Source organism: Anaerorhabdus furcosa (assembly GCF_900167375.1).
Classification (GTDB): Bacteria; Bacillota_I; Bacilli_A; order Erysipelotrichales; family Erysipelotrichaceae; genus Anaerorhabdus; species Anaerorhabdus furcosa.
Map to the genome: position 1 here is coordinate 230,687 of NZ_FUWY01000003.1, position 47,880 is coordinate 278,566.

The following is a 47,880-nucleotide window of genomic DNA, read 5'->3' on the forward strand; positions in this document are numbered from 1 at the left end:
TTAGTTTAAAATACTTCATGATACTGTTATTTACAGTATGTTTCATCATCAATTGAAATCAAGCTATTACTTTCAATCATTTTAGTTAACTGTTATAATAAAATGTGCCAGAGTTATTATTCACTTATAGTTATGAAAGGAAATAAACATGCATAAACTATCGAAAAAAATATATTTTTTTGCTTTAATATCATTACTTATATTTACTACCAGTTGCTCCAAACAAGACAAGCCAGTTGTTGTTGAAAAACCTATCCAAATTGCTCTAACACAAGATATCTTGTCTTTTGATCCAATAAAAACTTCAGATATTTACTCCGAAGCAGTGCTGCGCTGTATTTATACTTCTTTATTCGATTTTGATGATGAGTTGAACTTAAGATTCAAACTTGCCAAAGAAGTAGAAACGATTGATGATCTTACATGGAAAATCACGATTCATGATAATGTAAAATTTCATGATGGTTCTCCATTAACTACTGATGATGTATTATTTAGTATTCAACGCGCTTTGACTGGAGAGCGAACTCAAAAATCATTAGAGATAGTTGATTATGTTGAGAAAGTTGACGATACTACATTTATTATTAAATCAAAAGAACCATATTCTGATTTACTTTCTCTATTCGCAAAAGCTGAAACATCAATTGTTTCAAAAAATATTGTTGAGAAACCCGACTATGACTTTACAACTCCTGTAGGAGCTGGACCATTTAAGTTTGTTTCTAGAGAAGTAGAAAAAGAAATTGCACTTGCACGATTCGATGATTATTTTCTTGAAATGGCTGCATGGCCATTAATTAATTTTAAAGTTATTGTTTCTGAACAAGAGCGTACTACCGCTTTCCTTAACAAAGAAGTTGATATTTTATTTAGTGTTTCTGCTTATGATTGCGAGAAATTGAGTTTATCACCTGATGTAGAAATACTACAATCACCTTCAACAAAAATAGAGTACCTCTCACTAAATACTCAACATGCACCATTGGATAATCCTAAAGTTCGTTTAGCAATAAGTTATGCAATCAATCGTGATACAATCACTGATAATGTCTATCATGGTTACAGTGTTCCTGCTTCAAGTACTATCCCTAAGGGTATTATCGGCTTTGTGGAATCACCTATTACATATGATCCCGAAAAAGCCAAAGAGTTGCTTAAAGAAGCAGGTTATGAAAACGGTTTTGAATTTACTGTGATTACAATCAATACAATTCGTAAAAATACTTTAGAATACATTAAGCTTGATTTAGCAGCTGTTGGTATTCAACTTAACTATAATCTTGTAACAATGCAAGAAGCGGTGGATATGATGAATGCTGGAGAACATGATGGAATTCTTGTTGGTTGGGCTTTCAATTCTGATCCAAATGGCGTTCTCCCTGTTTTACTTGGAACAGGTAGTGGGAAAACGATGAATTCTAGTAATTATAGTAATCCCATTGTGGACGACTTAATTAAAGAAGGTCGTATTGAATCTAATGTTGATAAGAAAAAAGCAATTTATGAAGAAATAAATAAAATTGTTACTAGTGATTCACCTATTGTAGTTTTACAAAACCCTATGGTCTTAAGTGCTTCATTGAATGATATTGAAGGAATTCACTTTAACTCTCAAGGATTAATTCAATACGAATCTTTATATAGAAAATAAACAACTAAAGATAGTGAAAACTATCTTTTTTCATATCAAAAAAGTTGTTACATATCTTTCATCATGTAACAACTCTACTATTAATTTCCTTGTTTAACTCGTTTTTTAGCTTGGTACATTTCTTTATCTGCTTTAACTAGTAATTCTTCAAGACTAGTAGCATCTTGATTCCAATAAGATATTCCAATACTTGCAGTAATCGCAAATGATTCATCATCAAACTTGAAAGGGAATACCAATTGTTTATGCAATTTATCAACTAATTTTGTTATATCTTCTTTTGTAGTATTCGGTATAAAGACTGCAAATTCATCGCCACCATGACGAGACGCAACCCCTGTATCGCCTATTGTATCTTTCAATACTTTTGCAACAGAACGCAATAATTCATCCCCTACATTATGACCCAAATTATCATTAACCATTTTGAAGTAATCCATATCCAAGAACAAGATAGCATGATTACCAGTTGCTCCTTCTTTTGATATGATTTGTTCAACACGACGTGTAAATCCTAAACGATTATATAATCCAGTTAAAGGATCTTTTCTAGCTTCCTCATTAGATTCTAATTCTTGTTTTTTAAATCCACTGATATCTCGCAACTGAATAAATAGATGAGACAAGCTATCATTTTCATAAGTTGGAACTATTAAAGCATGGAACCACTTTTCACCAAGATGTGGCATATATACTTCAGCCTCACAAGGTGTTGATAAATGGTTATCTCGCATATTTACAAAAACGTTCATTAAATGTGCTTGATCTTTCGCACTAAAACAATGGATAAATCGTTCAACAATACATGCACCCTCTGGCACCACTAATTCAGACATAATCTTTTGGAAAATATCTTTATTACTTGATATGGTTTGTTGCCTTGTATCGATATCAATATTTGTATCACTCATGTTTGCAGATTGATATAATTGTGAAACTCCTTCATAGTTATGTTGTACCAATAAAATACGTTTCATTAACTCTAAAAACTTTGTGCTTAGATAACGTGTTTCTGCATAACCACTTTTCTCTAATAGTTTAACATCATCATCCGTTATTGTTTTTGGATATCCTTCAATAACATAAATTAAATTATTAATTGGACTTACTACACGATGACTAAAATAAATTGCAAGAAGTATATCCACAATAACTACACCTATAATTATGAATCCATATGCAAAAATATATTGATTCGCAAATGCTCGAATAAAGGAATAATCTACAAATCCAACTAAATACCAAGGAGTATTTGTCACATTTCTATAGTACCCTGTGATATATGATGATTTTACTTTTTCGTCAATTTCTCCATTACTTGCAAGATCGACTTGGGACAAAGTATTCTTCGCAACATACTCTTGATCTTGATTAGCAAATTCTTTGAAACTAACTGCATCGCCATTATCTCTACATATATAACTTGATGTATTTGCAATCTTATAATAACTACTAATAATTTTAAATAGATACGCATGGTCATAGATTGAAATCAAACTACCAATATAATTATCCTCATTATCAAACATCGGCGTAATGATTCCTAAACTATACACTTCATCTGTTAACTCGAACTCTGCAATTGACTGTTTCTTCAATGTTTCAAGTTTTGGTAAATTTGTTTTAACTATTTCTGTTTCTTTTGCTTCTCCAATAGTATAAATTGGATTGTTCTCTTTATCCAATAACAATGAAATCGCAATTCGATCTCCAGTCGTTTCCAAATAAGATTGATAAGATTTAAATAAATCACTTTGTCCAACAAAACTTTCATCATTATCAATTTCTAAAAGTGACAACTTATTTTGTTTAGCAAATCGATTATCTAGAATCATATCATTGATAATAGTTTGTTCAATATAATCTGCTTGAACAGATATACTTTCTCTTAAATTACGAACATAGGATTCTTTTGCCAACTTGTATCCACTTTGATACAACAAAACTGAAACTATCACAATTGGTGTGAGGGTCAGTGTTAGAAAAACTATAATCAACATTCTTCTTAATTTCATACATTTTTCCTCATTTGATATTATATAATTTTTATTTGAATTTAAGACCCAACACTTAGATCAACTAGAAATAAATAGTGTAAACACTATTTATTAATTTTATATAATCATTCTTTTTCATTTATACCTTGTGTAATTATTCTATCATATTGTGCTTAAAATGACTAGTTTGGCAAAGCAACCTATGATGTATTTTGTTTAGTTTTGTTCTGTTTTTGTTACGATAGCTTTTTCTATACGGTAATGTTTTATTTCAACGATCTCTATTTCTAAGTGATATTCATTCAAACTGAACTTTGCTCCAACTTTTGGTAGTTCTTCAAATGTTCCAAAAACAAACCCTCCAAACGTATCATATGTATCTGTTGGCAAACTTATCTCTAATTCTTCAGCAACATCTTCTAGACTTGCATTACCTATAATTTCCCAGGCATTATTTGATATCTTCGTTATTTCTTCCTCATTTTTTTGATAGATATCATTTTCTAAATCACCCACTAATTCTTCTAGTAAATCATTCATCGTAATAATACCAAACATACCACCATATTCATCTAATACAACCGAGAAATGATTTTTTGTTAATCGCATTTTTTTGAACAGAACATCTGCAGTCATTGTCTCTAAAGCATATTGTGCTGGATGAATCAATGTATTCACAACCAACTCTTTCGTTTTATTTTTAAGTCTAAAATATTCTTTAATGTTTAAAACACCTACGATGTGATCAACTGTTCCATCACACACTGGGTAAGTTGAATAACGACTTGTCTTCATTTCTTCTTCCCAGTCTTCTAAACTACCTGAGATATCCAATGCTCTAACATCCAAACGATGTGTTGCGATTTCTGATAATTCAGTATCATTGAATTCGAATACATTTTGAATCATTTCTTTTTCTTCTTCTTCAATAACACCTTTTTTATTTCCAATATCAACCATCATTCTTATTTCTTCTTCACTCACTTCTTCATCTTCTTGATTAGGATCAATACCAAGCAATCTCAAAATTCCATTTGTGGAAGCTGTTAATGCCCATACAATTGGTTTGAATAAATTTGATATTGAAGTGATTAACGCTGACATACTTAAAGCTAACTCTTCTGCTTTTTTCATTGCCAAACGCTTTGGAACCAACTCTCCAAATACCAATGTAAAGTAAGAAAGAATCAATGTAATCACAATGACTGAAATCGTATCCAACGTAGCTACTGGTAAATTCACCCCTACGCTTAGTAACCAATCCACCAACATTTCTGAGAAGTTATCCGCAGCAAATGCACTACCTAAAAATCCAGATAATGTAATTGCTACTTGAATGGTTGCTAAAAACTTTGCAGGTTGATCTGTAAGTTTTTTTAAACGGATTGCCTTTTTATTTTTTTCATTAACTAGTTGTTCTAGTTTGGCATCATTCATTGATATAACTGCAATTTCAGCACATGCAAACACTGCATTTAATAATATCAAGAATGCTTGTAATAATAATTGAAAAATTAACTGACTACTCATATTTCCTCCACAAAATGAAAAACACACAAAAATCTATCATTGATAGTGTGTGTTTAATTTAAATATTGATTGTGACATTTCTGCCAACTATCTTCGTCCATTTATTAGTTCTCTCCTAATTGATATATTTATAGTATAAATTCAGGATAATGTCAATCAATTAAACCTAAACGTACACATGCATTATAAATACCATCACTATCAGAATCCTCTGTTATATGTGTTGCTATTTCTTTTAATGCATCAATTGCATTCCCCATTGCTACACTTGTTTTTGCATTTTCAAACATCTTTAAATCATTTATCCCATCACCAAAGACAATGATATCATCTTCATGTCCACCCTGCATTTCTACAAGTTTTTTAATTCCTCTGTATTTATCATCTGGTTCAATAAACGCAAACAAACTACCCGCATAATGCATAAATCCAATTTTCTTAATCTCTTCTATTTGATTATACAATTCTTCGTTATTTTCAATAATGATTCTTCTTATACAAGTTTCATTTGAATAATCATAGTCAGGTTTAACTAAAATCTTCCTCATAAATTTAGCGTTTGAAATGATTTGATTCATTCTTTCATTTTTTGTAACTAATTCCTCATTATCACTTATTGATACTGCCCAAGCAAGACCAAGTTCATCACAACGTTTAAGTATATTAATCGCAATATTCATATCAATTGGTTCATATGATTTTAATTCGCCGTCGACAATGATACCATGACCACCTTCACAAACTAAACTTTTGACTCCTGTCTTTTTAGCAATTTCTTTGGTTAAGTATACTGCTCTCCCTGTTGCCAGTGATATGAAATGTCCGTTCTCTTTTAATTTTTTTAGTGCTAGAATCGTTGATTCACTAATATAATCTCTTATTGTATGTGATATTAATGTTCCATCTATATCAAAAAATATATATTTCTTTTCCATTTTTACCTCAAATCTATCCAAATGTACTGGTTTATTATCTCAAATGTCTACATCAAAATAAAGGATTACTTCTGTTAAATAAAAGAAAAAATTCTATAAAAATATAGAATTTTTCTTATTTATTCACTAAATCCAATAATACCAAATGCCCCTGGCCCACTGTGTGTAGAAACAACACAACCTGCTTGAATCCACATACATGATTCATATCCACATTCTTTCGCAGTTTTTTCTGCCTTCTCTTTTAGTAAAGGATTTAACTCACCAGAATATACAAATACTGCACGGTCTTTCTTTAAATGATGCGTTTCCGAAAATTCTTTTATTAATTTCATACCCGATGTCATAATTGATCCACGATATTTTTTTGCTGACATTAGTTTTCCATCAACTATTTCAATTACTGGTGAAAGATTTAAAATCTTAGCTCCTAAGTATGCCGCGTTGCTTACTCGACCGCCTGCTTTTAAATAGACTAAATCACCTGGTATAAATCCCATATGTATTTTATTGATTAAATCTATAACTGTTTCCTTCACTTCTTCAAGTGGTGCTTCTGGATTTTTTTCTAACCATTCCGCTACAGTAAGCACAAGAAATGCTTGTCCAGCTGAAACACATTTTGTATCAATGCTTGTAACATAATCTAATTCTTCCGCAGCTATAATAGCACTTTGATATGAACAGGTTGTGATTGCTGAATAAGCTAAATGCAAAATATGAGCATCTGGATTTTCTGCATGAATTTCATTAAAAACTGTTTCAAAATCTGCAGGAGTTGATCCACTTGTTTTTGGAAGTGTTCCTGTTTTTTGATAATAGTCAAAAATATCTGTAATTGGAAAAGTCATGTCATCCTTCGTTTCTGTACCAAATGACACATGCATCGGAACTATTTTAATTTGATATCTATTTACAATTTCATTTGGAATATCGGCACCGGTTTCCGCAACTATCACATATTTATTCATTTACTTGCCCATCCTATTTTTCTAAATAAAACCGTGAAAACACGTTCTTATGGTCTTCATTATACCATGCTTTCTCTTTAATTTAGATTAATTTTTAGTCTGTATAGTATGGAATTGGTACTGTTACACGAATTGATTTAATATTAAATTCATCCTTATCATAGGCATTTACTATTTTCCACTTACCACTTTCTTTTTTTAAATCGATGACTTCTACGACTTTATTAAAATAATTTTTTTCACTTTCTGTATAACTTTTTTGACCCATTACCTCGACTCTTAAATTATTGCCTTCTTTTTTAACTGAAATGATTTCATCTAGAAACGGACTAATTGTTGAATAATTCTCACCGCCACATTGACAAATAAAGCGATAAGGTATTCCATCCTTATCAATAAGATATGTCGATGAGTTTTTTGTATATGCCGACTTCAGTATTTCATCAACTTTTTCACTCACGATACCAGCCCTATAAAAGTCTATAATATCTTGTGTCGAGTTAATTCTTACACTATCTTTTATACCATGAATTTTTGGTACCATTTCACCATTACCATCCCCTTCATTACCAACATCATTAAAAACCCTACCCATAAATAAATTAGTATAGTCTTTTAAATAATCCTTTAAGCTTTCGATTATCCTACGTTCTTCTTTATACAATTTTTTATCTGTTTCATAGAAGTTTAATACAATGCCATACACTTTATACTCAACATTTAACTCATCGGAATCTAACAAGACATTTAAAGCATATTTCTCATTCAAGTAAATATTATATTCACCTTGATTGCCATTAGTGACTTCTGTTGGCGATAATATTTGAATTTTTGAGTCTTTAGTTATTGGGTCTATCTCTTGGAGATCAATGTATTTATCTTTCGCATCACGCGCATTATAATCCACAATTAATTTATTTACTTCATCAAGCAATTGCTGAGGTAACAAATCTATCATTTTATATTCTGTTTTGGTTACTACTGGCATTGGTGTTGGTGACACCGTTGGTTCACTTATTGGTGTTGTAGTGAGTTGTTTGGGCGATGAGCATCCACTCAACATTAAAAATGCTAAAAGAAAAGCTAGTAATTTAATCATATAATCTCCTTAGGTAAATAAGTCTACTATTGTAGTTCTTAACTATATAATACCATAGAAATAAAATATTTCTATGCTAAAATTATGCACTAAATACTTAATACCTTCTTCTATGTTTTTCACCTTGAACAATCACTAGCAAACTTTAATTTTCGAATTTTCAATTATTTCTTTTTTAGCAACTCATCTATAATTACACTTGGTCTTATTGATAAATTTCTACCGTAATTATTACTTATTTACAAATAAAAAGTTCAATACGAACTTTTTATTTATCTATTCCTTTTAACTTATCCATTGTTATATCAAGTTGTCCTATGGTTGTTTTCTCAAAACTTCCATGACAATCATTACCACATGTAATCATTAAGTCTTTTTCATTACAAATACTTAAACAAATCTGTGTTATTTCTTCAGAATGTGATGGATAGTAGCATTCAATCCCATCCAAATCATTACTATCTATTATTTGTCTTAGTTGTTTTTCAAACATGGCTAAATCATCTGTTTTTATCACTTTCCCTGGATGTGCTAAAATCGCTTTTCCTCCTGCATGATGTATTTCTGTGCATACTTCATTTATTGGTGGAAAATCAACACTTTCATACGTATGATTGTACTTAAAATAATAGCCAAAACTCTCACTTATGTCTGAAGCTAAACCTTTATCTACAAAATAATGTAGTGCTTTCCAGCCGCCTAGTTTTGGATCATAAGTATACTTATTAAACTCTTTTAGTGATACTTCTGAATAATCTTTTTCCATTTTAATTATCAACTTTTCACTAACTTCATCGAGTTTTCTTTTAACATCATTTAAATATTTTTTGAATTTTATATCATCTAAATCATATCCATATGCAAGTACATGATAATTTACTCCTTGTTCTAGTGTATCTACTTCTGCACCTGGTATGCATGTTATTCCAGCTTCTTGTGCTAGTTCCATCATTTCTTTACATCCTGTGCTTTGATTATGATCTGTCAAAGACATATAACCTACCTGATTCTTAATCGCTTCATCCACAATTTCTCTTGGTGATAGTGTCCCATCTGAATAAAATGAATGAATATGTAAATCTACCTTCATTATTTTACCTCCGTATTTTATAAAAGAGTAAGTTACCTTACTCTTCGATGCATCCTAATAATTCTAAAATTCGATTTAAATCATCATTGCTTGTATATTTAATTCTAATTTCATTCTTATCTAAAGTAACATAAGTTTGTAGTTTAAGTTCCATTAAATTTTCCACATATACTAAATTTGGATCTTTTTCTTTTAATGGTTTTACTTTAGTCTTTTTCTTAATATTACCTTCAGAAACATCTTTAGCAATCGCTTCTACTGCTCTTACTGATAATCCTTCTTTGTATACTTTTTCTGCAATTTCAATCGCAACATCTTCGTCTTCGATTGTTACAAGTGGACGTACATGTCCAATTGATAATTTCTTATCCGTTACCATTTTTTGAATTGGTTGAGGTAACTTTAACAAACGCATAATGTTTGTTACATAGACACGTGATTTACCAACTCGTTGCGCTAACACTTCTTGTGTATAATTTAATCTTTCAGCTAAATGTTGATATGCACTTGCTTCTTCTAACGGATTTAAGTCTTCCCGTTGCACATTTTCTAGAATAGATATTTCCATCATTTGTGCATCTGTAAAGTCCATGATGATTGCAGGTATTCTATCTTTCTTCGCAATTTTACTTGCACGCCAACGTCTTTCACCCGCAATGATTTCATATCCTTGCATACTCTTGCGAATAAGAATTGGTGTAAATACACCATGTTCACGAATTGAATCTGCAAGATCATTTAGAGCTGCTTCATCAAATATTTTTCTTGGTTGATATGGATTGGGTCTAATTTCACTTATTGCGATTTCATTTGTTTTTCCACCAGCATCCACTTTACCTTGTTGGATATCTTCAATGGCTTCCATCATGTCTTCGCCAAATATTGCCTCTAATCCTCTACCTAATCCTTTTTTCTTTTCTGTACTCATGCTTTAGCCGCCTCCTTTTGAGAACTGTTTATCACTTCTTTTGCAAGTGATGCATAAGCTTTTGCACCCTCAGATCTTACTTCATATTCAAAAATTGTTTGCTCACGGCTAGGTGCTTCTGATAACTTAATATTTCTAGGTATATAACTCTTATATACTCTTTCTTTAAAGTATTTTCTTACTTCTTGTTGAACTTCTACAGATAACTTTGTACGTGCATCAAACATTGTAAGCAATACGCCTTCAATTGTTAATGCAGGATTGAATAAACGTTGTACTAAACGGATTGTGCTTAATAGTTGAGTCAATCCTTCTAAAGCATAGTATTCACATTGAACAGGAATGATAACCGAATCCGCAGCTGTTAAAGCATTTGTATTTAATAGTCCTAAAGATGGTGGACAATCAATAATGATAAAATCATAATCATCTTTAATTTCAATTAATTTATTTCTCAATAATTTTTCTCTTCCAACTTTAAATTCAGCCATTTCTAAATCCGCTCCAGCTAAATTAATATTTGCAGGAATAACAGCACATGGAGGAATTTTTAGTTTAACAACCGCATCTTTTGCTTTAATATCACCCAGCAAAACTTCATAAACAGTTGAATCATGTTTCTTCTTATTTGCACCTATCCCTTGTGATGCATTTCCTTGAGGATCAAAGTCTACCATTAAGACCTTTTTCCCTAGATATGCTAGCCCTGCAGATAGATTAATACTCGTTGTTGTTTTACCAACGCCACCTTTTTGATTAGCGATTGCAATTATTTTCCCCATATGACACCATCCTCACTATTTAGGAAATTTTATGATAACTCTTACATCTGTTAATGTCTCATCAATTTCTGATGTCACATCAATTCCAGTTTTCTTAATCATTTGTATACATTGATTTACACTATTAATTCCAATTTGAGTATTTCTAGTAAACCCTTTTGTTGACTGTTTCTTCTTTTTTGGTTTATCTTCTTTTAATTCTTCGATATACCCTTCAGCTTGTCTTACATTGTATTGTCGATCAACAATATTGTGATACGCTTCAATTTGTTTATCACCACTTAGACTAAGTAAAGCTCTTGCATGTCTTTCGGTAATTTGCCTTTGTATTATCCCATCACGAATTTCTTCAGGTAAATTTAATAGTCTTATTTTATTTGCTACTGTTGATTGTGTTTTTCCAATTTTCCTCGCTACTTCTTCTTGTGTTAATGAAGCCTGTCTCATGATTTGAACATATGCTCTAGCTTCTTCAATTGCAGTTAAATTTTCACGTTGGACATTTTCTACTAAGGCCATTTGAGCTGCTTGCTCTTCAGTAGGTGTCATGATATAACATGGCACTCTATCAAAACCTGCTAATTGACAAGCTCTAAATCTTCTTTCACCTGCTATGATTTCATAAGTATCATTGTACTCACGAACTGTAATCGGTTGAATTAATCCATTCTCTTTTATAGATTGTGCTAATTCCTCCAAAGCAACTTGATCAAATTCTAATCTTGGTTGATAGCGATTTGGTCTAATTCTATTTACTTCTATATTTAATATTTCTTTCATGTTACTCCTTTTTAAAGCGGATTTTTCTTAATCTTCGCAAACATTCTTGGGTACTCAATTGGTGTTGATTTTACTTTTCGATAAAACAAGTTAATTCTACTTGAACCATCATTCAATGTTCTTGTTTCTTCTTTGAAAAGCTCACATCCAAGTTTAGTCGTAGCACGAAGTGCTCCATTATATTCTTCCATTCCATTGGCACCTTTCATAGCTAAGAATATTCCTTCTTTCTTAACAAGTGGAATACATAACTCTGCCAACATATTTAAGTTTGCAACAGCTCTTGCTGTTACAACATCAAAACACTCTCTATTTTTTACTGCATAGTCTTCTGCTCTAACATCAATACAATTCACATTGTTTAATTCTAATTCTTTTTTTACAGCTTCTAAAAATGTAACTCTTTTCTTTAAGGGTTCTAGAATTGTGATTTCTAATTCAGGATATGCGATTTTCAACGGAATTGATGGAAATCCAGCACCTGACCCAACATCACATAAATGTCCTTCTATTTTAGTAGTAAATGAGGGTAATAGCGAATCATAGAAGTGTTTATCTAGAACTTCTTCAAATTCAACAATTGCTGTTAGATTCATTTTTTCATTCCACTCTTTTAATAATTCAGCATACTGACAAAATTGTTTTATTTGTACTTCAGTAAGTTCTAAACCTTGTTTTGAACAAGCTTCTTTAAATTCTTCTAATTTCATACTTCCCTCCGCTACATTATTATACCAAAAATTATTCCTAACCTCTATCATTATTTCCCAAATATTTCCAACCTTAATTTGTGTTAATCTCATTAAAATAAAGGGAATATCCCTTTATTTTGTGCTTATTTTCAAGTTTTCCTTGTTGATTTCTGTAAGTTCATTACATTGAGTAAATAAAGAATGATAAGAAAAAATCGCAATTCCTCTCGTATTTCTATCAATAGCGTCTACTGCTTGCTTCTTTAAAATAGATTCATCACTATTCCATTCTTCTTGATCGCTATCATTACTTGCTACACCAATTTTATAGCCAGCTAAACCAACAATTAAATCGACATTGTTTTTTCCTGCTAGTTCTTGCCATGCTTCTAGTGTTTCTAAATATGGTTTTGTTTTATTTGTATAGCCCCAATAAATTTGTGGCACTAGATAATCAATAGAACCTTCCTGTACCCAAGCATCAACATCACCAAAAATAACATCTCTCGAGTATTCTATATTGCCTGATGGACTAATACCAAATATTTTATTCTTACTATTTACTAATTCATGAATTTTAGTAACAAGTTGATTTACGCTATTTTTTCTAAAGGTTGAACTATCTATTTCTCCACTTTGAATAAATTGCTCATAATCAAAATCTTCTATAACTTTTGCAGGGTAGAAGTAATCATCCATATGTATCCCATCAATATCATAATTAGTACATAACTCATCAACTACATCTAGAATCAGTTTTTGTGCTTCTTGCATTGAAGGATTTAAATAATAACGGTTTTCAAATAAACGGATTGCAGAATTGTTTTCATTTACCCATTGTTTTATAAGATACTCATCACTTATATCCTTCATTTGTTCGCTAGTGTAGGAGCGCATTGGATTAATCCACGCCTCAATATGCATTCCCTTTTCATGAGCTTTTTCAACAAATATCTTTAGATAATCAATGCTATCTGAATGCGATGATCTTGGATATATTTTCGATTCATACATTGCATCTGTGAATGCAACAGCATGTACAAATATTGTATTAATACCTAGTTCATCACAATTATTTATAATTTCTTCTACTTTTGATTCTACATCACCATCTGCTATGTTTTTAAACTCTGCGTTAAAATCCACATAGGAAAACCACATTGCTTTTACCTTCTCTGGTAAATCAATGTTTATTGTTTCTTTTTTACTTGTACAACCAACAAGTAATCCAATTGAAATCAATATGATGAATAATTTCTTAATCATTTCAGTTTTTCCTATCTCTTAATAACCATTTTGGCGCAGATATAATACTGATTTTTATGCCTTCTATTTCAATTTCTTTTTCTTCATTTTCAGTAATAATGATGTATTTCTCACATTCTTTAATTTTTGCAAAATTGATTAATCCTTTTATTTCTCTATTGCTTGTTTCTGCTTTCTCTAGTGAATAGCATACTTGAATTGCTATATTTTCACTAGGAATATAAAAGTCTACTTCAATTTCTTTTTTATAGAAGTATACTTGATTATCTTTTCCATATTTTTCGATTAAATCAATAGCAATTAAATTTTCAAGTAACTGTGATTTTGAATTAGCTAAAAATAAATTCAAGATTCCATTGTCTACAAAATAATATTTTGGATTACTTTCTTTTTCACCCAATGTTAGTACATAGTTCTTAATATTAAATAATAGCCATGCTTCTTGTATATATTGAACGTAATTGATTACCGTGCTTTTACCTATTTCTGTTCCAGTCGACTTCACAATATTGAAAATTCGACTAAAAGAAATTGAATCGCCTACACTTTCAGCAATTTTTTTCAATATGATTTTCAACGCATATTCATTATTCAAATTATACCTTGAGATGATATCTCCTAAGTATATTTTTTGATAAACACTACTTAGATAGTCTCTTTTTGCCATTATATTTATTAATTCTGGAAAACCTCCAAATTGCAAATACTCGTCAAAACTTTTAACAATATATGCGTATTGCTTTATTGAGTAAAACGATTCCTCTGTTATAACCACTTGATTTGCTTTCAAAAATTCAGTAAATGAATACGGATATACATTGATGATTATAAATCTTCCTCCTAGTGTTGTTGCGATTTCAGCACTCAGCATTTTGGCGTTACTACCCGTTATATAAATTGTGTATTTTGTATCAGCTAAGCGTCTTACAAACTTTTCCCAACCATCAATTAATTGAATTTCATCAAAGAATAAAATTGGCTTCTCCTCATTCATTTCATAATATGCTTCTAGAATCTGATTTAAGTTTTCTGTTTTCATTTCAAGTAAGCGCTCATCTTCAAAATTAATATAAAGTATACGCTTCTTATTTATTCCACTTTGAACCAACTCTTTTATTCGCTGAAATAAAATCGTGGACTTTCCGCTTCTTCTTATCCCCACTAAAACATAGTTCAAATTAGGTTCAAATTTTATTGGACGTTCATTAATTTGAATGCTCTCAATAAATTCTCTTGAATCTATGATTATTGACTTTAGTATATTTTTATCCACACTACCACCGTCCTGTTCACAAGACAATTTTATATCATTATTGTCTTATACACAAGACAATTTTATTTATTCTTCTAGTATACTTTTGAAGAAATCAATAAAGCCCTTTGGGATTTTACTTTCATCTTCTTCTTTTTTAGACAAATCATAAACGTATTGATTTGTTTCCAAATCTAAACTTATTGGGTCAATTGGGAAACCTTGAACACGCTTTGGATGAGGTTTAGATGTAAGCTTAAATCGTTTCCCATTAAGTGATTCATCCATACTAGAAACTATCTTGTCATCACTAAGGATGAAGCAAATTGCATTTTGGTATTTCCCTATGAGTCCATTTTCATACTGGGAAGCTAAATTTCCATAATATTCAGTCATTTCTTCATCACTTAGTTCTTTTCCGTTGACTCTTCTTACATGAGTACCTGGTTGTAATGAACCTTCAAGTCCTTCAAAGAACAAACCTGAATCACAAGAAAAAACGGGCATCTTGTATTCTTGATAATAAGTTTTTGCTTTTATGATAGCATTTTCTAGTGGATTTGAACCACTTTCATCTACCTGAGGAATTGGTAAGTTTAAATCATTTAATCCAATGATTTCTAAATCCAAATCACTATCTTTTAACCATTCTCTCATCCCATTTAATTTCCCTTGGTTTTGTGTTCCATATAATACTTTCATACTTGATCCCTCTAAATTTAGTTTACCATTTTTCACATAATAAAACTGCCAAAATCTTCGGCAGTTTGGTTTGTTAATCTTTTTTAGGTAGTATAAATTCACTATAAGGTAATGTTTCAACCCAGTCACAAAATGCATGCCATTCAGGTAATCGATGTGTTCTTCGTTGCAGATAAATTGTTTTTAATTGACGATAATTTGTTGTCATTCTTGCAGTAATTTTAAAACCAGCCGGATTAGAATATAGTACTTCTAAATAGAGATGTTTTGCCTTCTCATTTAATTCAGTAATATCAACTCCTTGTTCCTTTAAAGTTTTTATTTCTTCTTGCAAGTCATTATATGCTTTTGTTTTTTCCTTCATGATTTCAACCATGCGAGGATCTACATATTCTATAAATGCTTTATCCATATCGAATCGACAAATTCTATGCATAGTCGATTGACTGCTAATAAAATCAATAAAGTGATAACGTTCAAGCTCTACCCATGCTTTATTCGTAAAAGTTAAGTCAAATTGAACAATAATTCCATTTAAGAAATTATCATGTCCTTCTCCTACTTTGCTAGATGCTAGTTTATGAGTTGTTGGCGTAACTTCTCCTGTAACTGCATCCGTGTCAATTGCCATTGGATATTTGCTACCACGAACAGCACTTTCAATTCCATAAACCTCTACATTATTAATTACATCATTAATCTTCATTCGATCCCTTCTTTCTACGTCTTTGTTCAAGGGCAATCGCAAGCACCGCAATATCTGCTGGATTTACTCCTGATATTCTTGAAGCTTGCCCCATTGTTCTTGGACGAATTTTTTCTAATTTTTGTTTTCCTTCTAATGATAAATTATCAATCTCTAAATAGTTAATATCTTCTGGAAGTATCACTTTCTCCATTTGATTAAGTCGATTTGCTTCCTTTAATGCCTTATTAATATATCCTTCATATTTAACTTCAATTTCTATTTCTTTAGCAATTTCAGCTTCGATTTCATATCCTAATTCTTTGCATAGTTTACTACATTCTACATTAGGACGTTTCAATAAATCATAACCCGTAATTCCTTCGGTTAATTTCTCATAACCTAAACTTTCTAAGTAAGTATTCACAGAATCTTTTGGTGTAAATCGAATTTCTTTCAATTTTGCTTTACCCTCATTGATTTTACTCATTTTGCTTAAAAATTCTTGGTAGCGCTCTTCCTTGATGATTCCGAGATTATATCCCTTCTCTAGCAATCTTTGATCTGCATTGTCATGACGAAGTAATAATCTAAACTCTGCTCGTGAAGTTAATAAACGATAAGGCTCTAGTGTACCTTTTGTAACTAAATCGTCAATCATAACGCCAATATATGCTTCGTCTCTTCTTAATACTAGTGGTTCTTTGTTATTTAGTTTATTGACTGCGTTAATACCCGCCATTAACCCTTGGCCTGCAGCCTCTTCATAACCAGAGGTTCCATTTATTTGACCAGCAGTAAATAAGTTTTTTATTTTCATTGTTTCAAGCGTTGGTTTCAATTGTAAAGGATCTATTGCATCATATTCAATGGCATATGCATATTTATCAATTATTGCATTTTCAAGTCCCGGTAATGAATGGACCATTTCTTCTTGGATATCATAGGGTAGTGATGTAGAAAAACCCTGCACATAAGTTGTATCCAAATGAAGAGATTCTGGTTCTAAGAATAATTGATGTCTTTCTTTATCTGAGAAGCGAACTAACTTATCTTCAATTGATGGACAATATCTTGGCCCCACGCCTTTTACCACACCTGAATACATACTGGATTTATTTAAATTTTCTTTAATAATTTCGTGTGTCTTTGGTGCTGTATAGGTTAAGTAACACACAACTTGTTGATCATAAGGGAGTATTTCCTTTGTAGTCGTACTAAATGATACAAATTGATCAGTTCCTGGTTGAATTTCTGTTTTTGTAAAATCAATCGTATTGGTTTTAACTCGTGGTGGTGTTCCTGTTTTTAATCTGAATGTTTCCAAACCTGCCGCGCGAAGTGACGCTGATAAATCATGAGTTGTTGGTTCAGAATCAGGACCACTTTCTGTTACATTCTTAGATACCATTACCAAACTAGACATATATGTACCTGTTGTAAGAATGACAATCTTTGAATTAATGATTTCACCCGTCATCATTGTGATACCCGTTACGGTATCATTTTCAAAATTACAACATTTTACCTGACCTTCAATGACAGTTAAATTTTCTTGATGTAAACATAACTCTTGCATCATTTTTGAATATTCTATTTTATCAGATTGGACGCGTAGTGATTGAACCCCTGGCCCTTTTGTCGTATTTAACATTTTAAATTGAAGCGCTGTTTTATCAGCAGTAATACCCATTTGCCCACCAAGTGCATCAATTTCACGAACAACGATTCCTTTTGCAGGCCCTCCAATTGATGGATTACATGGCATCTTAGCGATGTTTTCTATACTCAATGTTACTAATGCAGTTTTCTTATTACAACGCGCAGAAACAAGTGCTGCCTCTACACCTGCATGACCTGCACCGACTACGATGATTTCATAATTTTTTGATGCATCCATGACTTCACAACCTCTCTTAATTTCTATACAATCATACCATACTTTTATATCACTTTATTTGTGAGTTTATTCACTTTGTAAAAAAAGAAAGAGTTATATTTCTCTTTCTTCTTTCTGTTATTTTTCCATTCCATTTGATTCTATAAGTTTTTTATACCACTCAAAACTCTTCTTTTTATATCTATTTAAACTCCCGCTTCCATCATCATTTCTATCTACATAAACAAATCCATATCTTTTTGATAATTCTGCTGAAGCTGCGCTAACACAATCAATAGGCGCCCAAGTTGTATAGCCAATAATATCTACACCTTCATTAATTGCATCTTCCATTGCTTGGATATGTTTCTTATGAAAATCTATTCTATAGTCATCTACTATCATGATTTCATTGTTTATTTCTACCAATTCTTCTTTTGCTCCAATACCATTTTCTGCTACAAATAATGGCTTATGAAAATGATCATATAAATAATTTAAGATATATCTCAATCCCTCTGGATCAATTGGATAATTATAATCAGAATAATCTACATATGGATTTTTTAAACCTCTCATAATATTTCCATTAGCCATAGTATATTCATTTTCATTGTATGCAACAACTTTACTACTATAATAACTAAACGAAATAAAATCTACTGTATTTTGTAAGACTCTTTCATCTTCACTTGTTATATCTAATTTAACGTTATTTTGTTCCCACATTCTTTTAGCAAAATATGGATATTTACCTTCACAGTGTACGTGAATGAAATAATCAAGTTCTTGTTGAGATTCCATCATTGTAATCATATCTTTTGGATGACATGTCATTGGATAGCGAGGTGCTGATGCCGCCATGCATCCTATCATCAAATTACTATTAATCCCTTTTGCAATTTCTGTAACTTTTGCACTTGCAACTAATTGATGATGAGCTGTTTGAAACTTATCTTGTTCTGTTACCTTTGATTTTTCTGTCATTACCCCAGCTCCTAGTAATGGAGAAATTAATGTGACATTTATTTCATTGAAAGTTAACCAATACTTCACTCGATCATGATATCTTCTAATTACTGTTTCTGCATATCGAACAAAATAATCTATCACTTCTCTTGATTTAAAACCATCAAATTTTTTACATAAATGAAGAGGTATCTCGTAGTGAGATAAAGTAATAAGTGGCTCAATATTATTTTTTAGGCATTCGTTGATAACATTGTCATAAAATATTAAACCCTCTTCATTTGGAATTAAGTCATCACCATTTGGAAAAATTCTACTCCATGCAATCGAGAAGCGAAACACTTTAAATCCCATTTCCGAAAGAAGATGAATATCTTCTTTGTATCTATGATAAAAGTCTGTACCAACTAATTTTAAATTGTCATTTGTTGGTAATTCAGTTACAGGACCTCTTACACCTTTTGGCATTACATCTTGTTGTGATAATCCTTTACCATAACTATTGTATGCCCCTTCACATTGATTCGCAGCTAAAGCTCCACCCCATAAAAAGTTTTTTGGAAATGCCATTATGAAATTACCGTCAAAATCGTTGAATCTGTTGATACTTCTTTTTCGTTAGTTTCAACAATATCCAAGAAATCACTTGAATTGGTAACTATGATTGGTGTTGTTATATCATATCCTTCATTCTTTATTTCTTTAAGATCAAATGAGATTAACTTTTCACCTTTTTTAACTTCTTGTCCTACACTGACATGTGTTTCAAAATATTTTCCATTTAATTTTACCGTGTCTAGTCCAATATGAATCAATATTTCAACGCCATCTTTATCTTTTATTCCAATTGCATGTTTTGTTTCAAATATCATTTCAATCACTCCATCAATTGGTGAATATACAATTCCTTCACTTGGAATAATTGCACATCCTTTTCCCATTGCCTCAGATTTGAAAGCATCATCTGTTACATCAGATAATTGTATTAATTCACCTTTTATCGGTGCAAATAATTCTTTTCTTTTATTTATCAAATTAGCATCAACTGATTTTGTTTTTTCAGAAGTATTACTCTCATCTTTATGGGTAATGTAACTTAATACAAAAGCTAAGATCATTGAAATAGCTACTGCTATACATATGTTAATAAACGAATTATCACTTCCTAAATAAACAGGGAGTGCAAAAATTGTTGAAGTACCATAAGCCCATTGTTTTACACCAGTAATCCCAGCATACAGTCCTCCAATTGCACCAGCAATCATAGAACAATACAAAGGTTTTTTTAGTTTTAATCCGATACCATATAATGTTGGTTCTGTTATACCACATAAAGCTGTAATACCAACAGTTGATGCTAAGCTTTTTAATTCTGCATTTTTTGTTTTTAATGCTACACCAAATGTTGCTGCTGATTGTGCCATATTACTACAAACCATTCCAGGTGCTAGGATTGTTGCATAGCCCATCGTTGCACGTTGAATTGATTGAGCACTTCCTATAGCGTAATGCATTCCTGTCATAACTAATAATGGACATAATCCACCAATAAGCATTGGTACAAACCATCCTACATTTGCTTCTAAGAATGTAAATACTTTTGCTAGATATTCTCCAATGATTGCACCTAATGGGCCTAATGCTACAAATCCAACAGGTACAGTAATTAAGATTACTATCATTGGAACAAAGAAAGTTTTAATTGCTTTAGGTGTTAATTTTGTAACAAATTTTTCTATGATTGATTGGAAATAAACAATTAATATTATTGGTACCACGCTTGATGTATATGTTGCTAATGTAACTGGTAATCCAATAACACTTACTGCTTCTCCAGCTGTTTTGAATCCTATATAAGTAGGATGCACTAACATTGCAGCAAAAATGAGTGATAAGTATGGATTGCATTTAAATTTCTTTCCTGCTGAAAATGCAAGAAAGAATGGCATATAGTAAAACACACAATCCGCAACCATATAGAAAATTTGATACGTTTGTGATGCACTATCTACCAAATTAAATTGAACTAATATGGATAAAATCGCTTTGATCATACCAGCACCAGCTAATGGTCCAATCATTGGCATAACAACACTTGCCATTGTATCAAACAAAGCGGATACTATATTTTTCTTTTCTTTCTTTTGTTCTCCATCATCTGATTGTTTAATATTAGTGGATTTTATTAATTCATCATAAACCTCACTAACATGAGTTCCAATAACTATTTGAAATTGTCCTCCTTTGCTCACACAACCAACAACTCCATTTATTTTTTTAGCTGCCTCAATACTTGCTTTTGAATCATCTTTCAAAACGAATCTTAATCTTGTCATGCAATGTGTAACTGTTTCAATATTCTTTTCTCCTCCTACGGATTCAAGAATTTGACTAATTAACTCTTTGTATTTCATATTTTCTCCTTATAATTAATAAAGGCTTAAGTTATCAAAAAACTATTAAAAGTTTTTTGAATCCTCAAGCCTTGCCCTCTTCGGTTACAACCTTTTTCGATTCTATTGCTCTTTCTGTTAATCTTCTAACATGGAGCATGAAATATAACATTTCTTCATTTGTAATACTGATATTAATTTTTGATTCTAGATATAGCTTAACTCTCTTAACACATTTGTATGTATCTGGATATTTTGTCTTAATTTGATCAAATAGAAAATCATCATTCGATTGATTAGTACTGTTAATTCTTTGTAGAAAGAAACGAACATGCGTTATAAATCTACTGTAGTTAATTGAATCTTCATCTAAATCAATTTTATAATGAAATTTTATTATATTTAGGATATCTTGAATAATCATTGTAGCTTCCACTGTTTTCTTTACACCACTGCCACTTTGTTGGCCATTTACAAAGTGCATAGCTATAAAACTTGCTTCATCTTCAGACATCCGGATGCCCTCAGAATATGCTATTAAATCCAAAGATTCAAGTGCTACATTAAATTCAGGCCTATAAAATTTCTTTATTTCCCATAGAAGTGCATTCTTTAGCTCATCATGTTCTTTTGCTCTTTTAATTGCAAAATTAATATGATCAGCTAGACCTATAAAAATCGAGTCATCAAATTTAGTATCTAATTTCTTCTCAGCAAATTCGATAATTTTTTTAGTTAGCTCAATGTGATTAATGGGAACATCATTTACAAGTTTAACAAATCTTGCTTGAAGATCTTCAGATTCAATCGAAAATGTTTTTTCAATTTTGCTAAGATTAACATCATCGCCTTGATTGACTCCATAACCAATTCCTTTGCCTAAAAGAATTACTTCTAGAAATCGCTCATCTTCTGCTAAAACAATATTATTGTTAAATACTTTTTTGATTTTCAAGAACACACCCCCTTTCCTTTAAAAATAAAAGCCTAAACTACGCCCAAAAATAATGGATACGAAGTTTAGGCCTTGCCTTCTTAAAGTTACAACCCTAAATATGATTCCATATTATCTAATGTAACCGCTTTTGTCAACTAGTTCTTAAAATTTTATTTTTTTGACATATGAAAAACCTATCACTCATAAATTGAGCAATAGGTATCTATTATTCTTCATTAAGTTTTTTTATTAATTCCACAGTGCTATCTATTAATGGTTGTTCAGTTAGAAGTTCAAATTTCAGTTTGAAATTGTATTCACTTATTTCTTTAATTAAAATTCGATAACTAACTAAGTGTCCAATTAAATATTGTATTTTACGATTATAATCTTTTGACTTATAAATGAATGGAACTGCAATCGTAACTTCATTATTTTCATAGCAAATGCAATCCATCTTACTTCCTTTAATTAATTCAAAAGAAGAGTCTTCACACTTTTCTCTTGATAGTTTCTTTGCTTTTTTAAGTTCAGTATCAGTATAAAAATCATCATTTATTTTTTGATAAACAAGAGAGAACTGATGTTTTACTTCATCCTCTTCTAGTGTTGGTTTAGGTTCACTTGAAGACATCGCTACTGTCCACATATCTATTCCACTTTCATTTGCTTTACTTAAAAGCTTTGATGTAGCTTGTGGATCTTCTTTATCTAAATAAATATAACTTTCTATTTTATTTGAAATTATGACACCAACTTCACTTAAATAAATTGGTGATTGGAAGAAAACAACTTCATCCAAAAACAAACAGTTCATTTGTTTCGGCATAACTTTATCTTTCGATACTTTTAATATTGCATCATACAACTCATCTTGAGTTGCATAGCCATTTAAAGTTCCATATTCTTTCCACATTTTTTTGAAACTCAATGTATAAGATTTCTTAAACTTTCCATAACCCACAATACCTTTTTCTTTTCTTCTACCTCTTTCACTTCCTTTAGCTAGAAAGAAAAGTAAATCACCTTCAATAAAATCTGCAAATCTTTTTTGAGATCCTGGACGCCAAAAATTCATCGAATGATTTCCATTCAAACGATGAAATTCAATCATATGTTTATCTGTAACATACGCAATTGATGACATTTCCTTTACCCTTTCTTATTTAGAAAATTCCGTAACTATCTCCATTTTCATCAACACCCATACCAAGTGCTGCAGGTACTTTTGGAAGTCCTGGCATTGTCATAATACTTCCAGTAAAGACAACAATGAATCCAGCTCCAGCAGATACTTTTACTTCGTTGACATGAATATCGAAACCACTAGGTCTTCCCATAATTTTTGGATCATCTGTAAGTGACATTGGTGTTTTAGCCATACAAATAGGTAAATGTTCAAAACCTAATTGTTTTAATTTTTCAATTTGTACCTTCGCTTCATCACTAAACACAACACCTTTACCACCATATACTTTTTGAGTAATGGTTAACACTTTATTTTCAATTGAATCATTTACATCATAGATTGGTGCATAATGTGATTCCTCATCACAACATGCAACAACTTTTTTTGCTAAATCAATTGTACCTTCTCCACCCTTTGCCCATGCATCAGATAAGGATACAAGTACTCCTTTTTCTTCACACCATTTTTCTAATGCTGCTACTTCCGCATCAGTATCTTTAGTAAACTTATTAATTGCAACTAGTATTGGTACTCCAAATTGTTTTACAGTATCAATATGTTTTTCTAAGTTTTCAATACCTTTCAACATTGCTTCAACATTTTCATTTCCTAACTCATCTGCACTTACACCACCATGTAATTTAAGTGCACGAATTGTTGCAACAACAACAATTGCATTTGGTTTTAATTCTGCAACTCTACATTTTATATCTAAGAATTTTTCAGCTCCTAAATCTGCCCCAAATCCTGCTTCAGTCACTACATAATCAGCAAGTTTTAATGCCATCTTAGTAGCAATAACAGAATTACAACCGTGAGCAATGTTAGCAAAAGGACCACCATGAATTAATACTGGTGTCTTTTGTAATGTTTGTACTAAGTTTGGTTTAATTGCCTCTTTCATAACTACCGCTAAAGCACCACCTACTTTTAAGTCTTTAATCGTAACTGGTTGATCATCATATGTATAAGCAACAATGCATCGATTAATTCTTTCTTCAAAGTCTTTTAAATCTTTAGATAAACATAAAACGGCCATTACCTCTGTTGCAACTGTGATGCAGAAACTATCTTTTCTTTCCACTCCATTGGTTGGTTTATCTTGCGCGATTGTAATACTACGTAATGTTCTATCATTCATATCTAAACATCTTTTCCAAATTACTTTTGTTGGATCGATATTTAATTCATTTCCTTGATAGATTGAATTATCCAAAACAGCTGATACTAAATTATTCGTCGTTGTGATTGCATGCATATCTCCAGTGAAGTGCAAATTGATATCTTCCATTGGAACTACCTGTGCATAGCCACCACCTGTTGCTCCACCCTTTAAACCAAACACTGGTCCCAGTGATGGCTCACGCAAACAACCCATTACATTTTTACCTATTAGTGAAAGTCCATCAACTAATCCTACTGTTGTTGTTGATTTTCCTTCTCCTGCTTTTGTTGGGTTAATTGCCGTTACTAAAATAAGTTTTCCATCTTTCTTATCTTGTAATTCTTGCATTAGGTCATTGTTGATTTTAGCTTTTGTTGAACCATAGTATTCTACATACTTAGGATCAATGTGCGCTTTCTCTACAATTTTTGAGATGGGTTCCATCACATTTTCTTGAGCAATTTGTAAGTCTGTTTTCATTTCCTTTTCCCCCGCTTTTGATTAATCGTTCTTCATTTGTTTACGACCCTCTAATGCTTTGATTAGAGTAAGTTCATCAGCATAATCTAGATGTCCACCCATTGGTAATCCATGAGCAATCCGTGTAGTTAAACAATTCTTTTCTTCTAATAACTTCGCTAAATATAGCGCTGTTGTTTCTCCTTCAAGTGTTAGGTTTGTCGCAAGAATTACTTCATCAACTCCCTGGTCCACTCGTCTCATTAATGATTGGATATTTAAGTCTTCTGGTAATACACCTTTTCTTGGTGATATTACACCTTGAAGCACATGATACACACCATTAAACTCTCTTGTTTTTTCCATTGCAATAATATCTTTTGCTGATTGCACAACACAAATAATTCTTTTGTTTCTTGAAGTATCTTGGCATATTAAACAAGTATCATCTTCACTGTAATTTCCACATATTAAACATGTATGAATGTTTGTCTTGCAATCAATTAAAGCTTTTGCAAATCCTTGAATATCTTCTTCACTTGTATCTAACATGAGGAGTGCATAGCGCTCTGCAGTTTTTGCACCAACTCCTGGAAGAAGTTTAAAATATTCAATTAATTCTTCTAAACTTTTCGGATACATAATTAGAACATACCTGGCATTTTAACACCAGCTGTTACTGCTCCCATTTTTTCTTCACGATCTTTGCTTGCAGTTTCTACTGCTTGATTAATCGCAACCATTATTAAATCTTGTAACATATCCTTGTTATCTTTTTCTAATAAATCTTCATCAATAGTAATATTTGTAACTTCATAGTTACCTTTAATCGTAACATTTACTCCATTACCTCCAGCACTACCTGTATATTCTGATTCATTCAATTCTGATTCAATTTTTTGAATGCTACCTTGCATTTTTTGTGCTTGCTTTAATAAATTTTGTAAATCCATTTTTTATTCCTCCTCAAAAATAGTAATATTTTCTTCACCAAATAAATCAATTAGTTTTTCTTCACTGGTTTTCTTTTTCTCTTTTGTTACAACTTTCTTATACTTGGTGATAATTGCTGCATCTGGCAATTCATTTTTAGTCCAACGCTCTTTGAATTCTTGTGTAATACGCGCAAACAAATTCTTGTCGATTGCATAAATCATTTTATCCAAATCACATTGTTCTTTTACAAAATAATATAGTTCTTGGTTTAATTGTAAATCATTGATTTGATTTGCTTCAGCTGTTGAATCTGTTGCAAGAACCAAATAATCTTGTCCACTTGCTGCTATTTCTGTGTGCTTTAATATTGTTGCACATTTAGCACAAGTCATCTCTCTTGATTTACTATCCAATGTATTCCATATCTGCTTATCAAGTTCTTTATTTTCTTTGCTTGCACCTGATAATAAACTCAATACAAATTCACTATCCAATGTAGGTATACTTTCTTGCTTTTTAGGTTTTACTTCCTCTTGAATTTCTTCGTCACTTACTTCTATGTTATCAACTACTTCTTTTTCAATTTTAACTTCTGGTTTTGCCATATTCTCTCGTTTTGGTTCTAAAGAAACAATTGGTTTTACAACTTCAACTACTTGTGCTTTTTCGGTAGTTGCTCCTATCATTTTTAGAACTGCTACTTCAAAATAAGAAGTTACATTGCTTGCGTTTCTATAAGATACTGTTGCTTCCATTAAAACATCAATCATTTTAAGAAGTGTGTTAGCATCTTTATTATTACTGATTGTTTCTACTTCTTCTACATTTAATATTTGAAGTAAACCTGAATCACTTGTATAGGAATAAATTACGCTTTCTTTTAATACTTCAACTAAATCATTTGTAAGACGACGAATATCAACACCTTTTTCATTTAATGATTGAATCATGTTGAGTAATGATCGCGCATCTTTGTCAAAGATATTTTGGATTAATTCCATTTTTTCTTTGATTGTTGTTATACCATAAATATCATTAACATGCTTAACTGTAATTTCGTCTTGTGCATAAGCAATACATTGATCTAAAATACTCAATGCATCACGCATCCCTCCATCAGATAATACCGCAACTAATCGCAATGCTTCATCATCAACTTTAATTCCTTCGGTATCCACAACATAACGAAGTCGTTGGATGATTTCATCTTGTGCAACTTTGCCAAAGTCATAACGTTGACAACGTGAAATAATGGTTGGTAAAACTTTGTATGGTTCTGTTGTAGCCAAGACAAAGATTACGTGTGCCGGCGGTTCTTCCAATGTTTTTAATAGAGCATTAAAAGCACCTTGAGATAACATATGAACTTCATCGATAATGTATACTTTAAATTTACCTTGAATTGGTGAATATTTTACCTTTTCAATTAAATCTCTTATTTGATCTACACCACTGCTACTTGCAGCATCTATTTCAACGATGTCTTGATGTGTTCCTGCATCACTTGCCTTGCAATTTTCACATACATTACAGGGTGCATTTTCTTTATCTTCACAATTCACTGCTTTAGCTAAAAGACGTGCTACAGAAGTTTTCCCAGTACCACGTGGTCCACACAGTAAATATGCATGTGCTGTTTTATTTTGTTTAACTGCATTCATCAAAGTCGTTATAATATGTTTTTGACCTACGACTTCTTCAAAAGAAGTTGGGCGATACGTACGATATAATGCTTTATAACCCATTTTTGCCTTCCTCCTTTTTTACTAACTTACTTTATTTATTATACCAAAAATGTCCATGGTTTTATAGTGGGTATTCAAGTACCCATTCCTGGTTATTTATAGATTTCAAAGAAGTCTTTGCATTCAATTTTGCTTTTTTCATCTAAATCATGCCAACGAATACCTTGAACTGCCCCTTCAAGTGCGTACAATTGATTAATACAAGCTGTCGGATCTACTTTTTTCTTTATTTCAAGCCATGCTTTTTGACTACCCTTTTGTTTTAATTCTTCAATTGTATCAATACCAATATCATGTAAATTTTGCTCTAACACTTTCCCAATGTTTACAACTTTTGACAAACTACCCATCTTATTCACCTTTATTTTTTCTCTTTGATTTAAAAAATTCTTTTAGTAACATTGCACATTCTTCTTGAAGAATACCACCTTGAACATTTGGATAATGATTGAATCCTTTAATTTCCCTGAAGTCTACACAACTTCCAAAGCAACCACCCTTTGGGTCAAACGCACCAAAATAGACCTTAGGTATACGGGATTGAATAATCGCTCCTGCACACATAGGACACGGCTCTAATGTAACATACAGTTCACAATTCTCAAGTCGCCATGATTTCAATTTTTTGCATGCCTTTTCAATTGCAATGTGTTCAGCATGTGCTGTGGCATTTTGACTTTTATTTCTTTTATTATACCCTCTTGCAATGATTTTACCCTCAAAAAGGATGATAGCACCTACCGGAACCTCATCTATTTCACTCGCTTTTAAAGCTTCTTTTATCGCAAGTTTCATGTATTTTTCATGTTCATTTAATTTTTTCATCGTTGCAATATGCCTCTATCAATTTATCACCATTATAGCAAAGTTTCATTGTAAAGAAAGGTTCTCCCTTGATTAATTTTTCAAGAAAATATTTGTCACCTTCCCATATGGGCAAATTCATCAAACTATCTTTACAAACCCAAGCCAATTCTCCTTCACTACAATTTAAATCAACATCTCCTAAAAATTTCGTTGCATTATATAAATACATAGTTTCAGTATAATTATTTTGATTAATAAATGTAATTACCCCTCTTAAAACGTATTCGAGTAATTCTACATTAATCTCTTCTTTAATTTCTCTTAATAAACAGTCTTCAGGACTTTCATTTCCAATAAACTTACCCCCTAAACCAATCCATTTCCCTTCGTTAATGTCATCTTTCTTTTTAATACGATGCATCATTAAATAACAATCTTCTTGTTCAAGATAGCATAAAGTTGTTTTCATAGAGTTTACCTCCTTTGGAATATAAAAAGGGTACACACAAGTAGAGGTTCTTAAGGCTGCTACCTTCCGGTCCTGACCTGATTCAATACATACTTGTTGTACCGTTATTAATTATACGAAATTTTTATGTAATTCACAAGAAGAACTATGATTGATATCAAACGAGTTAAATCCATCCTAGGATTTCTAGTCTATGTGCATAAAATTAAAGTAAGAATGAGATAGGTATGCAAATGATAAATACGATAGAGCAAAAACAAATTAAAAATATAATCTACAAAATCCGTGGGCAACAAGTTATATTAGATTTTGATTTAGCTTTAATTTATGGATATGAAGTAAAAGTCTTAAATCAACAAGTTAAACGTAACTTGGAAAGATTCCCAAGTGATTTTATGTTCAAATTAACTCCCAAAGAAGTAAAGGAGCTTCCAAGGTCACAATTTGTGACCTTGGAAGGAAGGGGTTCAAATATAAAATACGCGCCATATGCATTCACAGAACAAGGAGTCTATATGCTTTCTGCCGTTCTTAAAAGTGATATCGCAATACAGCAAAGTATCGCAATTATGCGTGCTTTTAAAGATATGAGACACTTTATTGGCGAACATAATCAATTAGTGGAAAGTATCGGTTATCAACAATTAGTCAATCAGGTTAACAATCTCGTTGGGGATGTAGCAGAAATTAAACAGAATATCAAAGTATTCAACAAGTTCATTGGTGATTTTAATAAGGGAAATGTTCTTACACAAATGGTTGTGTTCAAAGGGGAGATTGTTGAAGCTTCTATAGTTATCAATAACATCATCAAATCAGCTAAACATTCAATTGATATCATCGATCCCTATATTGGTATTGGAACACTTGAAAAGTTTTTAGTACTACATCAAGAAATTACTCTTAATTTATTCAATGATTCAACAAAAAATATTTTATCTTCACGTGATTGGAATAATTTTAAAATTAAACATCCTAAAAGTAAATTATTCGATTTAAAAAATAAAGTACATGATCGTTTTATTTTTATAGATATAGAAACAGAAAACTCAACAGGTTACTTGGTTGGAGGATCGATCAAAGATTTAGGAAGCAAGTTAACTACAATCATTAGAATTGAAGATATAAAAGAAATATACGCCAAAGTAAAATCTTGTACTGAGTTTACAATATAATGCAAGTTGACAAAGTTTCATGGTTTATAAACCATTTGCCTTGAAGAATTAAAAAATATGACTCGAAAGTCATATTTAATATTGTGGTGATATTGTTTCTAATATTACCTCTTGTTGAATACGTTTAACTTCTTCAATATCGATGATTTCTCTAAATAACTTAATTAATTCTGGACGATATTTATTAACCATCAGTACTGCTGATGTATCTTCTCCATTTGATTGAATTGGTTTTGTGTTCATTTGGATAAGTGCATCGTTAACTTCATCTTTATTCCAAACTGTTGCATCAATTTCTTTTTGCTTCAATGCTGGGATAATTTTTGAATAATCCAATGTTACATAATTTACTTTTTTACCTCGGCATAACTTTTTAGTCCATCTGTTTTGTTCGTGAGCATCTTTTGCAAGACCCACTCTCATACCATCAACAATTTCTTTTGACTTTTGATTACTAAACAACAAAACATGGGCACTTAGGTATGTTTTTGGACCAAAGTCGATTACCTTTACTACTGGTTTTCCTAATTTAATTGCAGTATCCGCTGACCCCTTAGATAAAATAACAAAATCATAACTCCCTTTAATCATCGCATCGAGTCGAATAACCGCATCTCTCATGTAAGCCATGCTTACTGGAATTTCATATTCATTATGCAATGTAGTGATTAATCCTGTTGCTAAACCTTCATAAGTTTTTGAATAAGGCAATGACATCGCTCCCAATAGTTGGCGAATATCTGCCATTTGAATTAATATTTTAGTATTTTTACTTACAAGATATGAACCCATATGACCTCTTGGGTTAATATCAATAGCTCTAACTTCTTGTAGCTTCTTTAAAGAATTTTGTATTGTTCCTCTTGCAACACCAATATCTTTCGATAGTTCTTCAAATGTAGGGATTCGTGTTCCTAAATCCATTTGGATGAAGAGTTTTGATAAAAAGATAATTGTTGATGCATTTTTATCAAATAAATGAAAATCTGTGTAAGACATAGTTACCCCTCTTATTATTTTTCTTGAGTTTGAATTACCTTAAATAGATTTTAACATAAATTATACTTTTTTAAAAATGCTGAAATGCCATTTGAATTATTATCTAATGTTATTTCAAATGCTGCTTCCTTAACTTTCTCCATTGCATTACCCATAGCAACAGGGTATTTCACTGCATTGAACATTGTTAAATCATTTTCTCCATCTCCAAATACTATAATTTCATTTGAAGTAAAACCTAATTCTTCTGCAAGTCTTAAAATAGCACTTCCTTTATTTATGCCAAGTGGTGCACATTCAATCCATTGCATTGAAGTTCTTGCAAAGTGATATTTGTGACTTAAATTTTCCATTAACCATTCATATGGTTTTTCGAGTGTTTCTTTTGTATGAGCCAAACATACTTTATTCACTGCTTGATCAATTTCTTCTGGCCCTTTTATATCATAAATATTTAAATACTTATTTTTTCTTTGATCTTCTACCATTGAAAAAGTACCTGCAGTCCATGGAACATCATCCTGAATGTTATTATCAATTCTAAATTGTCTTTTTAATTCTCTAAGACTATCTGGAATATAATCATAAATTGTTTCATCAAGTACCCCCATAACTTCAATTTCATATGGCTTGACTGCATTGAATATTTCATTGATTTCATCAAGTTGTAATTGTCGAATAATTTCATGTTCCATTGTTGCGGTATTCGTAAGTGCCGCACCATTGACACCAATAAAATATCCACCAAATTCTGGCATTCTTAAAATCTCGCCATATTGTAATAATGAGCGATAGCTTCTTCCTGATGCAAGAACAATCCGTATTCCCTTTTCTTGGGCACTAATCAATGCATCTCGTGTCTCTTCACTTATTTCACGTTTAGAATTGAGTAATGTCCCATCCATATCCATGACAATCATTTTTATTTTATCCATATGTAGTCTCCCTATTCTTGAAACCAATTAAAATGTTCACACGCTTTGTATAAACCATCGTTTTCAATGTTCTCTGTAACATAATCAGCAGCATCTTTAACACCTTGTTTTGCATTCCCCATAGCTATTCCAATGGTTGCTTTTTGAAGCATGTCGATATCATTGTTCCCATCACCAAAGGCAACAATTTCATCTGGTTGAATACCAAATAAACTTGCGCACTCAACAGTTCCATGAGATTTAGAAATATTTTTTGCTGTTATTTCGTTTGCATAACCTATTACTAAATGATAACTATTCTTGCAACACTTTGTAATCTCCTCTTTTATTTTAGGGTCATCACAATAGTATAAAAGATGAACTAACTCCTCACCTTGATATGGCTTACAAGTTGGTGTCATATTGTAAAAATGCATAAAGATTTTTTTAACATCTTCTTTTTCAGTGCTTAAGTGATTTTCTCCATTCACACTTGTCCAACGATAATCTAGATTGTACTTATGGAAAAGTTCAATTACATTTTTTGTATCTTCACTATCAATTTTATGTGCTACGGCTAATTTCCCATCAACTACAATTTGAGCACCACCTGCACAAACCATCGCATCCATTAGTTCATAATAATGCTTTGGTAGTTTTATTAGTTCGGGATATGAACGACTGGTACAAACTGAAATTTTAATTCCTAATTCTTTCAATTTTTTGAATGCAACTTTCGTTGACTCAGGGCTATCATGTATATCATTTTGGTAACTCGTTCCATCAATATCAAAGAAAGCTGCTTTAATCATTTTCTATCCTCCTTAGTAAATCAATTAAATAGTGTGCAACCCCATCTTTTTCAACAGGCAAGCATACTTCATTTGCAAATCCCTTTACTTCATCACTTGCATTGCCCATTGCAACACTTACTCCTGCAACATTAAACATGGATACATCATTTGTGCCATCTCCAAAGACAATAAAGTCCTTCGTGCTTAATCCCATCAAACTAGCAGTTTCGCTAACTCCATAACCCTTATTTATCCCTTTAGGTTTAACTTGTCCATGAATTTTGAAGTCACACAATTCTGTTGTGTCATGAATATAATTTAAGACTTCATTTTCTTGATGATCATCAATGAAGTATAAAAAATCTAAAACTTCTACATTCTCTTTTAGTGCCTCTATTGGATAACCGTGTCCAAACAATGATTCATATTTCTTAGCTTGGTTTTCACTTGCTTGTCTACTATAATAGAAAACACCGTCCAACTTTGAATAAGAATATAAAATATCTTTTTGATCTAAATGCTGGATTAATGTTTCTAAATCTTTTCTAGTTAATGTATGCTTTCGAATACATGTGTTTTTATCAAATACAATACCACCCGTAGAGTACACTTTATAATCAAATAAATCGAGTAGCTCTTGATGAATCGGTTCCATCTCTTTGAGTGAACGACTTGTAACAACGACAAGTTTTAATCCTTTTTCTTTACAAGTTAGAAATGTTTTGTAAAGAAGTGGTGATATCATCTCTTTTCCATGATTCATGATTGTTCCATCAATATCTACCGCAATTGCTTTATATCTCATAATACTGGATTTCCGTTAATATATGTCTGAATTACTTGGTAGGTATCATCAATAACAATAACATCCGCATCATTATTTAATTTGATTTCACCTTTGGTATCTAGCCCTAGGAATCTTGCTGGATTCTTTGTTGCTGCATTAATCGCAACTACTTCCTCAGCATCACAATGTTCAATACAGTTTTTTAACATTGTAATCATTTTGTTTGAACTTCCTGCAAGTCGCCCATCTTTTAATCGGCCACACCCATCTTCTTTAACTTCTACCCATCTTCCAGGCATATCATAGATTCCAGGTTTAAGCCCTTTAATTTGAACAGCATCTGTTACAAGAATTAGTTTATCTTTTCCTTTAGCACGTACTACCGTTTTCGCTACTGCATAGTGAACATGTACACCATCACAAATTAATTCAGCATACATATCATCTAACGCCAAAGCAGCACCTGCACTTCCTGGTTCGCGATGATGAACTCCTAACATTCCGTTAAATGTATGAGTAAAACTTCTTGCACCATCATGCATTGCTTGAACGCATTCATCATATTTTGCTCCAGTATGACCTAGTGTAACTTTTACATTGTTGTTTACACAATATTTTATTAATTCGTGGTTTTCATCCATTTCAGGTGCGATACAAATTAGTTTAATTTTATTTTGTGCATGTTCTTGATATCGTTTAAACTGTTCTACATTTGGTTTTTGAATTAAATAAGGATTATGAGCACCTTTAAAATCAAATGAAATTTGTGGACCTTCAACATGAATACCTAAAGGTGTTGCTCCTGGTAGTTTTTCATCAATTACTTTTGATATAAGTTCATACGATTCAAGTAGATTTGCTTCTGGAGCAGTAGATGTTGTAACAAGAAAACTTGTAACACCTTCTTTCGGTAGCGAAGCAATCCAATGTTTTAAACCATCAGCTGTTGCATAATTACTATCCATACCATTAAATCCATGAGCATGAATATCGAGTAATCCTGGTAATATTCTTTCATCTTTATAATCTGTATCTACAGGATATTTATTGTATTCATGAATTCCTACAATTTTATTGTCTTTTATTTCTAGCTGTGCAGATTGAAATTTTTCATCAATCCAAACGCGTGTACTTTGAATAATCATTTTTTATTCCTTTACTAGTTTACCTTTTGCATAAACTTGAACAACTTCATACTCACGATCAAGTACAACTAAATCTGCATCATACCCTGAACAAATTTTTCCTTTGCGATTATCGATACCTAAATATCTTGCTGGATTCAATGTAGCCATATTAATTGCAGTATCAATTGGTAGTAATACTTTTTCTACTAAGTTTTGAATTGCTTTATTAAATTTTAATGTTCCACCAGCTAGTGTATTTGTACCCGCAAGATATGCAGAACCATTTTCTCTGATTTCAATTTCATTGCCTCCAAGTTCATAATGTCCTGGAGCGCAACCTTTAGCACACAATGCATCATCAACCAATAAACAATAATCTCTACCTTTGCTTTCTACCAATGCATAGATTGCTGGCCATACAACGTGATTACCATCTCCAATGATTTCACAATATGTATCTTTAAGTCTCATCGCTGCACCAACCAATGATGGTTCACGATGATGTAATCCATTCATACCATTGTACACATGTGTCATTCCATTAGCTCCATTTGCAACTGCAATGCAAGCATCATTATAAGTAGCAGCAGAGTGACCAATTGATACATTAACTCCATGTTGAGAAGCATATTTAGTTAATGCATAATTTGGATCTAACTCTGTAGCTAAAGTCATTACTTTGATTAAACCATTTGCTTTTTCTTGATACATTTTGAATTGTTCAACACTTGGCGTAACAATAAATTGTTCTGGTTGTGCACCTTTATTTTTAACATTAAGATAAGGACCTTCAAAATGAATTCCAACAATTTCAGAACCTTCATATCCTTCTTTCACAACACTCGCAACATTTTCTAATGCTTTTGATAAAACATCTTCACTTTGTGTAACTGTAGTTGGACAGAAAGACGTAATTCCTTCTTCTAATAAACCTTTAGCCCATTTAACTAGTCCTTCTGGATTTGCATCATTAGTATCAAAGCCAAGACCACCGTGACAATGTACATCAATCATACCTGGTATAATACGATCTTCTCCATAATCTTTATCTACTGCATTAGTACCATAAGGATAGATGTTTTCTATCTTTCCATCTTTGATTTCTACTTGTGCTTCAATGAATACACCTGACACCCAAACACTTTTACTTTGAATTATCATAAACTATTCCTCTTTTCTATTACTTTCATTATACAATTTATTGTATAATGGTTCAATCACAATACAAAAAGTGTTATACTTTATTTATAAAAAAGGAGAGTTTTATGATAAAAAATTACGTAATTGAGGTATGTTGTGGATCGATTGAAGACACAATGATTGCAAATGATTTTCCAATTGACCGAATTGAGTTAAATAGTTCTCTAGAACTAGGTGGATGTACTTGTTCCGTAGGTACATTAGTTGAAGCTAAGAAAGTGTCAAATATTCCAATGTGTTGTATGGTACGTCCTCGTACTGCAGGTTTCCATTATACTGAAAAGCAATTTCAAAGTATGTTGATTGATGCAGAACTATTACTGCAAAACGGTGCTGATGGTATTGTATTTGGTTTTCTAAACAGTGATAACTCCATTGATAAGGAACGTACAAAGAAAATGGCAGATCTTATTAAAAAGTATAACCGTGAAGTTATTGTCCACAAAGCATTTGATTCAACACCAGATAAAATCCAAGCTTGTGAAGATTGTATTGAATGTGGCGTTGATCGTATCCTTACAAGTGGTGGAGAAAACTACCCTCATATTGAATACGGATTTGATATTCTTAAAAAATTGATTCAAGAATACAACGATAAAATTACAATCCTTGTTGGTGGTGGTGTTCGAGATCATAATATACGTAATATCCTTGATACAACTCAATGTACTGAAATACACATGACAGCAAAACACATGGCTCATGATGATGGTGATTATGTAGAAGTTTCAAGAGAAAATTTAAATAATATTTTAAGTAATATTTAATTCAAAAGCGGGGAACCTTTAGTTCTCCGCTTTTCTTATTAAAATCTTGTTTTGACTGAGTAGTTATCCAAGTCGGATAATTGTGTTTCTTCAAATGATATTGTCTTGTGTTGAAATTGTATGTTCGCATTCTTTGTTTCTAAAAAATTCATTATTTTTTGTGCTATGCTTTCATCCTTAACAGGAATTAAAACTTCTTGTCCATTTGCTTTAATAAATATCTTATGATTCCCTTGATATCCTGGTCTTGTTTTTTCAAATACATTAGGGTCATGTCTTACTAAAATAATATCTTTGTAACTAATTTTTACTGGAACATTGAAACTAAACGATACTAAGCAATCAGTAAGAAAGATTGTGTTTTCAACAATTCGATAATCTTTTGTATCTTCCGTTTCCAGTGATTTATAAAACTTCTTCAAAATAGATGCTTTACCAGAGTATAAAGATAAAAACAATCCAAAATATGCTACTGATAAACCAAATAATATTTTTGCGAAATCATTTTGATTAACAAAAAATAATGTTATCACTACAAGTATAAATCCTAAAACTAAATTAAATACGTACGTATTCAACATTGCTTTATTTATAATTTTCTTGATCGTTTCCATTTTTTCTCCTTCATCTATACTCAATAGTTGATAACTACACTATAATCAAACACTAGTTTATTTTCTTCAAAATATGAAACAGCAAAAGTTTCTTTTGTATCTTTGTATACGTACCCTGTTTTAGTAGCTTGTTGTTTTTCAAGCTGGGAGAAATTTTCACTCTCTATCAATAAATCATTTATTTCATTAACTGTATTTTCCGTTATGTCCTTATCAAAGATGGTCAATGATATTGCAAGTAAACAATCAGCATCTTTGTTTTTGTATTTGACAAATGTTTTTTCTACTTTACCATTTTGAATGTATGCATCTATTTTTTCTATTCCTGTTTTTGGAAACACTTCTACAACCACTTCTGGTTTTAGACCATCTGTTTGCACTAATGTATAATTATCATTTGTGAAAGAAAGTGTTTCAGGAAGTTTTTTATTTGATAGATCCTCATCAATGATGAGTGTTGCATTTTTTACTGAAGGTTCATTTTCGATGTACATGAAATCAAACTCTGGATATACTGGAACATATTCTTCAAAATCTGTGCTTTTGTTTATTAAATCTGTTGCGATTACTTTGCATGTTGAAAGATTCATTTTACCAAACTGTATTTTTGAAGTACTTGCTTGATTTGAAGTACACCCAAAAAGAAATAACATCGAGACTAGTAACAACGAAATAATTTTTCTTGCCATAATTTCCCTCTATTTGTTTTTCTTCTATATGTTTATCATAGCATAGAAGTACAAAAAAAAAAGAGTATCTCTATTGTAGAAATACTCTTTAGTAGTTGAATTAAGCAGCTACGATACCGAAGAATCTTAATAAGATAGCAGCAATAACTACAGAAATGATTAACTTGTTAGAGTTCATCCATTTCTTACCTAATAACCAGTAGCAAAGTGCAGCTAATACAGCTGGGAACAATGCTGGCATGATTGAATCAGCATAAGTTTGTAATGGGAATTCTTTCATTAATTCTGCACCATCTTCGAAGATACCAAGACCAACGTTGATAGAAGCAAGATTGAATTTAATCATTGTAGCAATCATACATCCAACAACTGTAAGTCCTAGAACTGCAGCAGCTTCTGTAAGAGCGTTCATCTTACCACTTAATGTAGTAACTAATTTAATACCTTGTTCGTATCCAAGATCGAACATTTTGAAACGGAAGAAGAAACAAGCGATTTGCCATAAAGTCCAAATAGCAATACCAATTGCATTTCCTTCAAGAGCCATTGTAGCAGCGATTGATCCAAATACTGCTCCAGTAATCATACCGAAGATTGTATCCCCAATACCTGCGAATGGTCCCATTAAAGCTGTTTTAATTGAAGCTGCTACATCAAGACCAGCTGAGTTAGCTGATTGTTCTTCAATAGCGATGTTCATACCAACGATAATATCACCCATGTTTGGTTGAGTATTAAAGAATTGTGAATGTACATGTAAAGCCTTAGCTTTTAATTCTGGATTGTCTCCATATAAACGATTGATAACAGGAAGCATTGTAGAAAGGTAACCAAGACCTTGCATACGTTCATAGTTCCAACCAATTTGTGATTGCCAAATCCAACGAAGATTTACGCGGCGTAGCTCTTTAGCTGTGAATTTAGATCCATTATTCTTCATAGTCAGAACCTCCTGTAGATGCAGAACCTCCTGCAGCAGGTGCAGCAGTAGCATTTTGATAAGTAATTAATGCAGCAACTAAACCGATAAGTCCAACACCAAGTACTGGAATTTTAAGGTAAGCTGCTAATACGAAACCAAGAATTAAGAATTGAGGTTTCTTTAAAACTGGAAGGTAACGTAATAAGATTGCGAAACCTACTACTGGAAGTAATCCACCAGCTACTTTGAATCCATCCATTAACCAAGCTGGAATGATTGTCATCAAAGAGTCAACAAGTGGTTGTCCAAACATTAGTAATAAGAATACTGGTAATCCACGAGATAATCCCCAAGGAATAATACCTAAATGGTTCATTAAGTTGATGCCTTTTGTGTTACCGTCTTCCACATATTTGTCAGCGATATGTTGGAATACTGTATTTGAGAAACGAGCAAGAATGTCTAATTGTACGAATAATGCAGCTAGTGCAATACCGATAGATGCTGCAAGAGTTACTGGATCTTCTCCTGAAAGTGATCCAAGTGCAGTAGTGATCATTCCTGATGACGTAATATTAAGAACTGATGCTCCTCCATAAGTTCCTACCCCTAATTGCGTCATTTGAAGCGTACCTCCTACAATTAGTCCGTATGTTGGGTTGCCTACAACGATACCTGTAAATAAACAAGCAGCGATGCAGCTGTTGAATCCGAAGTTAAATGATAATCCATCAATAATACCCCAGAATGCCCACAAACTAATTAGAAGGATTTGTAGAAAATTAAGTTCAGCCATAACTAACCTCCTCTATTGTTTTTATGGTTACTTTTGAAGGCGAGTGCCTTCGAATATAAGAAACGTTTTTCATTGTCTGACAAACAACATCTAAACGTATTCTCCATTTATAGTAAATCGTTATATCCTAGAAATGTTTTACTCTTCCATAATATTTGTTATAAATTGAATCGTTATCAAATCCATCTACGTTTTGAGATTGGAATACAGGTGCTTTAATTCCTTCAGCATCACAAATTTTTAATGCTTCAGCAACGATTGTATTCAATACAAACATACTTGAAATTGAAGATCCTGGACCAGTTAATAATCCATTAATATCTAACAATGCATCTCCTGATGGAACTGCATTATCAAGTACACAATCAGCACATTCGAATAAACGTTTACCTGATGGATGACGACTTGTTGTGTTTTTTGATTGCTCTAAGTTAGTAACCGCAATAACATAAACACCTTCTTTTTGGCAACGCATTGCCATTTCAATCGGAAGTGCATTACGTCCTGAATTACTAGAAATAATCATGATGTCACCTTTTTCAATTTTGTAACTATCATAAATAATATCTGCAACGCCTGGTAATTTTTCAATTGCTCCACTACGTTGAGCACCAAATGCTGTTAAAGCGTCTGGATCTAGTAATGCGTTAACATTTCCAAGACCACCTGCTCTACCAAATAATTCTATTCCAATCATATGAGAATGACCTGTACCAAAGGTATGAATGATTTTGTCATTTTTTATGTTATCTGCAAAAATTCTTGCAAGTTTTTGTATTTCTACCTTATTTATATCATAAACTTTGTGTAAAAGTTCATCAATTTTGTTCATATATTCAAAATCGTACATTTTTCTTCTCCTATATTCTTCCTAAATACTTTTGTTTTAGCGCTTCGTTATGCTCTTTTGCGCCTTCTAGTGCTTCATCCCAATAAATTGGACTTTCGATTCCTTTTTCTTGTAACATGCGACAAGTTTCTGAAGCGATAGTTTGTGCTATGAAAGCTCCTGTAATTGAAGAAACTGAACAAATCTTTTCAGGACCACCTGTTTCAATTAACGCATCCCCCTGAGGTCCACAGTTATCAATCACAACATCACCTAGTTCATAAAGTTTCTTACCGCTTGGGTGTCTTGAGTCTTCTGCAGTTGTATGTTGCCAACTTGTAACAACAATAACCTTATGTCCTCTTTCTTTTGCAGTAATTGCCATATCAATTACAACTCCGTTGATACCTGAGTTAGAGATGATAATAAAAGCATCTGCTGGGTCCATTTTATACAAATCATATAATTGATCCGCAATCCCTGGACGTCTTTCGAATACATTATCTGGATCCTTGAATTCTTCTAATGTAAATTTATTTTTTAAAACGAAGTCAGCTGTATCAATTGAATGGATGCAAGCTAAACTACCAATACGGTTTTGCATTTCCATACCAAATCCAATTGAGTGTCCTGATCCAAACACATGAATCACACCACCTTTTGCTACTGATTCTGCACAAATTTCTGCTGCTTTTTCGATGTTGCCATTCTCTTTATCGTAAAGAGTATCGATTAATTTAAGTAATTCTGTGTAGAATACATCCATTGTAATTTCTGTCATGTTCATATCCTCCCTAAGAATTCCATCTTCCTAAATATTTATCTGATAATGCACGGTTATGAACATCTGCGCCTTTAATATTAGCACTTAATAATACTGGACATTCTGAACCTTTATTTTTCAAGTAATGATATACTTCAGCAGTAATCATTTGTGCAATTACATTTCCTGTAATTGTTGAGATTTGAGTAATTTTATGTGTGCCATCTAAATCAAGTAATGCATCATGACTTAGTGAGCAGTTATCAATTACGATATCTGCAACATCGACTAATTTTTTACCACTTGGGTGTTTAGAATCAGTTTCAGCACAAGTTGCCTTTGATACAACTGCAATTACTTTTTTACCTTTTTCTTTTGCCATTAAAGCTGTTTCAACGATAATTCCTTCGCAGCCTGTATTACTGATAAGAATAAACATATCTGTAGGTTCTACACGATATAGATCCCATAGTTTATGAGCCATCTCTGTTCTGTTGTTAAACCCTTCAGCATATAATTCTTGTTCACTAATAACACCACGAAGTGCTAAATCTTTAGTATTAAATTGGTGAAACGGCATTAATCCACCTGCGCGATAGCCTAATTCCATTGAAAATGCTCTTCCTTGATCAATACCAAACAGTTGAACAATACCATCTGTTTCCATACAATTTGCCATCATAACTGCAGCATTCTTGATTGGTTCTCTTTGAGTTTCTTTAGCCTTTTCAAGATACTCTTTTGCTACTTGGAAAAAATCCTTAGTTGTGCCCATTCTTATCTCCTTCTCTTTTTTGGTAACCCTTACAAAGTTTATTATAACTGGTTTGAGAGTGAAGTCAATGACAATATACAATATTTTATATTTTGATTACTAACCAAAAATAAATTTTCTTTGCCTCAATTATCTAATATATTTCTTTATTGCTTTAACTACTTCTTCGATTGATTCTTCATCACAAATTACATCTTTATTTGTTGAAATATTTTCAACTACTAGTTCTTCTTTAATAAAATTTCCTTTTGAAATAAGCAATCCCTTTTTATAAAATGAGAACGATGTATAACGTAATTCCTCTTTATTGCACAATTTTCTTTTTGGTTTATTTTTAAAGCAAGCTGCTAAATCCACTGCTTCTTTTTTAGTATCTTCTTTGTACCCAATGACAAACTCATCACCATATCCAACACAATCCAACATGATAACAAGTCTTTCATCTATTGTTTTTGGAAGTGCTTCCCTTAGCATGTAATCACCATTGTGATTTGTACAGCCATTATCAGTTAATACAAATGCTACTTCTTTTCTTTGGTTATCATCTAATTCTTCTGCAAGCTTTAATGCCGCTACAACTCCCGATGTATTACGATTGAAATTAGTTTTATTCGCAATTCCCTTTGTCATGATAAATGATCCAATCATGACAATAATTAATACAGCAATTGTACCAATTGAGAAAAGCAAATTATTTTGAAAATCTAGTTTTGGAATAAATGATACCACAATCCATAATGTTATAATCGCACCAATAATAGTAGGTGCATAAATTGGAAAAAAAGATGATGCAAATGTAGATGGTCCATTGAAAGGATAGTATTTCATTGGATTACCAAAATTGTGTTGTGGTGTATCATAGTTTACTACAACTAATTTTTTTGCGTGAGCAACATCACCAACATGCAAATTCATCGATACGCCACCTTTTTTCTTTGAAGCAGCTCCATTTACTCGATATCCATAAGACTGAAAATCTTTTCCAATTTCATTAATAAATATATTTTTTTGTTGTCTTGTATATCTTTTTGAAAATCCGATTGCATATTTTAGAATTAGATCTTGTGTATTCATTATTTTTTGTCTCCCCAAGGCCATTTAAATTTTGTATTTTTCATTTCAGCATTCTTTTTTCTATTTGCTTCTTTATCTGGCATGATTTTATTAAATTGGCGTACAACTGAAACAGCTCTAAAACTTTCCATTTGAACATATTCATCCCCAGTTAAATGAAGAACGAGAATATCGCCACTTTGTTGTCCTTGTCTAACGATCCATTCAATAATATCGTTGAAATTAATTTTTTTGCATTGTAATTCCTTTCCTTGAGGATAAACAATAAGGAAAGTATCAAAAAACTCAATTGTTTTTCTGTTTGGTATTTTCCATAATACTAATAACGATATCGGAAGAATAATAAAACCTAATATCGCTAAAGATTTGCTTAAAATTAGTAATATCGAAATTACTAAACATGTGATAATTGCAAAATATGGTTTAGATGTAATCGTTTTGACTGGTGTTCCAAGATTTTTTACATCTTCTATGTTCATTAATTCTATTAAGCTATTTTCCATGGTAATTTCCTTTCAATGTGAATGTACAAAATATTATAGATTAATTTTGCATTCAACGATTGTATGCTATAATGATTTCATTCTAAGTAAGGAGATTCAATTATGTTTATTGTACTATTTGCAGCCATTATCGGAAGTGTCATGTTAGGGGTTAAAGTTAAGGAATACAGAGAAAGTAAAGAAACTCTCTCAGCAGCTTTAAATGATCGAAAGTATGAACATTACCCATTCTTCAAATTTATTCTTGTTTCATATCTTATTTTCGTTGCTATCGGTATCGGTAGTACGATTTATGGGATTTATCTAAACGATACAACTACTGCATCAATGGGAATTGTCATCGCACTATTATTCGCAGGAGAAGCATTAACTGCTCCTTACAAATATAGTCTATACTACAATGATACAAGTTTCGTTGTAAAAGGTAAAACCGTAAGATATAAAAGTATTAAACACTTTGATAAAATGAAATACATTCCCTATGCTTTTGTTAAAGTAGTAACAACAAACGGTGAGAAATATCCTGTCTCTCCTAAGTCTTACGACATCATCTACAAAAAGTATGAAGAGTGTAAGAAGAAGTAAATTCTAATTGTTATAGATAAGAAATACCACCGAATCCGGTGGTATTTTTATCTTAAATACTTTTCTATAGCTTCGCAATTAAATCTATGAAATTTTGAGGTTCATCACTTGGAACCATTTGAGCTGTAAATGTAATACCTTTATCAGCTAATTCTCTAAATCTCCTAATGTCATCTTGAGTTACACATACTGTGTGGTATACACGAGTAGAACCTACTTTATTTGACATATTACCAACAGTAATATTCTTAATTGGGGCACCCTTTTCGATAACTTTTTCTAAAGTCTCTGTACCACGAAGAACGATGAATACACGTTCACCTTCATAAGCAGTTGGATCATTTAAACGTTCAACTGCACGGTCTACTGATAAGATTGAAAGTTTAACAGTTGATGGGCAAGCCATCTTAAGAGCCATCTTTTGAATTTCATCTTGTGAAGCTAAGTCATCGATAACCATTAATCTTGTAACATTTAGATTGTTAGTCCAATAAGCAGCCACTTGACCATGAATAAGACGTTCGTCTATACGAACATTAACTATATTTACCATAATTTCCTCCTAGAACCTTGATTCTATTCCTTGAGCATAGTTTATTATAACCGCTTACAAATATCAAGTTTTTTTTGTACAAAAAACTGAATATTCAATTTACCTTTTATTTTTTTGTGTTATTATAAAGTCATTAAAGGAGAAGAATATGAGAGGAATTTTATTAATTAGTCATGGCTTTTATGCCGAAGCATTCAAAGAATCACTAAAAATGATCGCAGGTAATGTAGAAAATCTATATGCTTGCTGTCTTGAACCAACTGATGGACCAGAAGAGTTTAAAGCAAAACTGGCAGCTGTTGAACCAAAATTAGATGGATACGATAAAGTATTAGTTTTTGCTGACTTATTCGGTGGTTCTCCATGTAATACTGCTTGCCAATATTTCATGACAAAGGAAAAATACAGTTTTATCGCAGGAATGAACTTTCCTATGGTATTAAATGCATTATTGAGTGAAGATTCTGAATTAGATGCAATCATCGAGCAAGGACGTGAGTCAATCGTCGATGTTCGTGCATTTATGCAAGCTATGATGTCTTCCGATGAGGATGAATAGAACGTGATTATCAAAGAACAATGGGATTTGCTTAACGAACATTTACAAGAATGTGTAGATAAGGGAGTTTTCCCTGGAGCAAGTTTCGCTATCGTTACCCCAACAGAAGCTAGAATAACTCATGTTGGAAATCGACAAAACGTACCTTCTGTAATCCCTAATGATGAAAATACAATCTGGGATCTTGCTTCAATTACAAAAGTTTTTGCAACAACAAGTTGTATATTAAAACTTATGGAACAAGGTAAATTAACACTAAAAACAAAAGTATGTGAAGTTCTTCCTGAATTTTCACAAAAAGAGTTAACAATCCTTCATTGCATTACACATACCTCGGGTCTACCTGCTGATATCACTGGTTATAAGAATATGACCAAAGATCAAATGTTAGATTTTGTAAAAAATGTGCAATGTGAGAAAGTTCCTGGTACTGAAGTGATGTATTCCGATATTAATTTCATTTTATTAGGACAAATTATAGAAACCCTTACAGGTAGTTTTAAAGATTATGCAACTGAGAATTTATTTAAGCCTTTGAATATGTTAAATACAGGATTTAATCCTGAATCTTCACCTATTGATAATTTTGCCGCTTATGAAGATATTCAAGAAAGAGGTGGAATTATTAAAGGCGTTGTTCATGATGGTAAAGCATTTAAACTTGGTGGTGTTTCAGGTCATGCTGGTGTATTCTCAACAATAAATGACTTATCACATTTTGTTTACATGTTATTGAATGATGGTGTTTATTTTGGTAGACGTATATTTAGCCCTTCTACCATCGATCTTCTTAAAAAATGCCAAACATCAAAACTAAATGAAAAACGTTCAATTGGTTGGGTACTCTCAGATCCAAACTACTCACTTGGAGATTTCTATAGTGAACATACTTTATTTCACACAGGATTTTCAGGATGTAGTTTATTAATTGATTTAGATCGTCATGTTGGTTTTATATGTACATGCAATCGTGTACACCCTTCTAGATCAAATACCAAGATTTTTCAAGAAAGAAATAATATTCACAATTTAGCTTATCAATGTTTTAAAAACAATTAAGAAAGGTTAAAAGGTAACTTATTATGAATCCAGTATTTGAAACAGTAAAAAATTTAATTGATGATGTAGAAAGAACTCAACAAGAAGCAATTGAAAAAGCTTCAATTGCTTGTGCTGATGCGATAGAAAAAGGTGGTATGCTTCAAGCATTTGGTTCGGGTCACTCTGAAGCAGGCGCAATGGAAGTTGCTCACCGCGCTGGCGGCTTTATTCCTACTAAAAAAATTGTAGAACCTGCAAGAGGGTCTTACGAAGGAATTGAAGGCGTTGGTACTAACTTCATGAAGAAAGTTGATATTCGCGATACTGATGTTGTCTTTATTATCTCTAATTCAGGTAGAAATCCCCTTCCCATAGAGATAGCAATTGGTGCTAAGAAAAAAGGCGCTGTTGTGATTTGCGTAACTGCATTAGAGGCTTCTAAAAAGCTAACATCAAAACACTCAGGTGGAAAAAACTTATATCAACTTTCCGATATTATCTTAGATAACCGTGTTCCTGATGGAGACTGTGGATGTACTCTTGAAGGATATGATTCTGCAATTTGTGGTATGTCAATGATTACTACTTCAGTTATCATTCAAGCTATCACTTATAGAACTGCAGAAATTCTAATAAGTCGTGGTATTACTCCTCCAATCTATAAATCACAAAACATTGATGGTGGACGTGAATTCAACGAATCATTAGAAGCAAAATATTTCGATCGTTTATACAGAATTTAAAAAGAAAAGAATGACTTAGTTATAAACTATACCCCTTGTCAAGGACACAAGAATAAAAGATATGAAGCAGGTGAATAAAAATCATCTGCTTTTACTATAAATAAATGATTGATTGAGGAACAATCACAGGCAGATATTTCACCAATGTTTTATCTGTCAGATACTGATCAACTTCATAAGGAGTCTTCTTATGAAGTCGTTTCTGTGGTCGATCGTAATTATAGTAATTGATATAATCAGTTATCGCAAAAGCCATTTCCTCATAAGTCCTATACTTCTTTAAATCCATTTCTGTTTTTAATATCGCAAAGAATGATTCTTGTGGTGCATTATCCCAACAATTACCTCTTCTAGACATCG

50 protein-coding genes and 1 other RNA gene are annotated in these 47,880 nt (G+C 31.9%); 7 read left to right on the forward strand and 44 right to left on the reverse strand.

The genetic code is table 11. The features are described 5' to 3' along the window. The first annotated feature begins 148 nt into the window (after nucleotides 1-148). Nucleotides 149-1,654 (forward strand): ABC transporter substrate-binding protein, encoded by a 1,506-nt coding sequence (locus B5D14_RS06605; RefSeq protein ID WP_078711806.1) that lies wholly within the window; start codon nucleotides 149-151, stop codon nucleotides 1,652-1,654. Nucleotides 1,655-1,734: 80 nt separating this feature from the next. Here B5D14_RS06605 and B5D14_RS06610 read toward each other — a convergent pair whose 3' ends face one another. From B5D14_RS06610 to ffs, 27 genes are all read right to left on the reverse strand, one after another. Beyond that, the gene (locus B5D14_RS06610) at nucleotides 1,735-3,669 is read right to left on the reverse strand and encodes a sensor domain-containing diguanylate cyclase (RefSeq protein WP_078711807.1); all 1,935 of its coding nucleotides are present in this window, start codon (nucleotides 3,667-3,669) and stop codon (nucleotides 1,735-1,737) included. Nucleotides 3,670-3,867: 198 nt separating this feature from the next. Continuing rightward, the gene (locus tag B5D14_RS06615; protein ID WP_078711808.1) at nucleotides 3,868-5,181 is read right to left on the reverse strand and encodes a hemolysin family protein; all 1,314 of its coding nucleotides are present in this window, start codon (nucleotides 5,179-5,181) and stop codon (nucleotides 3,868-3,870) included. Between the two features lie 152 nt (nucleotides 5,182-5,333). Further along, complete coding sequence (locus B5D14_RS06620) at nucleotides 5,334-6,116, reverse strand: Cof-type HAD-IIB family hydrolase (RefSeq protein WP_078711809.1); 783 nt, start codon at nucleotides 6,114-6,116, stop codon at nucleotides 5,334-5,336. 119 nt (nucleotides 6,117-6,235) lie between these two features. Further along, a complete protein-coding gene (locus tag B5D14_RS06625) occupies nucleotides 6,236-7,087 on the reverse strand; it encodes a DegV family protein (protein WP_078711810.1) in 852 nt (283 codons plus the stop codon). 94 nt (nucleotides 7,088-7,181) lie between these two features. Continuing rightward, on the reverse strand, nucleotides 7,182-8,186 hold the full coding sequence (locus tag B5D14_RS06630; RefSeq protein WP_078711811.1) for a hypothetical protein: 1,005 nt from the start codon (nucleotides 8,184-8,186) through the stop codon (nucleotides 7,182-7,184). Between the two features lie 268 nt (nucleotides 8,187-8,454). Then, a complete protein-coding gene (locus B5D14_RS06635) occupies nucleotides 8,455-9,276 on the reverse strand; it encodes a PHP domain-containing protein (protein WP_078711812.1) in 822 nt (273 codons plus the stop codon). Nucleotides 9,277-9,313: 37 nt separating this feature from the next. Then, a complete protein-coding gene (locus B5D14_RS06640; protein WP_078711813.1) occupies nucleotides 9,314-10,204 on the reverse strand; it encodes a ParB/RepB/Spo0J family partition protein in 891 nt (296 codons plus the stop codon). Next, nucleotides 10,201-10,986: a ParA family protein gene (locus B5D14_RS06645; RefSeq protein ID WP_078711814.1), complete on the reverse strand. Its 786-nt coding sequence runs from the start codon at nucleotides 10,984-10,986 to the stop codon at nucleotides 10,201-10,203. Before B5D14_RS06645 ends, B5D14_RS06640 begins: the two co-directional genes overlap by 4 nt. Nucleotides 10,987-11,001: 15 nt before the next feature. Continuing rightward, nucleotides 11,002-11,766, reverse strand: a complete 765-nt coding sequence (gene noc, locus B5D14_RS06650; protein WP_078711815.1) for a nucleoid occlusion protein — start codon at nucleotides 11,764-11,766, stop codon at nucleotides 11,002-11,004. Nucleotides 11,767-11,777: 11 nt separating this feature from the next. Beyond that, nucleotides 11,778-12,476: a 16S rRNA (guanine(527)-N(7))-methyltransferase RsmG gene (rsmG, locus tag B5D14_RS06655; RefSeq protein WP_078711816.1), complete on the reverse strand. Its 699-nt coding sequence runs from the start codon at nucleotides 12,474-12,476 to the stop codon at nucleotides 11,778-11,780. 114 nt (nucleotides 12,477-12,590) lie between these two features. Next, the gene (locus B5D14_RS06660; RefSeq protein WP_078711817.1) at nucleotides 12,591-13,724 is read right to left on the reverse strand and encodes a glycoside hydrolase family 10-like protein; all 1,134 of its coding nucleotides are present in this window, start codon (nucleotides 13,722-13,724) and stop codon (nucleotides 12,591-12,593) included. A 1-nt stretch (nucleotide 13,725) separates the two neighbouring features. After that, a complete protein-coding gene (locus tag B5D14_RS06665; RefSeq protein ID WP_078711818.1) occupies nucleotides 13,726-14,997 on the reverse strand; it encodes an ATP-binding protein in 1,272 nt (423 codons plus the stop codon). Between the two features lie 66 nt (nucleotides 14,998-15,063). Further along, nucleotides 15,064-15,678, reverse strand: a complete 615-nt coding sequence (locus tag B5D14_RS06670) for a non-canonical purine NTP pyrophosphatase (RefSeq protein WP_078711819.1) — start codon at nucleotides 15,676-15,678, stop codon at nucleotides 15,064-15,066. Nucleotides 15,679-15,751: 73 nt separating this feature from the next. After that, nucleotides 15,752-16,384 (reverse strand): hypothetical protein, encoded by a 633-nt coding sequence (locus B5D14_RS06675; RefSeq protein ID WP_078711820.1) that lies wholly within the window; start codon nucleotides 16,382-16,384, stop codon nucleotides 15,752-15,754. Continuing rightward, on the reverse strand, nucleotides 16,374-18,263 hold the full coding sequence (gene mnmG / locus B5D14_RS06680; protein ID WP_078711821.1) for a tRNA uridine-5-carboxymethylaminomethyl(34) synthesis enzyme MnmG: 1,890 nt from the start codon (nucleotides 18,261-18,263) through the stop codon (nucleotides 16,374-16,376). Before mnmG ends, B5D14_RS06675 begins: the two co-directional genes overlap by 11 nt. A gap of 117 nt (nucleotides 18,264-18,380) precedes the next feature. Then, nucleotides 18,381-19,781: a glycoside hydrolase family 1 protein gene (locus tag B5D14_RS06685; protein ID WP_078711822.1), complete on the reverse strand. Its 1,401-nt coding sequence runs from the start codon at nucleotides 19,779-19,781 to the stop codon at nucleotides 18,381-18,383. After that, nucleotides 19,781-21,625 carry a beta-glucoside-specific PTS transporter subunit IIABC gene (locus B5D14_RS06690; RefSeq protein ID WP_078711823.1) on the reverse strand — a complete coding sequence of 615 codons (1,845 nt, stop codon included), beginning with the start codon at nucleotides 21,623-21,625 and terminating at the stop codon, nucleotides 19,781-19,783. The genes B5D14_RS06685 and B5D14_RS06690 overlap by 1 nt, the downstream gene beginning before the upstream one ends. 64 nt (nucleotides 21,626-21,689) lie before the next feature. Beyond that, complete coding sequence (licT, locus tag B5D14_RS06695) at nucleotides 21,690-22,565, reverse strand: BglG family transcription antiterminator LicT (RefSeq protein ID WP_078711824.1); 876 nt, start codon at nucleotides 22,563-22,565, stop codon at nucleotides 21,690-21,692. Nucleotides 22,566-22,767: 202 nt separating this feature from the next. Further along, a complete protein-coding gene (locus tag B5D14_RS06700; protein ID WP_078711825.1) occupies nucleotides 22,768-23,688 on the reverse strand; it encodes a hypothetical protein in 921 nt (306 codons plus the stop codon). 19 nt (nucleotides 23,689-23,707) lie between these two features. After that, complete coding sequence (locus B5D14_RS06705; protein ID WP_078711826.1) at nucleotides 23,708-25,375, reverse strand: formate--tetrahydrofolate ligase; 1,668 nt, start codon at nucleotides 25,373-25,375, stop codon at nucleotides 23,708-23,710. A gap of 21 nt (nucleotides 25,376-25,396) precedes the next feature. Further along, nucleotides 25,397-25,996 carry a recombination mediator RecR gene (recR, locus tag B5D14_RS06710; protein WP_078711827.1) on the reverse strand — a complete coding sequence of 200 codons (600 nt, stop codon included), beginning with the start codon at nucleotides 25,994-25,996 and terminating at the stop codon, nucleotides 25,397-25,399. Nucleotides 25,997-25,998: 2 nt separating this feature from the next. Continuing rightward, nucleotides 25,999-26,307: a YbaB/EbfC family nucleoid-associated protein gene (locus B5D14_RS06715; RefSeq protein WP_078711828.1), complete on the reverse strand. Its 309-nt coding sequence runs from the start codon at nucleotides 26,305-26,307 to the stop codon at nucleotides 25,999-26,001. Between the two features lie 3 nt (nucleotides 26,308-26,310). Beyond that, nucleotides 26,311-28,035 carry a DNA polymerase III subunit gamma/tau gene (dnaX, locus tag B5D14_RS06720; protein ID WP_078711829.1) on the reverse strand — a complete coding sequence of 575 codons (1,725 nt, stop codon included), beginning with the start codon at nucleotides 28,033-28,035 and terminating at the stop codon, nucleotides 26,311-26,313. A 92-nt stretch (nucleotides 28,036-28,127) separates the two neighbouring features. Then, on the reverse strand, nucleotides 28,128-28,385 hold the full coding sequence (locus B5D14_RS06725; protein ID WP_078711830.1) for a TfoX/Sxy family protein: 258 nt from the start codon (nucleotides 28,383-28,385) through the stop codon (nucleotides 28,128-28,130). A gap of 1 nt (nucleotide 28,386) precedes the next feature. Further along, complete coding sequence (gene tadA, locus B5D14_RS06730; protein WP_078711831.1) at nucleotides 28,387-28,860, reverse strand: tRNA adenosine(34) deaminase TadA; 474 nt, start codon at nucleotides 28,858-28,860, stop codon at nucleotides 28,387-28,389. Next, nucleotides 28,844-29,311, reverse strand: a complete 468-nt coding sequence (locus B5D14_RS06735; RefSeq protein ID WP_078711832.1) for an NUDIX hydrolase — start codon at nucleotides 29,309-29,311, stop codon at nucleotides 28,844-28,846. Before B5D14_RS06735 ends, tadA begins: the two co-directional genes overlap by 17 nt. Nucleotides 29,312-29,328: 17 nt before the next feature. After that, an RNA gene (ffs, locus tag B5D14_RS06740) (signal recognition particle sRNA small type) lies at nucleotides 29,329-29,423 on the reverse strand. Between the two features lie 115 nt (nucleotides 29,424-29,538). On the opposite strand from ffs, the gene B5D14_RS06745 reads away from it, so the two are divergent. Then, the gene (locus tag B5D14_RS06745; RefSeq protein WP_078711833.1) at nucleotides 29,539-30,486 is read left to right on the forward strand and encodes an ORF6N domain-containing protein; all 948 of its coding nucleotides are present in this window, start codon (nucleotides 29,539-29,541) and stop codon (nucleotides 30,484-30,486) included. Nucleotides 30,487-30,561: 75 nt separating this feature from the next. Here the strand turns inward: B5D14_RS06745 and yhfZ are convergent, their stop codons facing one another. From yhfZ to nagA (B5D14_RS06775), 6 genes are read right to left on the reverse strand one after another with little or no spacing between them, the layout of a single operon-like run. Then, nucleotides 30,562-31,485 carry a GntR family transcriptional regulator YhfZ gene (gene yhfZ / locus B5D14_RS06750; protein ID WP_078711834.1) on the reverse strand — a complete coding sequence of 308 codons (924 nt, stop codon included), beginning with the start codon at nucleotides 31,483-31,485 and terminating at the stop codon, nucleotides 30,562-30,564. 50 nt (nucleotides 31,486-31,535) lie between these two features. Further along, on the reverse strand, nucleotides 31,536-32,420 hold the full coding sequence (locus B5D14_RS06755) for a Cof-type HAD-IIB family hydrolase (protein WP_078711835.1): 885 nt from the start codon (nucleotides 32,418-32,420) through the stop codon (nucleotides 31,536-31,538). Between the two features lie 11 nt (nucleotides 32,421-32,431). Continuing rightward, on the reverse strand, nucleotides 32,432-33,211 hold the full coding sequence (locus B5D14_RS06760; protein WP_078711836.1) for an HAD family hydrolase: 780 nt from the start codon (nucleotides 33,209-33,211) through the stop codon (nucleotides 32,432-32,434). Beyond that, nucleotides 33,204-33,998, reverse strand: coding sequence for an HAD family hydrolase (locus tag B5D14_RS06765; protein ID WP_078711837.1), 795 nt, complete (start codon nucleotides 33,996-33,998; stop codon nucleotides 33,204-33,206). The genes B5D14_RS06760 and B5D14_RS06765 overlap by 8 nt, the downstream gene beginning before the upstream one ends. Beyond that, a complete protein-coding gene (gene nagA, locus B5D14_RS06770; RefSeq protein ID WP_078711838.1) occupies nucleotides 33,995-35,125 on the reverse strand; it encodes an N-acetylglucosamine-6-phosphate deacetylase in 1,131 nt (376 codons plus the stop codon). Before nagA (B5D14_RS06770) ends, B5D14_RS06765 begins: the two co-directional genes overlap by 4 nt. Before the next feature lie 3 nt (nucleotides 35,126-35,128). Further along, a complete protein-coding gene (nagA, locus tag B5D14_RS06775) occupies nucleotides 35,129-36,268 on the reverse strand; it encodes an N-acetylglucosamine-6-phosphate deacetylase (RefSeq protein WP_078711839.1) in 1,140 nt (379 codons plus the stop codon). 104 nt (nucleotides 36,269-36,372) lie between these two features. Here nagA (B5D14_RS06775) and B5D14_RS06780 point away from each other — a divergent pair, with 104 nt between their 5' ends. After that, the gene (locus B5D14_RS06780; RefSeq protein WP_159443749.1) at nucleotides 36,373-37,074 is read left to right on the forward strand and encodes a copper homeostasis protein CutC; all 702 of its coding nucleotides are present in this window, start codon (nucleotides 36,373-36,375) and stop codon (nucleotides 37,072-37,074) included. Nucleotides 37,075-37,112: 38 nt separating this feature from the next. Here B5D14_RS06780 and B5D14_RS06785 read toward each other — a convergent pair whose 3' ends face one another. From B5D14_RS06785 to B5D14_RS06825, 9 genes are all read right to left on the reverse strand, one after another. After that, nucleotides 37,113-37,688 carry a hypothetical protein gene (locus B5D14_RS06785; RefSeq protein WP_078711841.1) on the reverse strand — a complete coding sequence of 192 codons (576 nt, stop codon included), beginning with the start codon at nucleotides 37,686-37,688 and terminating at the stop codon, nucleotides 37,113-37,115. 20 nt (nucleotides 37,689-37,708) lie between these two features. After that, nucleotides 37,709-38,377, reverse strand: a complete 669-nt coding sequence (locus B5D14_RS06790) for a hypothetical protein (RefSeq protein ID WP_078711842.1) — start codon at nucleotides 38,375-38,377, stop codon at nucleotides 37,709-37,711. A gap of 100 nt (nucleotides 38,378-38,477) precedes the next feature. Continuing rightward, nucleotides 38,478-39,317 (reverse strand): PTS system mannose/fructose/sorbose family transporter subunit IID, encoded by an 840-nt coding sequence (locus B5D14_RS06795; protein ID WP_078711843.1) that lies wholly within the window; start codon nucleotides 39,315-39,317, stop codon nucleotides 38,478-38,480. Beyond that, the gene (locus tag B5D14_RS06800) at nucleotides 39,307-40,095 is read right to left on the reverse strand and encodes a PTS mannose/fructose/sorbose/N-acetylgalactosamine transporter subunit IIC (RefSeq protein WP_078711844.1); all 789 of its coding nucleotides are present in this window, start codon (nucleotides 40,093-40,095) and stop codon (nucleotides 39,307-39,309) included. Before B5D14_RS06800 ends, B5D14_RS06795 begins: the two co-directional genes overlap by 11 nt. A 127-nt stretch (nucleotides 40,096-40,222) precedes the next feature. Continuing rightward, nucleotides 40,223-40,945, reverse strand: coding sequence for a sugar isomerase domain-containing protein (locus B5D14_RS06805; RefSeq protein ID WP_078711845.1), 723 nt, complete (start codon nucleotides 40,943-40,945; stop codon nucleotides 40,223-40,225). Between the two features lie 10 nt (nucleotides 40,946-40,955). Then, nucleotides 40,956-41,705 (reverse strand): sugar isomerase domain-containing protein, encoded by a 750-nt coding sequence (locus B5D14_RS06810; RefSeq protein WP_078711846.1) that lies wholly within the window; start codon nucleotides 41,703-41,705, stop codon nucleotides 40,956-40,958. 13 nt (nucleotides 41,706-41,718) lie between these two features. Continuing rightward, nucleotides 41,719-42,462 (reverse strand): sugar isomerase domain-containing protein, encoded by a 744-nt coding sequence (locus B5D14_RS06815; protein WP_078711847.1) that lies wholly within the window; start codon nucleotides 42,460-42,462, stop codon nucleotides 41,719-41,721. Between the two features lie 129 nt (nucleotides 42,463-42,591). Beyond that, complete coding sequence (locus B5D14_RS06820) at nucleotides 42,592-43,536, reverse strand: hypothetical protein (RefSeq protein WP_078711848.1); 945 nt, start codon at nucleotides 43,534-43,536, stop codon at nucleotides 42,592-42,594. Continuing rightward, a complete protein-coding gene (locus tag B5D14_RS06825; protein WP_078711849.1) occupies nucleotides 43,536-44,039 on the reverse strand; it encodes a hypothetical protein in 504 nt (167 codons plus the stop codon). The genes B5D14_RS06820 and B5D14_RS06825 overlap by 1 nt, the downstream gene beginning before the upstream one ends. Nucleotides 44,040-44,141: 102 nt before the next feature. On the opposite strand from B5D14_RS06825, the gene B5D14_RS06830 reads away from it, so the two are divergent. Continuing rightward, entirely contained in the window at nucleotides 44,142-44,624 is a 483-nt protein-coding gene (locus tag B5D14_RS06830) for a hypothetical protein (RefSeq protein WP_078711850.1), read from the forward strand. Nucleotides 44,625-44,688: 64 nt separating this feature from the next. Here B5D14_RS06830 and B5D14_RS06835 read toward each other — a convergent pair whose 3' ends face one another. Next, nucleotides 44,689-45,177: a PTS sugar transporter subunit IIB gene (locus B5D14_RS06835; protein WP_078711851.1), complete on the reverse strand. Its 489-nt coding sequence runs from the start codon at nucleotides 45,175-45,177 to the stop codon at nucleotides 44,689-44,691. Between the two features lie 148 nt (nucleotides 45,178-45,325). Here B5D14_RS06835 and B5D14_RS06840 point away from each other — a divergent pair, with 148 nt between their 5' ends. The 3 genes from B5D14_RS06840 to B5D14_RS06850 are packed head-to-tail and all read left to right on the forward strand — an operon-like array spanning nucleotide 45,326 to nucleotide 47,520. Continuing rightward, entirely contained in the window at nucleotides 45,326-45,736 is a 411-nt protein-coding gene (locus tag B5D14_RS06840; protein WP_078711852.1) for a PTS sugar transporter subunit IIA, read from the forward strand. Between the two features lie 3 nt (nucleotides 45,737-45,739). Next, on the forward strand, nucleotides 45,740-46,795 hold the full coding sequence (locus B5D14_RS06845; protein WP_078711853.1) for a serine hydrolase domain-containing protein: 1,056 nt from the start codon (nucleotides 45,740-45,742) through the stop codon (nucleotides 46,793-46,795). 23 nt (nucleotides 46,796-46,818) lie between these two features. Continuing rightward, nucleotides 46,819-47,520, forward strand: coding sequence for a sugar isomerase domain-containing protein (locus B5D14_RS06850; protein ID WP_200804772.1), 702 nt, complete (start codon nucleotides 46,819-46,821; stop codon nucleotides 47,518-47,520). 94 nt (nucleotides 47,521-47,614) lie between these two features. Here the strand turns inward: B5D14_RS06850 and B5D14_RS12245 are convergent. Next, on the reverse strand, nucleotides 47,615-47,880 hold a 266-nt coding region (locus tag B5D14_RS12245), incomplete at its 5' end, for an IS3 family transposase (RefSeq protein ID WP_078711861.1).

Bases quoted from the DNA above. Each gene is read 5' to 3' on its own strand.
- tadA (WP_078711831.1), bottom strand. From the start codon at position 28,860: ATGAAAAAATTAAATGAACATGAAAAATACATGAAACTTGCGATAAAA.
- B5D14_RS06605 (WP_078711806.1), top strand. From the start codon at position 149: ATGCATAAACTATCGAAAAAAATATATTTTTTTGCTTTAATATCATTA.
- B5D14_RS06840 (WP_078711852.1), top strand. From the start codon at position 45,326: ATGAGAGGAATTTTATTAATTAGTCATGGCTTTTATGCCGAAGCATTC.
- B5D14_RS06685 (WP_078711822.1), bottom strand. From the start codon at position 19,781: ATGGCATTTCCAAAAAACTTTTTATGGGGTGGAGCTTTAGCTGCGAAT.
- B5D14_RS06755 (WP_078711835.1), bottom strand. From the start codon at position 32,420: ATGGATAAAATAAAAATGATTGTCATGGATATGGATGGGACATTACTC.
- B5D14_RS06830 (WP_078711850.1), top strand. From the start codon at position 44,142: ATGTTTATTGTACTATTTGCAGCCATTATCGGAAGTGTCATGTTAGGG.
- B5D14_RS06745 (WP_078711833.1), top strand. From the start codon at position 29,539: ATGCAAATGATAAATACGATAGAGCAAAAACAAATTAAAAATATAATC.
- B5D14_RS06760 (WP_078711836.1), bottom strand. From the start codon at position 33,211: ATGATTAAAGCAGCTTTCTTTGATATTGATGGAACGAGTTACCAAAAT.
- B5D14_RS06630 (WP_078711811.1), bottom strand. From the start codon at position 8,186: ATGATTAAATTACTAGCTTTTCTTTTAGCATTTTTAATGTTGAGTGGA.
- B5D14_RS06735 (WP_078711832.1), bottom strand. From the start codon at position 29,311: ATGAAAACAACTTTATGCTATCTTGAACAAGAAGATTGTTATTTAATG.
- B5D14_RS06615 (WP_078711808.1), bottom strand. From the start codon at position 5,181: ATGAGTAGTCAGTTAATTTTTCAATTATTATTACAAGCATTCTTGATA.
- B5D14_RS06715 (WP_078711828.1), bottom strand. From the start codon at position 26,307: ATGGATTTACAAAATTTATTAAAGCAAGCACAAAAAATGCAAGGTAGC.
- B5D14_RS06795 (WP_078711843.1), bottom strand. From the start codon at position 39,317: ATGAAGAATAATGGATCTAAATTCACAGCTAAAGAGCTACGCCGCGTA.
- B5D14_RS06645 (WP_078711814.1), bottom strand. From the start codon at position 10,986: ATGGGGAAAATAATTGCAATCGCTAATCAAAAAGGTGGCGTTGGTAAA.
- B5D14_RS06670 (WP_078711819.1), bottom strand. From the start codon at position 15,678: ATGAAAGTATTATATGGAACACAAAACCAAGGGAAATTAAATGGGATG.
- B5D14_RS06610 (WP_078711807.1), bottom strand. From the start codon at position 3,669: ATGAAATTAAGAAGAATGTTGATTATAGTTTTTCTAACACTGACCCTC.
- recR (WP_078711827.1), bottom strand. From the start codon at position 25,996: ATGTATCCGAAAAGTTTAGAAGAATTAATTGAATATTTTAAACTTCTT.
- B5D14_RS06815 (WP_078711847.1), bottom strand. From the start codon at position 42,462: ATGGGCACAACTAAGGATTTTTTCCAAGTAGCAAAAGAGTATCTTGAA.
- B5D14_RS06780 (WP_159443749.1), top strand. From the start codon at position 36,373: ATGATAAAAAATTACGTAATTGAGGTATGTTGTGGATCGATTGAAGAC.
- B5D14_RS06640 (WP_078711813.1), bottom strand. From the start codon at position 10,204: ATGAGTACAGAAAAGAAAAAAGGATTAGGTAGAGGATTAGAGGCAATA.
- B5D14_RS06810 (WP_078711846.1), bottom strand. From the start codon at position 41,705: ATGACAGAAATTACAATGGATGTATTCTACACAGAATTACTTAAATTA.
- noc (WP_078711815.1), bottom strand. From the start codon at position 11,766: ATGAAAGAAATATTAAATATAGAAGTAAATAGAATTAGACCAAATCGC.
- B5D14_RS06625 (WP_078711810.1), bottom strand. From the start codon at position 7,087: ATGAATAAATATGTGATAGTTGCGGAAACCGGTGCCGATATTCCAAAT.
- B5D14_RS06675 (WP_078711820.1), bottom strand. From the start codon at position 16,384: ATGAAGATTAATGATGTAATTAATAATGTAGAGGTTTATGGAATTGAA.
- dnaX (WP_078711829.1), bottom strand. From the start codon at position 28,035: ATGGGTTATAAAGCATTATATCGTACGTATCGCCCAACTTCTTTTGAA.
- nagA (WP_078711838.1), bottom strand. From the start codon at position 35,125: ATGATTATTCAAAGTACACGCGTTTGGATTGATGAAAAATTTCAATCT.
- B5D14_RS06620 (WP_078711809.1), bottom strand. From the start codon at position 6,116: ATGGAAAAGAAATATATATTTTTTGATATAGATGGAACATTAATATCA.
- mnmG (WP_078711821.1), bottom strand. From the start codon at position 18,263: ATGGATGCATCAAAAAATTATGAAATCATCGTAGTCGGTGCAGGTCAT.
- B5D14_RS06800 (WP_078711844.1), bottom strand. From the start codon at position 40,095: ATGGCTGAACTTAATTTTCTACAAATCCTTCTAATTAGTTTGTGGGCA.
- B5D14_RS06785 (WP_078711841.1), bottom strand. From the start codon at position 37,688: ATGGAAACGATCAAGAAAATTATAAATAAAGCAATGTTGAATACGTAC.
- B5D14_RS06765 (WP_078711837.1), bottom strand. From the start codon at position 33,998: ATGAGATATAAAGCAATTGCGGTAGATATTGATGGAACAATCATGAAT.
- B5D14_RS06690 (WP_078711823.1), bottom strand. From the start codon at position 21,625: ATGAAATACAAAGAGTTAATTAGTCAAATTCTTGAATCCGTAGGAGGA.
- B5D14_RS06705 (WP_078711826.1), bottom strand. From the start codon at position 25,375: ATGAAAACAGACTTACAAATTGCTCAAGAAAATGTGATGGAACCCATC.
- yhfZ (WP_078711834.1), bottom strand. From the start codon at position 31,485: ATGTCTTACACAGATTTTCATTTATTTGATAAAAATGCATCAACAATT.
- B5D14_RS06660 (WP_078711817.1), bottom strand. From the start codon at position 13,724: ATGATTAAGAAATTATTCATCATATTGATTTCAATTGGATTACTTGTT.
- B5D14_RS06850 (WP_200804772.1), top strand. From the start codon at position 46,819: ATGAATCCAGTATTTGAAACAGTAAAAAATTTAATTGATGATGTAGAA.
- nagA (WP_078711839.1), bottom strand. From the start codon at position 36,268: ATGATAATTCAAAGTAAAAGTGTTTGGGTGTCAGGTGTATTCATTGAA.
- B5D14_RS06635 (WP_078711812.1), bottom strand. From the start codon at position 9,276: ATGAAGGTAGATTTACATATTCATTCATTTTATTCAGATGGGACACTA.
- B5D14_RS06835 (WP_078711851.1), bottom strand. From the start codon at position 45,177: ATGGTAAATATAGTTAATGTTCGTATAGACGAACGTCTTATTCATGGT.
- B5D14_RS06820 (WP_078711848.1), bottom strand. From the start codon at position 43,536: ATGAATACACAAGATCTAATTCTAAAATATGCAATCGGATTTTCAAAA.
- B5D14_RS06700 (WP_078711825.1), bottom strand. From the start codon at position 23,688: ATGTCATCAATTGCGTATGTTACAGATAAACATATGATTGAATTTCAT.
- B5D14_RS06805 (WP_078711845.1), bottom strand. From the start codon at position 40,945: ATGTACGATTTTGAATATATGAACAAAATTGATGAACTTTTACACAAA.
- B5D14_RS06825 (WP_078711849.1), bottom strand. From the start codon at position 44,039: ATGGAAAATAGCTTAATAGAATTAATGAACATAGAAGATGTAAAAAAT.
- B5D14_RS06725 (WP_078711830.1), bottom strand. From the start codon at position 28,385: ATGGGTAGTTTGTCAAAAGTTGTAAACATTGGGAAAGTGTTAGAGCAA.
- B5D14_RS06790 (WP_078711842.1), bottom strand. From the start codon at position 38,377: ATGGCAAGAAAAATTATTTCGTTGTTACTAGTCTCGATGTTATTTCTT.
- rsmG (WP_078711816.1), bottom strand. From the start codon at position 12,476: ATGAAATTAGAAGAATTTAAAGAAGCTTGTTCAAAACAAGGTTTAGAA.